The organism is Nodosilinea sp. P-1105 (assembly GCF_012911975.1).
Lineage (GTDB): Bacteria > Cyanobacteriota > Cyanobacteriia > Phormidesmidales > Phormidesmidaceae > Nodosilinea.
In genome coordinates, this window is the sequence record NZ_SMDQ01000034.1 from 1 (window position 1) to 55,185 (window position 55,185).

Sequence of the window (55,185 nt, forward strand, 5' to 3'; positions counted from 1 at the left end):
GAGCCATCACCGCCACCCACAACAGCGTCATCATCGCGGTGCTGAATGGCGACCTGACCGTGAAGCGGCTGCACCAGGCCGGGGGCACCCTGCGGCTGATGCCCGAGAACCCGGCCTATCCCCCCATCGAGATTCACCCAGGCACTGACTTTGAGGTGTGGGGCGTGGTCACTAAGGTGATCCACTTCCTGGCATGAGCCCCTGGATAGCCTTAGTAGACGCCAACAATTTCTATGTGTCCTGCGAGCGGGTGTTTAACCCCCAGCTGCGGGGCAAACCAGTGGTGGTGCTCTCTAACAATGACGGCAATATTGTGGCCAGGTCGAATGAGGTCAAGGCCCTCGGCATTCCGATGGGTACGCCGATCTTTCAGGTGCGATCGCAGATCCGAGACCACAACATCCAGGTCTACTCCTCCAACTACACCCTCTATGGCGACCTCTCCCAGCGGGTGATGCAAACCCTGGAGCAGTTCAGCCCTGAGCTGGAAGTGTACTCCATTGATGAAGCCTTCCTGGGGGTGCCGGGGGATGGGGAGGCCGTTGCCCAGCAGCTGCGATCTACCGTGCAGCAGTGGACCGGCATACCTGTCTCGGTAGGGGTGGCCACCACCAAAACCCTGGCCAAGGTGGCTAACCACATCGCTAAAAAGAGCACCGGCGTCTGTGTGCTGACTGACCCCTCACCGGCGCTGGCCGCTCTACCCGTAGGGGAGATCTGGGGTATTGGTCACCGCCTTAGCGATCGCCTCCATCGGCAGGGCATTCTGACGGCGTTACAGCTGCGGGATGTGGATCTGCCCTGGATACAGCAGCTGATGGGCATCGTCGGGGTGCGCCTGGTGCAAGAGCTGCGGGGAATCCCCTGTCTACCGCTGGAGCTGTGCCCGATGCCCCGCAAGAGCTGCTGTGTATCGCGGTCGTTTGGCAGGCCGGTGACGGCGATCGCTGAACTCAAAGAGGCGGTGGCCACCTATGGGGCTCGGGCGGCGGCCAAGGTCAGGCGAGATGGGCTAACAGCTGGTGTGGTGACGGTCTTTATCACCACCAATCGGTTTAAGCCAGATGAACCGCAGTATGCCAACTCGGCGGTGGTGCAGCTGCCCCAACCGGCGAATGACACGTTGACGCTGGTGCAGGCAGCACTGAGGGCTGTGGAGCGGTTGTATCGACCGGGTTACCAGTACAAGAAAGCTGGGGTGCTGCTGACGGAGTTAGGCCCGGCCTCTGTGGTGCAGGGGGATCTATTCAGTGACCCAGCCCAGCAGAATCGGCGGGGGGCGTTAATGCGAGTGGTGGATAGCCTGAATCAGCAGTTTGGGGCTGGGACAGTTTTCTGTGCAGCTGAGGGGTTACAGAAAGACTGGCAGATGCGGGCAAGGCTGCGGTCCCCAGGGTATACAACTCGGTGGGGGGATCTGCTGGTGGTGGAATGAGGGGCCTATATGGGGTTTCTGTTCCATTCCCTTACTACCGCCAGGGCTAGGTACGTTAATCGCTGGTGCCAATAACAAACTCGGGGCAGCTCCCAATAAAAATTAGTTCATTGTCAGTCCAGCAGCGTACTACTTGAATCCTTTGTCGTACCAGGAACTGATCGGCAATTGGGCCGAAATAGCAGTTTCGCCAGTTCAAGGCCAACTATAGGTCTTGACAAAAAACAGGGTAGGTCATTGTGTCGCACAAATCTAATTCAATTAGCTGTTGATATTTTTCCCAATAACTATAACCAAACCAAATATCTATTCCGCTTCCGTATTCAAAAGACCGACCGTAGCCGACAACCCTCTCAATAGGACAGTCTTTCAATAACTTGCTGGCAATATACGACCTGAACACGGGCGAATTATAAATATTTTGAGCCCTTTGATGGCTCCAGTCAAAAGAGATCGCTATTTCTGACGCTGTCTGATTTATATATTCGATTTCAAACCATCTACTATTGGTGCCATTGGAGATTTCTGAGTGAACGGTTTGGATTGTTGATAAGCACTGTTGGTTAAAAGAGCTAGGAAACGAATTATGCGAAATCATCGCTAACATATCTAACAGCATCTGCCATTCCCTTTTGTATTAACAAATATAAACTTAAAAGAGTTACCTCAAGAGTCCCCAAACAAGACTTCTGTTAACTTTAGAATGCTATGTTGCCTAAACTGGCAATGCCAACATAACCCACACCAATACTTTATAGAAATGGACATAGCCTAGTGCCGGAGCCTGGCCAACAAAGGGATTTGGGCTGAGCCTTTCTGCTTGTCTTCACTCAAAGAAAGCGACCCAGGCAGTTGTTCTGGGGGAAATTCTTAGTAGAAAACCAATTTCTAGATCGGTTCCCTGTTAGCAAACAGCCTGTTCTGGCCTTTAGCTCACATCCTTACCGGACACCAGGGCGTACACTCGCGGCCCGGCCACCACAGCGAGATCCATCGGATGCGCGATCGTCGGGACTGTTACACGGCCCCGAGCTGCCGCCACCGCCAATGGCACCACCAGCGGGAATAACCACGGTCGGCACATAACCACAAAGAGACTCCAGATTGAGGCTGGAGCTGCCTGCAGGTATGTGCATGAAGCATCGAAGCTGGTTCTCTGCCGTGGCTCTAGGAACCTGGGGGTAGGGGTAAGGCGATGCGATCGCAGCACCAGCCACCACACCTGAAAACACAAGGGCTTTCAGGCAGACCGCAGAAATACTCATAGAAATTAACCATAGACACCTGAGTCAGTATTCCTGGATTTTCGAGTCAACCCGGAAGTAGCCCAGTACGGTTAAGCTTTCTGGCCCTGTTTCGTGCTCGCGATCGCCCCCAGCACCACCGCCACTGGCTGCCGCTGGTTGATCATCTCCTGCACCTGGGCGATCGCCTTCACCGGCACATACACCTGATGCCGCTTATAGCTCACCTGGCCATCCTCCTTCACCGGCTCATCCCAGCAGTAGTAGTAGCTGACACAGGGCTTCTTCCGCTTGGTATTTCCCAGCCGCTCCTTAATCCAACCAACGGCCTTGCCCTTGGGACTATGGCGGCGTTTCTTAGCCTGGGTCTTTGGATCTGACACAACATCTCCCCCAGAACATAACGGTTCAGCAGTCCCGGAGTAGACCCCAGGGTTCTCTAACCAGTGCGGCTCCACATATGGCAGCATCGATAGCTGCATTCCCCTAAGGCTCATCAGTGGTCACCAACCAATTCAGCTGCCCGAACCATTCCCGCTTCAGTTGCCGCTGCTTACTCCTAAACTTGCGGTCATGGCGCAGGTGACAGACCACGCACAGGGCCTTCAGGTTCTCTCGCTCACAGTTCTCAGGCCGCTGGTCCAGGTGGGCCACCGTCAGCAACCAACGGCGGGGCGCTGCATGGTACTCAGCAGGCTTAAAGTCTGGCCGCCACACTAGGACCCGTTTGAATAGATCCTCGACCGACTCATTAGGCCGACGGCAGGGGCGGCGACATTGCTCACAACACCAGTCAGCATCGTCTTTGACACCAAAGGCAATAATGTCCCAGTCCTCGGGATACCTGGCTCGAATCATCGGCATGGGTCAGCCTCCATCCACGGCCTGTAAGCGGTACAGCAGGGCAATCAACTCATCATCTGACAACTGCCATCGGCGCTTGCCGTCAAACTGGTCAGCAATGAACTGCCCCAGCTGGGCGGCTGTCCAGCCCAACCGCTGCACCTGCCTGCGACAGCCCTCAGCAAAGTCATCCAAAAAGCCCAGATGGTTAGGGTCTGGGGCCTGTGGAAAACCAGGCTCATCCCCCCGCACCCCCCTTCCCGGAGATAAAGAATCAAAATCCGAACCAGCCTCACCCTGCGGGGCGGGCGCACCCTTCATATATTGGGGGGAGGTGGGAAATTCCTGATTATCACTGGATTCTACAGGATCTGGTTCTGGAGCTTCAGCCGCCATTGGAATCGCTGTATCCTCCACTGTGTAAGGGATTTCCACCCTTTCAGGTTCAGGCTCCTGCTCTGTGACTGCCTGGTGCTGGGGGTGCCACAGGGTTAGGTATTTGTAGAGGGTGCGGAGGGCTACACCGCCTTGCTGGGCGATCGCTTTGGCACGGGCTGTAATCGCTTGGGGTAGTTGTCCCAGCTGCTCTAGATGCTCTACAGCGCTCTTGATTCGCTCCTGGGCGGCCTCAGAGATTTGCTGGTTGAATGGGATACCGTCTGGGCCTACTGTGTCTTCCCGGCGCTTGGGTTCACTCCCTAGAGGCCAGTAGTAGGACTCGGCGGCTCTCGCCCAGGCTTTGACTCGGTGTTGGATGTTGCCGATGTGGCGGCAGTAGGTCTCGTAGCCAGGGCGGGTGGTGGCAATGCGAAGGACGTATTCTTCCAGGGCCTCCCCTTGCAGCTGCTCAAAGACAACGCCATAGCAGGCGATCGCTTTCAAGATGCCGTTAGTCTGGCCATAGCCGGTCCAGCCCTCGGCTATCTCAATCTCCAGGTCATCGCGCCAGGCCTGGGTGACTTGATACTGGCGCTTGGGCCGCTTGCGGTGGTTGTTGCGACCCGCTGCCATGGCCTGGTCGAGGGCCTCTAAGTCCTGGTGGGCCGCAGCTCCATCCCAGATCCAGAAAAACCGATCCAGGCTATCGCCAATGGGGTTAAAGGCTTCATCGAGCAGGCAAGAGCCACTACCGGGTTGCAACGGCAATCGGTGACCGTTGTACTCAATGAAGGTGGCCACCCCGTAGGCTTTGACGTTGGGAAAGGTTTCGAGCTGTCCTGCCCCCAGGGTCAGCCCCTGGGCCTTGAAGCATTCGGTTAGGGCCACCGCCAGGTTAAAGGTGCTGACGGGCTCGGGTAGGGGGATGTAGAGGTGCAGGCCCCCACTCCAGCTGGAGCGCAACAGGATAGTGCGGGTGATGCCAATGGTCTCCAGGGCTGCTCTGAGGGATGCGATCGCATCGGGGTTGCAGTACTGGCTCCCGGCATCGATATCGATTAGCCCATAGCGGGTTTCTTGGCCAAAGCGCACCCCAATTAGGGTCTGGGCATCTTTCCAGGAGGCCCACAGCACTCGGGGCCGCAGGGGATAGCCGGTGATGGTCTGCCACTCGGGCTTGGCGGTAACGTCATCCGGTAAAGAGGCCTCGATGGGGCACCACAGATAGCGGCCAAAGATTTCACACAGCTTCTGACCTAAGGGGTCCCCTGGTAGGGGATCGGGCTGACGATGGATGGCAGCGGTCATGGGGCTACCTCCACGGGGGGCGACAAAATACCTGAAGGGGGGCAGACGGACTGACGAGCACCCCTGCTATGGCATTTCGGGCCAGGCTGCGGCTGGGTAAGTAGGTACGGCCCAACGACAGCATCGGCTCTGATGCTTGCAGTAGTCATGGTTTCTCGAAAAATAAATCAGCGGAAATACAGAGCTGCCAAGAATTGCAGGCAGGCAAAACATACGCACTATTGCAGAGTTGATCTGTAGGCGCTATGCTTATGGAGTGAAATTTAAATAATCAATCCCCTCAGTCGCCCGAACAGGGCACTGTATGGATGAGAGCGAAGGCGTTAGCACTGAGACTTGGCAGGTCGGGCTAACGTTTTCTGCTTTTAAAGGATTGATCTCTCAAGACTCTCAGTACGCATCACCTCCTTTCAGGGCGTTAATGTGCGTGATCTTACCACTAGACCTAGATGGCAACCCACTGCTGGGCTAGGATGACATCGCCAACACAGCCAGCAGTTCATACCGACTTCAACTTGCAAAAGAAATTGCTATAGTTGAATGTAGATTTGAGCTACCCTGTTGGTAAGCTCGATAAGATAGACAAAGTGAAGCAATCGAGCCAGCCTCAGGAAAAGGGTGTCTCCAGAGGCAGAATTTTCACCATGAGTGAAAATATAACCCAAATTTACACCGTGAATAAAATTTGTTACATTTTCGATATGACTCTTCGGCACTTCCACATCAAGGCCGTGGATTTGAGTGAGCGTGCGGGAGTCTCCAACAGCCTGATTTCGTCCATTCGTAACGGTAAACCGACTACGACTGACACGCTGGAAAAGCTGCTAGACGCCATGGAAGAGTTGGCCCCTGGCAGTAAAGGGTACTTCTATGGCCAGCTTGCAGGGCCTGATTATCTCGATGAGATGATCAATGCTCTGCCTAATGAACAGCTTGCTGTTTTAATCGATCTCGTTGCGGATCGGTTACGCTCTGGGGGCAATATAAAGCGACCTCAAGAAACTCTCATCGGTTCGGTGCATGACCACTCAAGCTTCACCTGTCGGCCTTGACACCATCCTGCAAATGATTCAGGGCCTATCCCCCTTTGATAAGTTCACACTGCTCAGTACCCTTGCTCAAGAATCTGGGCTCACGATAGCCCTCAGCACTCCTGCCAACCAGGAAATCTCCATGCAGATCAGTGGCCTGGATAATGCAGGCATGGCAGATATCATGAATGCGATCGCCTCAACGCTTCGGGGGCAGGCTAATTGAAGTTAATCTGACCTCAAGATTCTGGTACTCCGCAGCCGTTCTCTCCACACCCAGGCGAAGGGTAGCACTTCCGCTCCGCTCCAGTGCTAGAGGTTCGCCAGGGTGCTCCGTTCACTGTTCTGGGGGAGCTGGAGAGAGAAGAAAGGAGAGGAGAGGGTATCTCGCGGCGGGGCTGGTGGCCGCCGGAGGGCCGGGGGCAAATCAAAACTCCACCACTTGCACTTCTTTGCACACTAGCTGAAACTGACAGCCTACGGACTCGGCCAAAAGCATAGCTGTATCAAGTCGGCAATTGCCGGTTTCAAAGGCTCTGAGGATTTGGCTGCGGCGATTTACAGGGGTAATCTTCTCGGTATCTTCTGGATCTGCCTGCTCTTTCTCAATGCGCACATACTCACGCACGATCTCTTTCAGCCAATTCTCGGCCCCCCATCGCTCGATGGCACGGTTCTTAATGGCGTTCAAAATAGCAGCGCTGCGAGGGTCTGTCATGGGCGTAAGGCAAAAATAGCGTTTAGCAAAGCTAATTTTAGCTTATCAATCAGCATCCTCATCTTGAATGACGTAGTGGGTCATGGCTGTTCTGGGGGAGATGTTATTAGGTGCCCTGGCGGGTGAAGGGGCCAGGGCTTGAAAGCTAGGCAGCGGATTCAAGGTTGTCGGTTGGAGTAAGCAGCCTGTGAATGACAGCAGCAGTTTCCTCTACCGTCTGGGCCGTCTTGCGAATCTTGCCATCAAAGATACAAACCCGCTGCCACTGACTATGACTGCGGTTCCAGTTGACTGACCCCAATCGCTCCAATGCAGGGGCGGTGTCCTCCAGCCTAAGTAACTGATTAGCTATTTTTCCTATGGCTGCAACCCCCACCGCATTGAAACAGAGGTAATCCAGCCGCAGCAACTTACTGCTAGTGCTCCTAATGGTCTGGGCCTGCCATTCGGGAATAGCAGCTGCAATTCCCTTCCACAGATCAATCACCTGGTCGGGGTCGATTTCCTCCACCCCTGCAACCGTAGCGGCGATCGCATCATAGAGGGCTTTGAACGTCCACATTTCCTGCCCCTTGGAGGTCAGGGGTATCTGGTTCTTCTCATGGTTCACCATGCCGCGAAACTGAGGTACTGCCGCCACTACAGCACGAGTTAGTTCTGCTACCCGGTCTCGGTGGTCAAAGTAATGGGATGTAGACTTACTGGGCTTGCTTATATTCAGGTTCAGGTCAGCAAAAATCTGCCGGGATCTGACCAGGCCAAAATCTAGATGCAAGTCCACACTCAAGGTTTCATCCATCAGATACTCGGCCACCGTTGCATCCTGTATGGCTATTCTCAGCCCTTCCATCCGGTGCTGACCGTCATTAATGATGAAGCTGGCTCCCTCAGCAACATAGAGCGTTCCCAGGTTTGAATCTGGGTTAATGGGCTTAAAGTCAATGTTGCCGTTAATGCTGACAACAACAGAAGAAAAGATATAGCTTTCAAGGTTCTGGACCACATACTTGGCGATCCTCTTGGCCCTGGTGCGATTGATCTGGCGCTGTACTTCTTTCCCGGACTGCACAGAGTCTTCCTGAAAGACAAACAGATTTACCGCATCCGCAATACGCACTTTGGCGCTGTAGCATTCCCGGCCTGCTTGAATGCCGCGCATGGCTTCCAGTGCGATCGCTTTGGGGAACATTTTGATAGAGGCACGAATCGGGGTGTGTTCGGTTAAGGGGGATTTGCGGCGGGTCATGAAAATACTCCGGTGTTATGAACTGGCGTTGTAGCGCGGGGTGCCCTGGCAGGGGAGGGGGCCAGGGCTTGAAAGCTAGGCAGATTGGGCGGAGTTCATAGCCTCAATCATGGCGATCAGGCGATCGCAGTCTTCAGAACTGAGCTGAGCTGGGCTACTGCGGCTAAACTCGGCTTCCATAATCAGCCTTACCTCGTCTGCACTCATGTCCACAGCCTCACGGGCTGCTCTAATGCGTTGCCCTTTCTCCAGGGCTGTTTCGGGAGCGGGTACTCCATCACTAAGCCAAGCCAGCATCCTTTTAGCTAACTCCTGCCCTGGGTTCAGGTGAGTTGTACTGCTCAAGTCTGGACACCGGCTTTTAGAAATGGTCAGCAGGTGGTTTAGGTCCAGCTCCCCAGCAATATCAAACTCATACTCGATACCGCTGGCCTGAATAGGGGCTGTACCAACCCGCTCCGGCATGGGCTTACCAGACTTGGGGCTGTCCACCAGAACCCATTCGGTCTTGGTTCGCATGGTGACGATGACATGGGCGGGGGCTGCCAGCATGGCATCGATTAAGGCTCTCTCCAGGGGTCGCACTTTACCCCATGCGGTAAAACTGTTCATGGCTTTGCTGGTTTCGTTCAACTCCCAAAACCAGGCATGGCTGAGGCTATCAATCACAATCACGTCATAGCTGGCTTGTCCAGCCGCTCTGAGAGCTTCCATGTACTTGCTGGGGTGAAAGTCGGTTAACTCGCACACATCAAAATCAAACAGGTCGGCGTATTTGCTGGCGCTACCGTGTTCGGTGTCAATCACAGCAGTGCTCTTGCCCAGGTGGCGGGCGATTTCCAAGGCGCTATAGGTCTTCCCGGATCCACTCGGGCCGCAAAGGGCAAACCTTAGTCGAGCTTGGGTCTTAGTCGCTTTTTGAAACATGGTTGGAGTCCTTCGGTGTTCTGGGGTTTTCCGTGTGGTTGGTCACGGGGCGGTTGTAAAGACTTCCGCCCCAGGTCAGCGTTAGGCAGCAGATAAACCAGCGATATGCTCCTGGGCCATCAGCTTGGCTACTGCAAACTGATCGGCTAGGTACTGGCGCTTAATCTTCAGCCGCTGTTGGTTGTCCTTGGCCTGCTGGAGAATTAGAAGGGCGGATTGGTAGCTATCGGCCTGCATTAGCTCATGGCGCTTGGCCTTGCGCTGTTGCTCGTTCTTCAGGCTGGTATCCTGGGCGATCGCTGTCTCAATCTCCACAGTCAGCCGATCCAGGTCAGCTTGCAGGTCGCGGATGTCGATTTCGTTGGCGATCAATCCTTCAGCGGTTCGCTTTAGCTGGTCCGGGAACTGGGCCAACAGGTCAGTCAGCGTTAGCTGGCCAGTGCCGCGACAATCCATACAGTCTTCTAAATCCGTTTCGGCGTGGGGGTTTTTGGTCTGCACCAGTCCGGTGCCTCGGCAAAATAAACAGTCCATCGTTAGTTCTCGTGGTGAAGGGTTTGCAGAGTGGGCAGATAGGCTCTGCCCTGGCCATCAGTGCTTAGAACTCGTCACAGCTACAGGGGTCTGGGCTGTCGTAGCCACCAGACAGATAAGCGCTGCTGGGGACGCTCCACAGAACTTTTGAGCCATTGGGGTTAACCCGTTCGTGGATGGCGGCTAGTTCTGTGAGAATGGCCTTAGTGCCCCAACGCTTGACCATTGCTTCTAGGTCAAGAACGTCAAAACCCCAGGTTTCTGCTCGTTCATCCTCGGCCTTCTCTCGCTGGGCCTGGTCGTGTTGATAAGCCATTTCGGGCGGTTCGCGTAAAATCATGGATAGATCCTCTTGTTCTGGGGATTGCAACCCCTGCTGAAGCTTGGTCGTAGAGGCAGGGGCTTAAACTTTCAATCTGGTGGGCTAGCTGATGTAGCAGCTAACAACCTGGCGTTCAAATTTCTGCATCTGCTTGCCTCGGTTGCCGCTGAGAATGGACTGAAACTGTTGGGCCATCGTGCCCCGCTGGATCGTGTGATGGTTGTAATACTCGGTTACGCTATGCAGTAGTCCATAGGCGGTGTTGTAGGCTGACAGCTCATTTGAGCCCTTGCCCATGCCGTTAAATAGCTTCAGACAGGTTTGGACAATACGGGGCTGTTCTTCTACTGGCTGACCAGGTTCACCAAAGGCGGCGATCAACTGCATGGTTGCTTCGGCCTTGTCGATGGCCACCCCTGCAAGCTGAGTCATTTGTTCCTTCTCTTGATGCAGAGTTGCACGGGCCGACTCCAGAATCGTTTCAATTCGGCCAGGGTTAAAGCTGCCAACATGAGCGATGATTCGCTGTCCAGCCTTAACCGGGATCTTCATGCCGTTAGTGCAAATTAATCGGTTTGCGTAGATGCTGACGCTTAGCCCCCTACCATTCAGGTGGGAATCCTCCAGCAGTAGATATCCTTCGGTTAGGTCGCCTACAGCCTGGGCCGGGGCAATACGTTCGGGTAACTTGGCAGCGGCGTAGAGCATCCGGCCACCACTCAAACTACCTAGGTGAGTCATGGGCAAGTTGGCATCATCACAAAAGCGGTTAAACGTCTCTACAATCTCGGCATTCTGCCAGGGTTTACGCTTGGCATAAATATCAAAAAAGGCGTTGTTATCACCACGGTAGGCAGCAAAAACAGGGGCTTTGTGCTGGCGATCGGGGCCGTAATAAACCGGGGATAGCTTTACTTCCCAATCTAGGCCAGCGGCCTGTAACTGCTGCTCAACAGTTGAACCGGGGATTATTTCTTTAGCGGTGTCACGGTGCCAAGTAGTCATAATGATGTTTCCTTTGTTCTGGGAATAAAACCCGTGTGGTCGTTCACGGGGGCGGCTTTTACCCACTTCCGCCCCAGGTGGTGCCAATCTAAGCGGCGTAGGCGGCGGGTGCTTCTGCTGCTGCTGGGAATGGCACTACTTTCTGAGCCTGGAGGTATTCGCGCAGGGAACCAAAGCCCAGGTGAGCTAGGACTGCATAGCCGTGTTTACAGCAGCCCCGGCCCCAAAATCCCAATTGGTTATTCAGGTCATCACAAGTGCAGAACACCCCGGCAGGCCGCTTTTCAACGACATAGGCGGTGTCTTTATAGATGTTGCGGACAGTGTAGTGATTAGCCAGATCTAGGCGCTCTGTAACCTTCAGGTTCTTGCTCTGAGACTTGCGCCATTCTGCAAAGTGCTGCTTAAAGACTCGCTTGCTGATGAAAGTCGGGCGCCTGCCCCTGATCCAGACCCAAATGACCTTAAAGAACTCACGGATCTGGACTTGGGCCGATGACGACAGCCCCAGCAGGCGACGAACAGCAGCAACAGAGTAGAGGATATTGAAAGCTGTAACCATGACCAAGCCTTTGAACTCATAAGCTAATTGTAGCTTATATCTAAGCTACAATTAGCTTAATAACAAAGATTAATACATTTGTACTAATTAAATAGACTTGGCTGAACGATGGCGGGAGCAAAGTGAAACCAGCCACCCCCCAGGGATTGCAAACCCCAACCAGCGGGGGCAGCAATGCCAGCAGGCAAGAACACCAAGCATGGCACCCCAGAGCCCACAGCAAAGGCTAGCGATGCCCAAGTACCAGAACCAGCCCCACAGAAGGCTTTAGAAGACTTGGCAGAGGGCAACACCCCCCCAGGGCAGGGGGTAGCAGGGAACGAAACCCAAAGCCCCCCAGCAGCGGCCACAGCCCGCACACAGGCCACAGAGCGGGCCGCAAACGAACCCCGGCCAGCACCAAAAGCTGATGCCTGGAACACTTGAGCTGATGGGAATTGCTGGCGGGCAGCGTGGTCAATGCCACGAGCACAACCAGTGACCACCACGGCCCCAGGGGCAACATACCCAGCCAACCAGCCAAAGGCTGCTAGGGAGGCAGCAGAGGGCCGCCGTGAACCCGAAAACCCAACACAGTCAAAACCGGCAACAATGGCGGCAACAGACATCAGATCACCTCGAAACTTCTCTATATTCTAAGCTGATTTTAGCTTGCATTTAAGCTATTTTTAGCTTATTATATAGAAAGGCAAGGGGGCCAAGGGAACCCGTAAGACGCGAAGGGGCTATACAGAAGGCGAAAGCCGGGAAACGTGCCCGCTAGGGGCGAAACCTTAGCAGAGTCGGCGCAGGGAGAACGAGGCCAGCCACCACCCAGGCGGAAACCGACCGGAGTAAATGCGAGAGCTACCCAGGGGCGCAAGGGCAGCAGCAGCAGAGCAACGGCAGCAGACGCAAGCCTGAGAGGAACGGCAACCCACCCACCCCAAAGGCCACGGGGCGGGCACTGCCTAGCCGCTGACCAGCCAGCCAGGACAGCCTAATAAGCGCTGAAGCAGAGCTGGGAACGTCAACCCGGATCGAGCGGGAAACACGCGGCAACCACAACCCCAAACCACCGACCGGGACCGCTTCGAGGGGCACACCCTACCGGGAGGCTGGCCAGGGGGGACGATCAAGAGCTGGGCCAGGGCCGCTAGGGGCTCCAGGGTCTGGGCTCCCCCTGCGGGGGGGCTCCCCTTACTTCACCCTGTAAACCTCTGGGGTGGGTGGGCGGGGGGTGGGGGCGGGAAGTGCCTCTACAGCGAAAGACCCCCACCCTGGGCGCGGGGTGGTAGGGGGTGTGGGAAACGCAACGAAGCCGGGATCTACAGCGTGGCGATCGCCCGTTTTCCATCGCCCCCTGCCGGGGGTGTGGCTGGAGATGACAGGTTACGAGCGAAGCAGGCCCCCGCGCCCGGACAATGTGGCGATGGGCAGGTCAACCCAAAGTTTGCAGCTGGGCTCTTGCTACAGCACCCAGGTTGTCTTAGGGGCGCGGCTGACGGCTTTGCGGAAGCGGCGCAGCTCCCCTGGGCCAGCGGTGGCCAGCGAGGATGATCGTAGAGAGAAATCACAGGTCACGGCTGGGCCAGTCGGGTGCATTTTGCCGTGAGACAGCCTCACACAACAGAGGCGATCGCCATGCTCTGCTGGGAGTCCTCTTCAGGCACCAAGCGGTTGTAGATGGCCACTGCAATGACCGCTATGGCCATGAGGAACGTCAGCACGATGCTGATTTTGAGGCGCATGGACATGATGTAGTTACCAACCCTACCCCGGTAGCATAGTCACTTGTCTATCTGAGTGCATGTTCTGGGGATTACAGACGTTGGAGGAGATGCAAAAAACCCCTGGCCAGTAACAAGCCAAGGGCAGAGTCAGGTGCAGATTCACTACTAGAGCTAGGATGCCCGGTGGTAGCGGGTGATGCTCATCACTTCAGGAAATGGCCGAAGTGGAGAAGTGGGGGCACGGAGAGGGCAGGCTGTCTCTGGGTATGAGATGGGTTGGAGGGGTGAAACCTCAGTCTTGAAGGAAGCTGGCCACCCTGACCGCTCGGCGGGGTGGGGGCTTGTCGAGCAGGTTGGTAGAGAGTCAGGGCGGCGCGAGGGCACGGCCTGTGTGACTCCAGCAAGGGGATGTTCTGGGGGAGATGAGGTGCGATCGCCCGTTTTCCATCGCCCCCTGCCGGGGGTGTGGCTGTGGCCCCTGGCGTGAGCGTGTCGGCCCCCGCGCCCCGGACGATGTGGCGATAGGCAGACCAACCCAACGTGAGACATAGGGAAAACGGCTACAGCACCCAGGTTGTCTTAGGGGCGCGGCTGACGGCTTTGCGGAAGCGGCGCAGCTCCCCTGGGCCAGCGGTGGCCAGCAAAGGGGTTGTCAGAGAGAAATCACAGGTCACGGCTGGACCAGTCGGGTGCATTTTGCCGTGAGACAGCCTCACACAACAGAGGCGATCGCCATGCTCTGCTGGGAGTTTTGCTAATTATTTGGCGGTAGCCTTGTCAAGGCACCTTCATGAAAATTAAAAATTCGTTACAGTAGAAGGGGTTGTCTTTGCATTCCTAACTAAGGTCTCTTTATGAACGCTTTTGCCTCTATATTCCCTTCTAAGCTCAAGCCTCAAGCAACAGCTCAGGAGCTTAAGGCTCGTCTTGACTGGGGTGAGCCCGCATTGACCATAATTGATGTGCGAGATCGTGCAGATTTTAATGAAACCCGTATTCAAGGTTCAGTCTCTATGCCTTTAGTGGCTCTGGCTGCTGCGATTGATGGCAGTCTTGAGAAAGAGCGCGATATTTATATTTATGGAGATTCTGATGCTGCAACCGCTGAGGCGGCTAACCAGCTGAGGGGAGCTGGATATCAGCGTGTTGCTGAGCTAAAGGGTGGCTTGCCAGCCTGGAAAGCAGCTAAATATCCTGTTGAAGGGGTATAAACACTCCTTGACTGGATGGCATGGCATTTAGTTGTGCGGCCAGTGAGGGTAAATGAAGCAAAAAAAATCTCCTAGGCTAATGGGTGTTCTAGGAGATTTTGCTGTGAAGGGTAGATGCCTACAACCTGAAACCAGGAAGCCTTCAATGGAAAAATCCGCTGGCTCAAGATGGGCTCTTATACGATTCGCGCGGGAGTGTTCAGAAAAATGCGGATGACAGGGCTGAAACCCCTGATTTATCGCCCCAGAAACTGGGATTTACCCAAAATTCCGATTGATCCCGGATCTCAGGCCCCGCTAAGCGTTCCAGACTGGGGTTTCGCCCTGGCCCCAAAGCCACTAAGGGGCAGGCGCTGCGATGGTCAAAGGACCGGCCCTTGACCATCGCATAGATAGAGCAAGTTTGACAGCCTGTTCCCTCGGCGGGGTGCGCGGGTGGGGCCTCATCCGGGAAGCTTGGCCAAGAGTCAGGGCGGCGCGAGGGCACGGCCCGTGTGACTCCAGCGAGAGAATGTTCTGGGGGAGATGAGGTGCGATCGCACGTCAGCAGTGAGTTGTTCTGGGGGAGATAGGCGATCGCGTAGCGACTCCCTTGGAGTATCGCATTGCGACTCCCTTGGAGCATTCAATCCAGAAAAAACCTTGGCCATTTCCTTAGCACCACTAGGACACTTGTACCATGACCAAGCTCGCCAGAGGGCAAGAGGGCAAAAGGGAAGAGGGCTACCTCGCGCCGCCGCACACCACCCGAAAACCAACGACGCCGCTGACGTAGTCGGGCGCGAACCCGATACGGTCCGCCGACCGGCAGAACACAGGACCGTTGCTCCAGGAACCGCCCCGCAGCACGCGTTTCTCTTCAGCATCATCATCGTGGGCTAGCCAGGCACTGCCATCGACAGGGGCTCCCTCATAACTCTCATGCCACCAGTCCTGGCACCACTCCCAGACATTGCCATGCATGTCATACAGGCCAAAGGCGTTGGCTACTTCAAATCGGCCCACGTCTGTCGTTTCTTCTCGAAACTCACCGTGGGGACCATCCCCATAGGCCCCAGAGTAGGTTTTGCCTTCGTATTCCCAATCGGTGCCCCGGTAGTTAGCCAAGTCGGTGGTGATCGAGTCACCAAAGTGAAAAGGGGTAGTGGTATCAGCTCGACAGGCGTACTCCCACTCGGCCTCGGTGGGCAGGCGGTAGGGGCGGCCCGTAGCTTTTTCTAACCGCCTGCAAAACTCAACCGCATCAAGCCAGGAGATCTGTTCTACCGGGCGATTATCCCCGTTGAAGTTAGATGGCTCTGGCTTGAGTTCACGCTCTACCTGCGGCATTGCAGCCACCCCTCGCCACTGAGCCTGGGTGATGGGGTACTTGGCCATAAAGAAGGGCTGAGCAATGGTTACAGGGTGTTGGGGGCCTTCAGCGTTGTATCGACCTAGCTCATCCTCTGGAGAGCCCATCTGGAAGCTGCCAGGGGGAATGTAGACCATATCCAGCAGGGTCTGCCCCGTCGATAGCTCCAGTTTGTCTTCGGTGAAAAACTGAGCGCTGCGCTCTCGATACTGAATGATGGGCTTTGGTTTAGCCGTCAGAGATGCTGCCATAGAAACCTAGAAAAAGGAGGTGGACTGAGCAACCGTTCAGCCAGGCTTACCAGGCTACTCAGCCCTGTTTTCTATTTGGATGCCGTCACCAGCATCGCCGGACCAGGACTGGACTCCTCTTCGCACTCCCGGCAGATTCCCATCTGCCAGTTCTGGCCCAGAAGAGTGCTCGCGCCGCCGCACACCACCCGAAAACCAACGTTGTTGTTGATGTTGTCGGGCGCGTTCCTGTTACGGTTCGCCGACCGGCAGTTCTCAGGATTGTTGTTCCAGGAACCGCCCCGCAGTCGGGGGGCCTGCCCCGTCTTCACCGTCTCGAAAATACGAGATCGGCAAATAGCTGTTTGCGAAGCTGCCAGGTATCGCCATGATCGAGGTGGGCCAGCCAACTTTGAATAGACTGATCCAACTCTTTGAAGTTAATCTTACCGCTGGCATAGTCAGCCTGGAGCTGCTTTAGCCTACGTCTGCCCCGGCGCAGGTTTTCGCGGCGTACTCGAATGCGCACATCCTTGGGAAAGGTGTCGCCGACGGGGAGCACTCGAAATCCCAGGAAGTTCGCTCCGTAGCGAGTTTCAAAGAGCTGACTTTTGACTGGATGAATCCGCAGCCTGAGTTCTGCCAGGTAGTCTTCTACGGCCAGACGGGCATCTGTAAGAAAACTACAGTCAGAGCTGAACAGGGCAAAGTCATCCACGTAGCGGAGGTACTTTTTGACCTTGAGCTGCTCTTTGACAAAGTGGTCAAAGCCGTTGAGATAGACATTCGCAAAGAACTGGCTGGTGAGGTTGCCAATGGGCAAGCCCCGCCGCCGCTGGAGAACGGTCAGCAGATCATCTCCTGGGAACAGCTCATGAACGGGCATCTGCTCATTACTGTTATCGATGATGCAGTCAATCAGCCAGAGGGTGTCTGAGCACTTGATTTTACGGCGTATCAAACCTTTGAGGATTTCAAGATCAATACTGGGAAAATATTTCTGGATGTCGCACTGGAGCACGTAGGGCGTTGTCCGCATGAAGTCGATAAACCGGCCCAAAGCACGATGGGTACCATAACCGCTCCGGTTGGCGTAGGAGTCATCAATAAAGGTGCGCTCGAAGATGGGCTGAATGATATTGCAGAGGGCATGGTGGACCACCCGATCCCGGTAGGGGGCCGCAGAAATCATCCGCAGCTTGGGATCATAGATTTCAAAAGTGGTGTAGCCACCGGGCTTGTAGGTTTTTGACGTTAGTTCTCGTTGCAGAGCCAGTAATTCAGTTTCGCGGTGGTAATTGAACCGTAAGACGCTGGCCTGCATCCGCTTGCCCCGTTGTGCATTACGAGCCGCTAACAGCAGGTTCTCAAAATCGGTTATTTGAGGCCAGAGGTTGCCATGTCGCTTGACCATAGCTAGGCATTAGCAATCGACTTCTGGTGCTGCTGCCGCATCCAGCCACCCAATTCTTGACCAATGCCGTCGATCAACTGGCTAACATATTTGTACCGCTGGGCCGACATAAGTTCAAACTCAAGTAGCAGCCGGGTTTGGTGGCGCAGCAAATCGAGGCGACCATTGAGAGCCTTAAGCTGGGGCAGCTTGTCGCTGCTGTAGCGGGCCAGGATCAGCCCTTCTAACAGGTCGTAGAGGCCGGTGATGATCCGGTCCCCCAGCAAAAACTTATGCTCGCGGGGCAGCTTGTTGAGAATGGGCACGTACCACTTCACCAAATCGTAGGTTTTTTGGACGATAGGTAACTCTCGTTTCATGGCCTTTAGAGATAATGAACACATGTACTATAGTCAAGCTCGCCAGAGGGCAAAAGGGCAAAAGGGAAGAGGGCTACCTCGCGCCGCCGCACACCACCCGAAAACCAACGAGGTTGTTGATGCCGACGGGCGCGTACCCGAAACGGAGCGCCGACCGGCAGCTCACAGGAATGTAGAACCAGGAACCGCCCCGCAGAACGCGACGATCCTCAGCATCATCATCATGGGCTAGCCAGGCACTGCCATCGGCAGGGGCTCCCTCATAACTCTCATGCCACCAGTCCTGGCACCACTCCCAGACATTGCCATGCATGTCGTACAGGCCAAAGGCATTGGCAGGGAAACTACCGACATCGGTTGTCTCTTCTCGATACTCTCCATGGGGGCCATCGCCGTAGGCTCCTGAATAGGTCTTCTCTCCAGTTTTCCAATCCGTTCCCTGATAGTTAGCCAAATCAGTTGTAATCGTTTCCCCAAAGTGGAATGGAGTCGTGGTTCCAGCCCGACAGGCATATTCCCACTCAGCCTCGCTGGGTAAACGGTAGCTGCGACCTGTGTGTTGACTGAGACGGGCACAAAACTCTACCGCATCATGCCAAGAAACCTTCTCTACTGGACGATTATCCCCTGTGAACCTCGATGGGTCTGGCTCTAGCTCACGCTCCACCTGGGGCATTGCCGCCACCGCTCGCCACTGAGCCTGGGTAATGGGGTACTTAGCCATAAAGAAGGACTCTGCAAAAGTTACCTCATGCTGTGGCCCTTCATCGGCTGAACGGCCTTCCTCATCTTCAGGAGAGCCCATGGAAAAGGCTCCTGGGGGAATAAGCACCATAGCCAGGTCTATTCCCTGACCTAAGTCTTCAATAAACTGCTGTGCATTCCGTGAGCGACGCTGGACCAGCAGTTGAGACTGGCCAGGCTGCACCTGCAAAGTCGCAGTTTCAAATTCAAATGAATGCAGTTCATCCCTAGATTCCCCTAAGTCTGCCTCTGGGGTCGGCTCTGGAGACTGTTCAAAAGACAGGCTAGCTTCCCTAAAGGTGAAGGTTTGCAGCAGCGGATAAAGATTATTAGGATCGGGTTCAGGTGACGGGGGGGCCACCTTGGGCTGGGTACTGAGCTGAGCTGAGAGGGCTGCGTACTCACCACCCATCCGCTCCAGGGTTTGGGCAGCAATTTCTGCAAAGGGAATCACCAGGTCTTCTGCCTCTGGATCACCCTGGAAATCAAACCTTAACAAGGCATCAAAGGTTTTAATACTGCGTCCCAGACGTTCCGCAATATAACCTGACACCGCGTTCAGCACAGACACCGTAACTGAGCGGGTTACAGCATCTGACAATATGGTGCGCACACCGGGGGCAAAATCAAACTGTAGGTTTTGAGGGTTCCCTGGCACAGTTCTAGCTTGCATCAGCCCGCCCATAAAGACTTCGGCGACATGCACTGGCCCAGCCTTAGGTAAAAGCGTTTGCCGGATTAAATCTACAATCGGTGGACTTACGGGAGCCACTGACATCAGCTCGGCCAGCTTTTGAGCTATTCCTGATGCAGTTGTTCTAAAACTCTGGACCAGATCTTTAGCATCAAGCGCTTCAGGATGCCTAGTTTCCTCCCCATCTACGGAGGTTTGTAGCGCCCCGATCGTCTGTAAATCAAACTGATACCCGATAGTTCGAGTTTCACCACTACCGGCCACCACTTTGGCCCACTGCTTGAGGGGGTTGGCTTCCAGTGTCACCACTGGTATGGTCATGGGTTGCTCTGGACTACCCAACAACTGCTGCAACAACGGTGATTGGGGTTGGGCATTCAGCTTGGCCGTGGTGGTTCCCGCTTCTAGCGCACTTAACCACACTGGAGCGCCCTGAACCAAAGCACTCTGAGCCCAGAGACGCTGGGGTAATAATTGAATTACCGTCGTCGGTGCTTGTTGACAGCAGCGACTTAACCAGGCCAAAAGCGCTCTAGAGTGCCAGGCCGACGAGGTACAGTCACTCAGCAGTAAAATCAGTCGCCGCCCCGCAGGGTCAAAGAGTTGTCTGGCCCTGGCCGGTCGTCGAGCGTAAACTGGGTCTCGCCAGTTTGGGAATAGTTTAGGGACTTGGTCAGCTTCGGTTTGCAGTCGCCAGGTGGTGACTCGACGAAATGCCCCCTGTCGTTCTAGCAGGGTTTGAAATTCGGAGATGGTCTCTTTCCACAGGGGCAGCGATTCTGTATCTTCCACCACTAGGGCAACATCCAACCACCGCTCTGAGGCCGGTTTTAGCACCGGCGACCAGATCCGCTGATCGGCAATGCGTTCTATGGTTGCATCTTCATCAACCTCTAATTGACCAACCGCTGGAACCTTTTTACGTAGGGGGCGTAGAGCTCGGGCTAAGTCCAATCGAATCCGTAGGGCTGGGGCCGCTGGGGCCTTAATGGGAATACCAGTATCGTCGCGCGAGCCTTGAGCTGATCTGGACGGCAGTGAGAGTTGGCCTGGGTCAGTTTCCTCCTGGCCCTGATCATCCTCCACAAATTCTTCGCGGATATTGCGCTGGGCTGCGCCAGTCGTCTGATCAGCCTTATCCTGCTGGCGATCGCTACCGGATAAATTTCCCATGTGCCGGGCTAGCCACAGGGCATCGGCTATGTCTTCGGCTCCAAAGTCTACCCCGGCCTGTTTCAGCACAGTTGCTAACCCTGCAACATCGTCAACCTTAGGACGACTACCCGGTCTCATATGACCTAGTCCTCAGTGCTCGACAAGTATTTCATCAGGGCCTTCACCAGCTTATCTTTGGTCTCCTGCTCAGGTACTCGCTCACGGGTAACGAAGTAAATGGCATTCAGCAGTTGGTCGGTGGAGAGATCACCATCTTTGCTACGCTTCACAAATTGATCAATTAGGTCGCTGGCCTCATCGACCTTGGCTTTCTCGGTCAAGTCATCCTTGAGATGAGCCTCGACAATTTTCTTCAGCCGTTCGGGTTTCGGGTCTCCCATGTTCAGCCGCAGGCAGCGCCGCAAAAAGGCTGGGGGAAAGTCACGCTCTCCATTACTGGTCATCACCACAAAGGGAAAAGCCCCACAGCGAAAGCGCCCCGTTTTCGTCTCGACCCACTGTAATTCATCATCTTCGGTGTAGGCCGTGCGTACCCGGACAGGGTCTTCAGCTTTTTTCAGTTCCTCTGCCATACGGACAATCTCTGGGATCTCGAACTCTCCATCCTCAAAAAGATGGAGCAGGTCATTCGGTAGGTCGATATCACTCTTATCGATCTCATCGATGAGCAGTACTCGGGGACGTTTGGGGTGATCGGTTGGGAGTAAAGCTGTTCCCAAAGGGCCAAGGGTGATGTAACTGCCAATCGGCTTCTCGCGTCCGAGCTGGACGTCTTGAAGGCGGGCGATCGCGTCGTAGCTGTACAGTCCATCCTTACGGGTGGTGCGAGTGGTAATGGGCCAGTAGAGAACTTCTCCCAGATTTAGCTCATAGGCCACGGCATAGGCCAGAGAAGTTTTACCGGTGCCCGGTTTCCCAGTTACCAGCAGTGGACGGCGCAGGTACAGCGCTGCATTAACCATATCCAGCTCATCCTCAGTAGCCTGGAAGGTTGCTCCCCGCTGTTGCTGCTTCAGCTTGGCGACAGATTGCTTGGCGGCAGCGGCTGTACCGAAGGGCCGCCAACTAGGAGGATCGGGCAACCGCTCAGCAATGTAGTTCGGGTCCTGCTGGGGAGTGCGAGTTCCTTGAAAAATACGCCAGGTAGAATCTGTCATGGCCGAGGCATTCTGAGTGATGGTTTGAGCGGTGGAATGAGATTGGGATTTTCCCACAGGCAAGAAAGGTGGTGACCAATGTGAGCTGTTTCATCGGCAACAGCCATGGCGGCTGAGCGCCACAGCTTCACTACCTCTGGCAGCGTAGCACTCGTACAGGTGAGTACTCTGTCGAGTTCATTAGTGGCACAGACTGTTTCAGCCAATTGGTCATTTCTGAGCCAAAGAGCAGCCGGTGTCCCTGTCGCAATTAAAGTGCCAAAGAGCCTTTCATATCCACTGTCGTCGTAGACTTTGGACATCTTTAGCCCCACACTGGTCGGTCGGTTTAGCCGCTCAAACAGTTCCGTCGCCAAAGGCAGGTCATCAGCCAATACAAAGGCCCCACAAACCCCTTCAGCGACGGTGTCTAAGAGGGTTGACCACTTCTTCTGCCAGGGTTCCTTAAACATATTCAGGACCTTTGGCTCCAGCCGTTCAGCCATGCGGACTACACAGCGAAAACGAACTCCAACGCGAACATCCGGTAGAAACGGTGAGTCGGAGCAGTCCATGGCAGACCAGCGATCGCAGGTTTCATTCAGCCAGGCTAGCGGCAATATCAAATGTAAGGTCAGGTCCTCGTGAGACTTTTCTAAAGTCTCACTAATACACGCCTGCACCAGCCTGGGCAAAGACTCTCGGGTGACCTGGTTTAAGAAGGGTTCCACTTCAGGTGCATCCAGCTTCTCAATACCTTTTCCACCTCGAATGTCGTACTGAGAGTCGTCTTGAATAAAGTAAGCCGACACTAATCGGCCATCCTCTACTTCCTTCTGGACATAAACCAACAGATGGGATGTCCCCCCCCTTGCTTGTTGCTCTAGGTGCTTTACCAGTAGAGGCTTTACATCAGCTATCAGGGCATCAAAATTGCTAACCCGAGGCTTTAGCCAACCTTGTAGTGCCTCTTGTATATCTACTCTGGAATTTAAGTCAGGGAGGCTCAGCAGTGCTGCAAAACGGTCAACAGCCTCAAATAAACTATCGCCAGGTTTTACGTCTCCCAACTGGTCAAGCATTGCAGAGAGGGTTGCCGGTACTTTCGAGTTCAGCGGACAAACCAAACGATATGCCGTCTGAATCGCCTCAGTCAGAGCTAATTCAGATCCTTGGAAAATTGGTAACAAACTCTGGGCATCGAGCTTAAACGTCCCAGGAGCAATATCGTTTAATATGCCTAAAACATTGCTTACACCAGGTCCTGTTGGCCCCCCAGCCCATTCCAATAAAGCAATGCCGCGATTTCCCTGAGCGCTCGAACCAGCGGGCAGGATACCTGGAGGAGGGTTTAGGGCAAACCGTAGCTGCTCGAATTGAGCTTCAGGCAGACCACTAATCAAACGGCTTAACTCCAGCCGCTGACGCGACGACAAGGAAAAAGTCATGCGTTATCACAAGGCATACGTCATCACTGTAGGCGAAACCCACTAGCTCATTAAACTACACGCTCTTTTTGCCTGATTCCTATTAAAGCCTGTCGTCTAACTTCTATCCACCCAGCACAAAAGAAGAGAACTAGCGCCTAAAGCATCGCCCCCAGCGCTACTACCGTAACTGCTCTTGCATAAACCCCAGTACCCGCTCAAAAGCCTCACGGGTCGGATGCCCTGCCTGCCTTAACTCCAGGGTTAGAGCTGGGTGAGCCCTGGGGGATATGCCAAACGGGTTGCCCGGGCCAGAGTTGATCTCGATAGTCTCCAGGGCCTTTCCTCGCTTCCTGCACATGACGTCGTCGTCCCTCACCACCTCAGGCGTGCCCCCAAAGGTTTGGCGCAGGGTATCAAAGCGCTCCTTGGGACTGGTGCTGTCCTCAGAAAAGCGAATGGCCAACAGGGGTACCCCAGCATCAGCCCTGGCCTTTGCGGCCTCCAGGTCATCCTGGGAGACTCCCAACGCTGCCCTATGGCCCCCAGTCATACCAATGGGCAATGACGGTTGGCTGGCCACCGGAGCCAGCACCGATTCATCTGCCATCAGAGACAGCACAAAGCCCCCGGTCAGACACATGCCAATCACCCCAACCCCCGGTCCACCACAGTCCTGGTGAGCTTTCCGGCAAAGGGCTTTAAGCCACTGGGTAATGGGGCTCGACTGATGCTTGGCAAAGCAGTAAAACTCTTGACTGATGCAGAGTTGGGCCACCAATCCCAGGGTTTTCACCACTGAGAAGGGGCGATCTGGTTGGTCAAACAAGAGAGGCATGTAGACTGTAAAGCCAGCCGCTGCAATTTGTCGCCCTAGGTCTACGCATTCAGGAACCATGCCAGGCAACTCATGCAGCAGCACTACGGCAGGCCCAGTGCCTTTCGTATAGACAGGTCGAGATGGGGTAACTACTCAAAAAGTGCTGGTAGTGTCAGGATCCATAGGCTAACCCTCAGGTCGCTGTCGCCACCTGCTGCGCTGCCGCTTTAGCGCGAATCACATCCGGTAACGGTGGTATTCGGTCATCACCATGAACACGAGAAAGGAGGTACTGCCAGAACGAGAGGCCTAATTTGCGGCAAGTTTTCTTGAGACCGACCAAGGTATCTCGGGCTTGTCGCCCTGCCTCCGAGCGCGTGGTGCCACTAATTTTGCGGCGGGTGACATATTCCCGGATATCGGTTTCTGAGGCATTGTTATGCAAGGGTAACTCGGGACAATCGAGGACCCGTAGCAACTCTGCTTTGCGGTCTCTAAACTGCTGAAGGACGATATTGAGGCTGGCATGGTGCCGATAGCAGCGTCCAAACAATTGGTCAAACCCTGCTTCTAGGTTGGCTTTGGCCTCAGCCGTAGGAGCCTGCCGATAGGCCTGCAACTGGCGGTAGTAGCGCCACAGCAGGTCTTGCATCTCAGCGATATTCTGCCGATGTTGGGCCGTGCTGCCCGCTAAGCGTCGCAACGCCCGTTCGGCATGCACCCAACACAAGCCATGGTGCAATAGATTGAATTGACCGGCCCCATCACTGAGAATCCGCAGGTCGTCCCGAATGCCCTGGGCCAGGACACCCCCCAATAGCGCCGCCTCGGTGATGACCCGTACCGCGTTGGTACTCATAATGCCCAACCCCGATAAGTAGGCCTGCCATGCCGTCGCCTCGGTCGCCAGCACCTGGTCTGAGAACGTCAGCGTCGCCCAGTGCTTGGCCGCTAGCCCCTGGGTCGCTAAGTACTGCTGAGCATCGTCATTGAGGATGTAGCGGGGGTTCCGCCCCTGCAGGACCTCGAGGAAGTTGCGACGACTTTTGCTCTCTCCACTGCTGAAGTAGGCAAACCAGTCATTGCCAATCACCGTACAGTACCCATTCTTACCCTGATGCCGGGCACCGGTGTCATCGGTCTGGACATAGGTGGCGGTCTCTAAGCCAACCCGCAAGACCGACTGTTGCTCCTCGTGGAATGTCCCTTTTTCCTCGGTTAAGATGCGGTTGATTTGCCCGGTTGAAATCGCTATCCCCAGGTCACTCAACTGTTCGTAGATTAAGGGCTGCGGCACCCGACATTGGTAGTGTTGGTACAGGATGTAGCTCACTAACGTCGGGCCGTAATGACCCCCTCGATACGGTTCAGGCAATTGCCCCACGACCGTCTCCCCCGACACCGTGATGTATTCGGCTAACTGAAAGCGAATGTTCTGGCGGCTCAGCTCCAACTCTTGGACATCGTAGGTCCGGTACCCATTGAATCTCGCCCCCGCCGGTATCACGGAGGGCTGGATGATCTCCACCCGGTCGACCGCAAAGCCTGCTTTCTTGCTCCGCTTCCCCATCCCTCCTCGTTTGCCCGTCTTTCCCCCCGCCGCCGGGCTGTCATTCAGCTGACTGGCTTTCAGCTTTGGCTTCCCTTTCAGGTTCTTCTGAGCCCGCAGTTCTTCCTCTAGTTGCTTGATCCGCTCCCCTTGTTGCGCCACCTGGCCTTCCAACCGCTCAATCACCTCCTGCTGCGATTGGATCTGCTGCTGTTGCTGGCGCACCACTTCCAGCAACCTTTCGCTCTCCGAAAGGAGCTCTGATAGAGGGACGGATTTCAGGTTCTCAAGCACTAGACTCATTCCTCTGTTAGACCAGATCTTTGTTCTCTTGACAACCCCCTTCACAGTTCCACATCCACCGTCTTACCAGCGGTTATTGAGAAGTTACGAGATGGGAACCCCTCACTGGCAAACTCAAAGGTAGAAAAGTCTTTCATGGGATCGCAACCCAAAAGTGTCCTCCAGGTGCGGCCCCCAGCCAAATACCAGGGGCACGTCCCTAACAACTACTCTTCCGAATCTTCTTCACCTAACTTGACCAAGCGAATATGCTTATAGCCCAACTTGATCTGAAACTCATCCCCTGGCTGAAGCCCCATTTCTTCGGTATAAGCGGACCCAATGACCATCTGACCGTTTTTATGAACCGTCACCGTATAGGATGCCTCTCGGCCTCGACCATCTTTCCCCTTCTCCGGTTCTAGCTGAATGCCCTTGGCCGACAGCAAGGCATTATAGAATTCAGCCAGGTTCACCCGAGGCTTGCCGCCTTTACCATCTGTGTAATAGCCACATTCTTTAGCCAGCTCACGCTTGGAAAGGCTGTCGTTAGCCTTCACTACTTTCAATAGCTCTTTGCCAGTTAACGGCTCTTTAACTGCTTTAGCTTTTGTTGCCATTCTAATTTTTCCTGCAATAAAACATCAGATTTTCAGGATTTCATTTTGAAATTATAGACCCAGCTAGCACCTAGAATGTTAAGCAATAAAAAGGGTTATCACCTAATGAATCAGGCAGATGATCTATGAAAAGTGACACACAGGGGCGATCGCCATCACTCTAGCTCTAGCAGTCCACTGCACTTCCTATGAGACTCACAGCCAGCGTGGGGGATTAGCTATACTTTGCTCACGTAGAATATAGCTGGCTACATGGCAAATAAAGACGATTCTGGTAAACCTTGGTTGGAGAAGCTAGTTTTTCCGCTCATCCTCGGGATTGCTCTGGCGGGTACTTCTCCCTGGTGGGTTACAGCCATAGGGAATCGTTTGGCCAACAATGGCCTTTCAAATCCAGCCCCCGGCCCGACCTCTGCACCCACTCCAGAGCCATCACCCGCTCCTGCACCAACAGCTACTCCAGAACCAGCACCCACTCCCGCAAGTCGAGAAATTAGAAAGCAAGGCTACATCTTTCGACTACAGGACTGTGGCACTACTGGTGAAGTTGGAGCTATCGCCTGCAATTTCACAGTACAAGCTCAAGAAGGTCTCAAAGACTTACAAATTAATGCAAGTTGGGCAGGCCGAGATACACGCCTAATTGACGCTAATGGCCAGGCATATGTCGCTTCTAGGATAGAATTTGGTGGTACAGGCAGTCCTACGACAGCACGTTCAAGCCTAGTCCAAACACCAATTAGAGGAATTGCCTCTTTCAGTAATATCCCTTCAGAGATAGACTCATTCAAAATTTTTGAACTCGCTGCTTACTCGTTTGGAGACGGCAAGTTGGAAGTTGCTTTCAGTAATGTGTCATTGGCTAAGTAATTATTGAAAATATATTAGGATGGATTTTCGCAAAAGGCGGTGTGCTGTCCAGGGGAAGTTTGCTGGGTGCGATAGCCAAAGGCCGGTCTTCGACCATCGCAGAGATAGAGCATGTTTGACAGCCTGCACCCTCGGCGGGGCGTGGGGGTGGGGGTCTTGTAGAGCAGGTTTGCAGAGAGTATGGGCGGCGCGAGTGCGCGGCCCGTGCTGTTCCAGCAAGGGTGTGTTCTGGGGGAGATGGAGTGCGATCGCTGATGCCTTCAAAGTGCTTTAATAAAATTCCAAATACTTTCTCCCAGGCAATTCAAATATGTGGCTGCGTTGGTTAGTTGTTATTATTTTGACGTTGGCTCTTCTTGTCCCATTTAATGTAGCGACTCAAGAGTTAAAACACCCTGGAATGCGTATCCAGAGAAGTAATCCATCACTATTTGGGTTTATTAAATTTGTAATTCTATATACAGCGGTTCATATATGGTTTTCCAGTTTAGTGCTGCAACCTATATCGTGGATACGGCTAGTAATCATCTGGATTGTATTATTTAATGTCATTGGATGGCTTTTTTCCGGTTTTTTGAGAACAAATTCAAGGCTCAACCCTTTAGTAGACTTGATGTCGGATTTACTAGGTATCGGAATTGGATTTTGGTTGATAAACAGATTTCTTATCCCCTAGAAATGACAGGCACTCATTATCCTTAATTCCTTCGACTAACGCAAAAACAGGAAGCCAAAGCCCCCCAGCAACTAGCCCACCACCCGACAGCGGACCCGGCCACCCCGCTGCCCACCGACCAGCGCCACCTGGCCACCAGGAACCGTGCAGGGCACCGACACCGCAAACGCCCCTGGCCCCGAGGACACAGAGCGCACCAGCACCGAGTAACCCACCACCCGAGCCCACCGCACAGCAAAGTCAGCAGGCAACTGGTCAAACCACACCTCAGCCACGAAGCCGGTGAACGACCTGTCGGACTCCCGCCAGGAGCACTCGACCGCACCGAACTCAGCTGCCAAACCAGCCACAAACTCGTAAGAAACAGGAAGCATAGCTAAAACCAAACGCTACGGCTCCCTTCCACGCCACCGGCTTCCCCCCCGGAGGGCGGCCAGACTAGGCGCAAGGGCAAGGCAGGCCCAAGAAAAAAACGCGAAGCACCACTAGAACTGCCTGGAGCAGCTTGTGAAACCCTTGCGCCGGGTTCTTAAGGCGTAAAATAGAGCGCCCTGCGTTGGTCGCCCAGAGAGGATTCTGCCTATATCGAGTCAGTGATACGCCCAGGCTGAATGGAGCAGGCTGGCCAGGGCATCAAAGGTGCGATCGCAGCCCTGGAGCAGGACGGGCATAATAGCCCCAGTGGAATTTCACATCTGCCCCTGGCGATCGCTGGGGGCTTTGTTTTGCTCTGCCCTCAGTCGGAGGTAAGGGGAAGGGCAACCCGGCTAGTTGCGCGCGCAGGCAACTACTCAACCGTCATTCCGCAGGCTGATGAATAAAAACTCTTGACAATTTAATCTGAGCTGAAGTCCAGGCAGTCGACCTTACTCCACCGCATAGAGATGACCATCACTGCCGCCGAACTAAACCACCCCATTGGCCACCGCTGGCGAGGAATCGAACGAGTCTACGGTGCTGAACTTCCAAACGAGGCGGGTTAGCTCCTTAGGGCCGCTTCCGGGATAGACCCCTGTGCGGGCCAGGTTGCTCCGAAACATCGGCGTACTACCCTGCTCACTTCGCCACAAGCCACTAATTTGCCGCGAAATCGACGCCAAAAGATTGGGACTCCGACTATGATCTACATTTGATGAATTTGATGATTCAGTAGCTAGCGTTCCAGAATTATCAGTATTGGATTAACAAGATCTACTTAAAATTTCACTCTTATCACTATAAATTTCATAATTTTGCGTTCCCCGCTGCTTGTAAAGACTTAAGTAGCCCGTAAGACATACTTCTCCTGTAGTCTGCCTACCTCTCTCTTGGGCTCCAGAACCTCCTTGACCTACGCACGTCAGATCATATCTGCCGTTGTAACTTACTTGGATTACTTCTATATCTCCAATCATTGTCTGCTCTTCCCATTCTTCGTAAGAGCTTAACTGCAAAGTGTTAGGAAGAACTTCGTAATTAGCACTAAATCCGGTGCCATTTCCACCTATTGCCGCAACTTCAGGCAGAGCATTACATTCTTGAGTGCTATCAACATAATCTAATGAGTAGCGTGAAAGGTTATCCATAAATAGTTGTTGATGCTCGCCTGGAATTCTAGATCCAGCTGACTCACCGCAAGCTATAAGACTGATTGACAGAAAAGGTAATAATACCGAGGCGGCTATTCTATTGCAATTGATTTCAAACAGATTGGAGTTAAACATTTTAAAAATAATGACAAACACAACAAATTTTGGCATCTATTATTTTATGGAAGATGGCAGTTCCTGAGTGAATCCAGCAGGGGCAATTAGTAGCATACACAAAGATGTAAGACAAGCAGAGACAGCCATAGCCAAACGACTATCAAGTTAGCCCACTATTAGCTCTGAGCAGGCAAAAATATCTATAATTTATCAGCTCTTGATTAATATCAAAGTATGGTGATGGATTTAGATATATTCCTGATCACTAACATTCTGCTTCCACAGGTTGACAAATGATTATCAGAATGCATAAGTTTTACGTCGTCTGAAAACCTTGAGAAATAACGATCTCAGTTGCCAGAGCCCATAGCCTAGATGATTGCAAATCGTTAAGCTGCAACTGATTGATTCCAATGATCAGAGCAACTCGACTCATGCATTAGCCAGTATCCTAAACGCAGATTTGACTCCAGTATGGCCGTTTCTCCTGCCGACAAGCCACCTATCAAAGGCTCCCCTAACTCAACTGGCCACGCTAACTCTTGATGATGGCACTGTCATTTACATAAAGGAAATCGGAGATATAGAAGAGGTTCTCGCAGGCACCTCTAGTTCCCCTGGAGAAATCACCTACACCTCCAAAGGAGCCAGCGAACAAAGTCGCGCGTAGTTTTCAAGCAATGCAGGGCACCACTCGCGCCTACCCCAGCTACACCCTTAATATATTCAAGCAGATAGCTAGGGTTAACGTCGATAAGGTAACACTCAAATTTGGGGTAACTGTAGCTATTTCTAAACAGAACTACCCATTTGAGGATGTCCCTCAAATGGGTAGTTGAACGTCGCAATCGGAATATAGCACTTCAATATTACGCTTGAATCACATTAATAAACACCCCAGTTTTTGCCTTCAAGATCTGGGGTGTTTTATATTTTCATCTAATCACCAGTCTTAGCGCGATTTGAAACTTCTTGTCCGGCTTGCTAAGGCATAAAATAGAACAGCCTGCGGTGGTTAGTTTAGAGAGAATTTGGTCATTCTGCCGTTAGTGTTTAGCGATGTAGTCGCTCTCTTTCCTAGAATCTTCTAATCCAGAATACTCACTTTCCTACAAGTTACTTAAGGATTAACCATAAAGTCATTGTACTCAACGTTCAATATTTCAAGATAGGGATCAGGGGTATTTTCATGTGAGCTTCCGTACAGAGACAGGGTGCTAGAACCAAATGTCTCAAGTTCGACATCATGCAAAGCTTGGTGTTTTTGACAGTTCCAAGCCGAGGAACCCCCTAAGAAGCTGATTGCACTCATATAATCATCTGGCATGACTTCAAGCTTGCAGAACTCACTCAGAACTCCCTGCCTAAACCCATAATGATGTGCAATTTGATTATTGCCAGGTTGTATCTCTGTAGAAGGATAGGTTACATTCGCTCTCAACGGAAGTGGTCGGTTTCCTTGGCACACTCCACCCAAATTAGGATCTAAATCGCATTCAGCTCCGGTGCGAATAATCCACCTGGCTTGGTTGTCATCTGCCATACACACAATCGTCATCACTGCCCTAGCGTTATAGACGTTGCCCTGCTCAAACAAAAATTCATAAGTTCTTCCAGGGCAAGTATACAGATTGTTGCGGCTGATTTCCCTAACACCAGTTGAGCCTGCGGCGTTTGCAAAACCACCATGCAAAAGTACGCCGGTTGAAGCCCCAACGGCAATTAGAGCAATGTTTCTAATGCTTAATTTATTCATTGAACTCCTACGACTTCTGCTCAAGGACTTCATACCGCTTCAATGCATCTTTTTTTAACTTGCTGGTAATCAGCCCACTTGAGCCCATCAAAGACAGTAAGTTAATGCCAAATCTGATGGTGCTAGCTTGGGTATAACACTCTTCATCAGTACGACTGGGATTGTCGAGACAGCTAAAAACTATTGGGAAGGCAACGAAAATGCCCAAACCGATGGATATTATCGTATTCAAGGCCAAGAAGGCTAGAAATACCTTCAAGTATCCGTATAGCCCTCTCTCCGCTTTAACAATTTTCTTCTCGTGGTCGGTAACGTACTGAGTCTTCATCATCCTTAGTTGTTGTTGACATCATCACAGGACAGTGCTGCCAGAAAATAGGCAACAAAGCCGCAGGTTAGTTTACGACTGGGCAATCACTCAACCCGGAAAACTCGCAAAGAGGTTGCCATATATGAGCCCAGAAAAATGCCTTATCGCTTGCGGCTCACTAAGTGTTCCCTTCTGTTGACATCTACACCGAATCATCTCCCCAGCCACAATACCCACAGTCCCAGTGGATCTGACCTGGAGCCGCCTGTGGGATGGGCCTTTCACAGTTAGGGCACCGACCCGTAAACAGCGGGTGAACATCCAACATTTCCAGCTGCTGCTCCAAGCTCAGCCGCTGCACCGGGTCTAAAATCAGTTCCCCACCGTAGTAGCTAGCTCCCTCCGGCTGCCATTCCTCCCCGTACCAGGCCATAGGATCATCAGGGCTAGGGCGCGCGCTCATGGCCAGTCTGAAGTCTGAGCAACTATCCCCCTCCACCCCCATTGGGTGCGCAGTACAGACCAGGTAAGGGCTATGGGCGCAATATTCGCAGAGATCGCAGCAATCGAGCTTAGCCATCAGTACCCGCAGTTCTCAGCCCCAAAGGACTTGGTTATCGTACCGTCTGCATCCATGGTGACACACCAGGTTCCACCGACCCGCCAGAGCTGGTAACGGTGGAAGCCCTCGTGGATCAGGAAGGTTCCAGCCATAATCAAAACACCACCAGCAGCGATCGCACTCAGCACCCGTAAAGGCCGAACAGTAGTAGGCGTAAGCAGTTGAGCGTCTTTCATAGTGCCTCTGGAGTCTTTATCTGTAGGGTGCCCAACTCTCAAATGAGAGCAACGGTTAACCGAAAGATAAACTTTAGTATCATGCCTGGGCATATCCGGTTGAGAGGAGTAATCTAATAACAAGAGGCAAGAGAAATCTTCCTCTTTCCAAATGATTCAGTCCTCTCAAACAGGAGGTTTGTTATCTCGCAAACGTCTGAATCTATTCCACCTAACTCAACAGCACTCTACTCAGTTGTTGATATTTCCTATCCTGAAGCTTAAGAGAGTAATGTAAGTGATACCCAGAGACGCGACAACTCAAACGACGGTATTGCAACATCTCTAGACAGTATCAACTCCTTAGAGGAAGTCCCTCAGCAACAGTCTGAGTGCTACAAACGGTTAGCTTCGTTTCATTTTTCTGTTTTCGTAATATCAAAAAACACCCTGGTCTCTGTCTTCAGAAATCAGGGTGTTTTGCATTATTTTCAACTTGCTAGCCGTTGCCAGATACGAGAAACTTCGGCAAACAAGGTTTGAATATTTTCAGTAGATGTCTGTATAAAGTGCTCCATTACTTGTCGGTCGGCTCTGGCTTCCTCCAGCAAGTTGTTAAACCGTTGGTTGTTTTCCTCCCAGCGCTGACGGTCATCTATCCGCTCTGCTCGGCGTTCGCGCACCAGGCCATCCATAACACTAGCCAGGGTACTGAGTCGCTCTGCCAGCTCCTGTCGAGTGCTGCTGGTCGCTTCCTGGGTCTCTTCTTCAATTTCAGTAAACCGATTTTCCCAGGCCGCAATAGAACGGGCGTTAGAGTCAATCTGTCGCTGAGTAGATTCAATCTGCTGCTGAGTAGATTCAATCTGCTGCTGAGTCAGAGCCTGTAGCGCCTCAGTCCGACTAAGGCGCTGATCAGCGACAGCCTGTGACTCTGCCAGGTTAGCCAGAATAGCTTCAATCCGGTCTAAGCGATCAGTCGTCATTTCCCTATATCTTCCCTTCAGACTTTGCCTGAGCCACGGCTGCTTTGATCAAAATCTCAACGTAGTTGCTCAGACTACGACTTTCCAACTCTGCAAGCTTCAACAAGCTGTCTTTTAAGTCCTGGTCGATGTACGTTCCGACCTTCGCTTTGGTTGTGGGCATTGTAGCGGTCATGGCAGCTTATGGATGTCTATGACTAGACCTGAACGCAGTATAGTCCAAATGTTCTATTTGGAGCAAAGGTACTCTACTTTAGAATACTTTTGCTTTATCCGTAAGCACTCTCAGACTGAGACCTATCAGCCTATGCTGCGGCAAGATCCATCACTACAGCTTTGCACCAGGCCAAATAAACTTCCCGGTAAGGGCTATGAGCTTGGGCTGGAACATAGCGATCGCAGCTATCGATCTGCCAGGGCCGTAGTACTGGCCTCAGTGGGCCGCCACCTTCTGTAGCCTCAGCCTGGAAGAGTTGTTCCCCTTGCTGGGGTGGCTCTCCGAGGCAATTAAAGCCGATGCCTAACTCAGGTAGTCCCACATCTTCCAGGTGGATGTAAATGTTCTCATTGGGTACCAAATCTCTAAACTTCCAGCAGTCCCATTCACTAGGGTCACTAGGGTGGTCAGGCTGTTGAATTAGGGCCAGGTGAACAGCCTCGACAACCGCATCAGAGGTGGGGGTAAAGGTATATACCTGGGCTACTTGCCAACGGCGGTCTAAGCCCATCCCAACCATTTGGCCGGGTTCTGGAGCCATATCAGCCCAGGCGGTGCGAATGGATAGCTCTTGCGGCAGGCGATCGCGTTCTTGGCAATAGCGATAGATAACAAGCTGCATAGGTCTGTCTTCTCTAGCTAGAAATACTTTCATCCAGAAGCTGAGGAATACTAGCCCTAGGCCAACATCAGGCCGCTTCATCACAAGACGGCTGATTCACACCCTCCGACCAGGCCACCACCACTTGGCTGTAGTCTCCCGCTAGTCGTTCACCCACCGGCTCAAAGTGTTGGAAGCTCTTGATCTCTAGCCCATCAGCAGCTGTGATCCACGATTCCTGTTTGACCAGTTCCCAGCAGGGATCACCCCACTCATTGGCAACCAGGTCTCCTCCAGTTAGGGCATGGATGACCAGCAGCGGTGAAGTTCCGCTATGCCAGGGGGTTCGTGCTGGAATGCTGCCATCAAGGGTACAGATGGCCAGGTAAAAGCCTTCCACCCCTGTTTCCGCTTGTTCTGGGGACTGGTAAGCCTGCACCTGAGCTACGGTCCAACTGTGATTGAAGAAGTCAAACTGCTGCCCCGCCTCAGGACTGGTATCGTCCAAAATTACGTCATAGTCTTCGATTCGACCCTCGGGCACATAGCCTTCAGGAACTTCCCAACCAGGAGGCACATAGCTAAGGGGATAGCTCATCACACGCATGATCAGTTGTTTCATGATTCATCCTTTGAAAGTGCAAATCCAGCGAGAGCCCCTCTGGCTGCCCCTTGTGACTCTCACAACCGTAACAGCGCTGCCCCCCTGCTGGGTGTAAGTTGCAGCTAACTGCTCACATTTTCGTTGGGCTTGAGCCGCATCGTCAGCCCACACGTAATCTTCCCACTCCTCTGTTTTCGCCTCCGGGTCTTCGGTATAGCCCATTGCCGGGGGAGCCATAGGCTGATCGGGTGCAGCAGGAGCACGGGGCGCTGGCTGACTACCTCCTGAGGGCAGAGCCGGTACCGGCCTCAATTCGCTGGGCTCACAAGCCCCTAGCGCCATCCCGATGCTAGCCAGGGCCATCGTCACCGTGGTTCTGAACGGCACAACAAAGCAGGGCCTCCTAAAAGCCCGTTCTCTTATCGTTTTCATCTCAATCTCCTTGGACCCCGACCTAACCGGGAATCAAATACTTGTTGTGGGACATCCAGGCCCCTTATTCCAAACTAAATCCAGCGATCGCGCCCAAGGATTGCAGGTTCTCTAGGCGCTTCCCACAGGCCATCGGATGCTCTAGCCCCATCATCTGAGCTAGCTTGCCGATGGTGGTGACGGCATAGATAGAGCCTTCCTGTAAGGTCAGGAGGATTTCATAGAGCCGCTGTTGCCCTGGGGATAACTGCCCAATATAGTCAGCATCCACAGAGATGTAAGAACAGTCCTCAAACTCCCCTGTCTTGGTATCACCACAAAGAATTAACTTTGTTCTGGCAATGTCATCTAGAACCGCCTGATCAATCTCTAGATCCCCATAAGCATCATCATGCTCGTAGAGAACATCCAGATTTTCTTGATGGTTGTGGCGTGTATAGGTCATAGTGACCTCCCCAAGTAAAGACACGGTGGGAGTACAAGGATACTCCCATATTCTACTCCCAGTTCCCATTACCACCAAGAGAACCAACCACCCTCGGCAGGTTGTTCTGACTCCTCAAGGTCACCGTTGTCTTCCCAATCACTACGATCCTCTTCCCTATCGCAGTCATCGTTCTCTCGATCGTAGGAGTCCTCCAGGTCTTCTCTTTCGTCTATCACCCGAGCAGAGCGATAGCGGTGTTGGTTTGGGTCGCGATTATCAACAATTCGCTTGGCCCCAAAGGCATTACTCAGGCGCTCGTCATTATCCTGCTCCACCCCAGCATCGCGCAGCGCTTTTGTCGTCGCATTTACTCCATCGGTGGGGATATCAGCAACCCAGTGATCGCCACTGTCGTTGCTGATTTCAATCAAGCTCCGGTCTTCATCTTCTTCTTCAGGCTTCAGCCAGCCAAAAACATCCATTGGTCGTACCTCAAATTTAATGAAAACAAGGTTGTTGCGATCGCCCTGTAGGCCGGTCTTCAACCATCGCAGTAACAGTTCGTCACTCTGTCCGATAGCCAGTGGCCTGAGTACCGGAATACTCGACCACTACCCAGGTATTGGTGCCTTCCAATTGGTAGTAATCAGCTCCTTCTAGTCGGTGGGTGGGAAGGCCAAATTTGTTTTTGATGTCGGCATAGCTCTGGGGCCAACTCAGCCCTTGCAGATCAGCAAACTGCTGCTGAGTGATGCTGCCCTTTACTCCATAGGGATGCTGCCCAGGGGCAAAGTCTGTGGTGGGCTCCAGGGTAGGAGCATCCGCCACGGCACAGCCCGTCAACAGCACGGCCAGAGCCAGAGCACCCAAGTCCTTCATGGCTTCCCCTCCTGCCCCTGGGCACCATTGGCCTGGGACCGCAACCGCCGCAGTTGGAAGTAAGCACTATCCTCGGCCTCGGTCTCAATCTGGAAGCGCTGCACCCCTCGGTTCATGCCCCTGGCCCGCATCGCCTTTACCTCTGCCGCGTCAAAGTCGGCCTGGACCTGCCCCTGTTGAGCAATCAGAGCCTTCAGCCGATCTAGGTCACTGGTGGCCGCCAGCTGCATCTGATCCCCCTGCTGCCGCATCAACGCCAGGGCACTACCCAGTTCACCGGGCAAGCCTTCAGGAATCAGCCCATCCAGCGAGAACTCACCGCTATAGCGGCGCTTGGCATCGCTCACCCACTGCTCACGGGAAGCTTTCTTACTGGGCACCTGCTTAAACTCCAACGCCAAAGACCGGGCCAGATCGGTATAGCCGTCGTCAGTCTTCAACAACTCCATCGGGGCTACCCGCTCCAGCCAGGGCAACCAACGGGTTCTGAGGGTCGATTCTGCGATCGCCAGCTCACCAGCCAGCTGCGCCCCACTGTAGGGAGCACCTTCGCACAATTCCCCCTCAATCAGGTCTGGGAACTGTGCGTCACTGTGCGGGGCCTGTGCGCCGTCTGTGCGCCAATCGTGCGTGTCTGTGTGCTGCATCTGTGCAACTCCTTTTTAGGAAATCCTTAAAAGCCATATAAATCAAAGGGTTCAGCCTGTGCGGAACTGTGCCCAACCTGCGCGCCTCGTGCATAAGGGCTGTGCGCCTCGTGCATCAGAGCTGCACAAAACTTGTGCAAAACTGCGCGGACTGAATCGGATAGTAACGCCTGAATCGAGTTGATGCAAGTAGAATCACATAAAATCAAATCAAAATTTATGCACAGGAGTAAGCTAGGCAATGTCCACCCGACGCAAAGAAACCGTGGCTGACCGAGTGACGTTCGACATTGAAGGGCTAAGAGAGGCGATCGATAAGGCCTATGCAGACAACCCCCTCTGGGAGCGGTTACCCTTGGCCCAAAAGCTACGGCTGCTGGTTGAGGAACGATTGAAGGACATCGAGCAGTCCAAGTCCGAAAAGGCTAAGTAATCATGCCTGACTATCGCGCCGGTCAGATCGTCCCCCTGCGGTACAAAAGCCGAGAAATCAAAGCGATTATCATTGACCCCAATGGCTTAGGACCTGACAAACCCTCCATTGGTATGGGCTTTCGGGGTATGGACCGACACACAAATGTACCGTCGAACACGCTGACTCAGAGGGTGATCCAAAACGAAGAGGGTACATACCTCAAGCTCCCATCAGGCAAGCTTTTCAGGGTGATCCAAATCTCTGGAGAAGACGGCAACACCTATCAAGCCATTGAGGCATCTGATTGGGTAGAGCTTGCCAAGGACTGGGCACAGAACCCCGGTAAGCTACGCAAACCTGCCCGTGATGGCCTGATTGAATTTCTCGCCTGGTTCGCAGCTGAGGGTATCTATGCTCAGGCCTACACCATCCTCAAGCGGGCCTACACCTACGAAGATGACCAGCGGGTCCAGAACTGGATCATGTCGCGGGAGTCGGGCAAACCAGCTCGGGCAGATTGGGGCTGGGAAGTACAAGAGAAAGATAAAAGGGGTCGCTTCGGCTACTGGACTAACTACACCTACCGGGGCCTGTTCGGTATGGATGCCGCCACCATGAAAGAGGTGTGGGAAAACCCGGTCCACGGAGATAGCCGCATTGCCCGTAATTACGTGCAAGAGTCGGTGGGTCTTGAAGCGATCGCCTACTGCGAGAAGATGGTGGCTCAGCTTGACCTGGACGACATCCAGCAGGCCCACGACCTGGCCATCCAGGCTACACGGATCAAGTTTGCCAGGGATTTACCAGCCCTGTGAGTGGTCGCCAGCAGTACGATGGCAGGCGGATCAGTTCTTCTTCTCTGAGAGCTAGCTATGTCCTCTCTTCAAGGTCCTCATACCGCTTCAGAGCGTCCTTATTCAACTTGTTAGCAACCAGTGCACTCGTCGCCAGAAAGGCAGCCAGGTTGATGTTTCGCCTTAATCTTATTGCATTGACGTAACACTCTGCTTCGCTACGGCTTGGGTTAGACGCAACACCGTTGGAGAAGAACCACACAACAACCTCCTCTGCTTCGCTACGGCTCGGGTTAGATAGGCAGGAGAGGGTGACGGGTAAACCTATGGCAACCCGCGCAGAGGCAGATATTATGCCGTTCAAAATAGCAAAGGCCAGATAAACCCTGAGGTATCCGAATAGTCCTCTTTTGGCTTTGACAACCTTCTTTTCGTGATCAGTAACGTATTGAGTTTTCAGCATCCTTTGTTGGCGTTGACATCATCGCAAGGCTGAACTGTCGGCTTAAAAGCACTGTGCAGCTCAATGCAGGCATAGTTTAGATTTCACCCGTGCGATCGCCCAACCCGGAAAACTCGCAATGTGAGGTCGCCAGCGACCTAGCCACTACACCGAGCCATGGCGCGGAGGGGCAGACCAGGAGTCTGGAATCAGGCCAAGGCTAACCCTGCCCCTCGGCGGGGAGCGGGGCGGGGCCGTGACCGAGAACGCTGGAATAGAGTAAGGGCGGCCTGAGCAGGCGGCCCGTGCTACTGACGCAAGAGCATTGTTCTGGGGGAGATAGATCTTGCTCAGACCTAAGTGGCTCTAAATCATGCCATCGGGCTAGAGTAGGTGCAGTTTGCCCAGTCTGGTCTAACCCGGTGGGCTGAGGGTCCAACCGGCGATGGCAACCCAACCATGACCAAAGACTTCTTCATTAGCTACAACAAAGCCGATGCCACCTGGGCTGAATGGATCGCCTGGGTACTGGAAGAGAATGGCTATACCGTCACCATCCAGGCCTGGGACTTTCGCCCTGGGGGCAACTTTATTTTGGACATGCAGCGGGCGGCGGCAGAGAGCCAGCGCACCATTGCCGTTCTATCAGAAGACTACCTCAATGCCCTCTACACCCAGCCCGAATGGGCCGCTGCCTTTAAGCAAGACCCTACCTCCCGCGATCGCAAGCTGTTGCCCGTCCGGGTCGCCCCCTGCCAACCGACAGGGATGCTGGCTGCTCTAGCCTATGTGGATCTGGTGGGCCAGTCTGAAGCTGAAGCCGAAACCCTACTACTCGGGGCACTCCAGGAGCGGGCTAAACCCACCAGCCGCCCCAGCTTTCCTCAGTCAACACCAGTCCCAGAGCGGATCACCGCCGGCACAGTCACCTTCCCCCAGAACATCCCTGAGCAATCCGCTCAATCTATCAACAGCAACACAGCGCTACGCCTCGCTCTCTTTCAAAACTTAGCCAGCCTCCCCGGCCCTCAGTTTGAACAGATCCTCTTTGCCCTGGCCCCACCCCCCGGCAATATTCCTGGAGCCCAGGCCCCCCAGGGCGGTCGCGTCAAAGCCCTGCTCGATTGGGCCACCAGTATCGGCCCTGGACTAAGTGAAGTAGAAGCCGTTTACAACCTAATCATCCGCCCTCGCTAGCCTCTGCGGATTCAACCGGCACCCCACCGCAGAGGCCAGACCCGGTGCAAACCCTCCCCTTCCCCCGCAACCCCTTCTTCACCGGCAGGGAAGACCAGCTACAGGCCATCCACGCTGCCCTCACCAGCCGAGGGCGAGCTGCCCTGTCGGGACTGGGGGGCATTGGTAAAACCCAAACCGCTGTGGAGTATGCCTATCGCCACCAGGGCGAGTATGACCATGTGTTTTGGGTCAGGGCCGAACAGGAAACAGAGCTGATCACCGGCTATGTGGCCCTGGCCAAGGCGCTGCAAATCCCTGGACACCAGCAAGAGGATCAACAGGCGATCATCGCCATGATGAAACAGTGGCTGGCCACCCACGACAACTGGCTGCTGGTGCTCGACAACGCCGATGACCTGCGCCAGCTGCGACCCTACCTGCCCGCCACCAAGGGCCATATCCTACTCACCACCCGCGCCCAAGCCCTGGGCGACCTGGCCGCTAAGGTCGAAGTTACTCGCATGGACACCGATGAAGGTGCTCTACTGCTGCTGCGCCGGGCTAAGGCGATCGCCGATGACGCCGACCTGGCTGCCGCCTCAGCCTCAGACCAGGCCCTGGCCCACACCCTGAATAGCGAAATGGATGGCCTGCCCCTGGCCCTGGACCAGGCCGGGGCCTACATCGAAGAGCAGTTCATCAGCCTGGGGGAATACCTGGAGCTGTTTCGCAGCGAAAAAGCCGAGCTGCTGCAAGAACGGGGACAACTGGACCCAGATCATCCCAGCGTTAGCGTCACCTTTACCCTGGCCTTTGAGAAAGTGGCCGCCGCCAGCGCCACCGCCGCCGCCCTAGTTCAAGCCTGCGCCTTCCTCGCCCCCGATGACATCCCTGAAGAGATTTTTAGTGAGGGGGCTGAAGCCTTTAACGAGCCCTTAAATGCCCTGGCCAAGAGCAAACTGACCCTGACCAGAGCCATTGCCGAAGCTGCCCGGTTCTCACTGATCAGCCGTAACCCCCAGGCCAAAACCCTGACCATCCATCGCCTGGTGCAGGAGGTGCTGAGGGCAACCATGGATGACAATAGCCAGCAACAGTGGGCCGAGCAGATGGTCGAGGCCGTAACGGCAGTGTTTCCTGATGGTGACTTTGAGAACTGGGTAAAGTGCGATCGCACCATTTCCCATGCCCAGGCCACCACTAAACTGATTGCTGATTACGGGTTAGCCTCAAAAACAGCCGCTCTACTCCTCAGCCGTACTGGCTTTTACTACAACAAACAAGGATGGTATGGGGAGGCCGAACCCCTCTTCCAGGACGCCCTAGCGATGACTAAGCGGCTCTTGGGAGATGAGCATCTTGATGTCGCCACCAGCCTTCATAATCTGGCCAGTCTCTATGACAATCAAGGGCGGTATGGGGAAGCCGAACCCCTCTTCCAGGATGCCCTGGCGATGACCAAGCGGCTCTTAGGAGAGGAGCATCCCGATATTGCCACCAGCCTCAATAATCTGGCTGGGCTCTACGACAAACAAGGGCGGTATGGGGAAGCCGAACCCCTCTACCAAAACGCCCTGGCAATGTATAAACGGCTCTTGGGGGACGAGCATCCCGATGTCGCCCGTAGCCTCAACAATTTGGCGGTGCTTTACAGAAATCAAGGGCGGTATGGGGAGACCGAACTCCTCTTCCAAGACGCCCTGGCAATGAGACAACGGCTTTTGGGAGACGAGCACCCCGATGTCGCCCGTAGCCTCAATAATCTGGCTGGGCTCTACGACAATCAAGGCCGCTATGGGGAGGCCGAACCCCTCTACCAAGACGCCCTGGCGATGACTAAGCGGCTCTTGGGAGACGAGCATCCCGATGTCGCCCGTAGCCTCAACAACCTGGCCTTTCTCTACGACAATCAAGGGCGGTATGGGGAAGCCGAACCCCTCTTCCAGGATGCCCTGGCGATGACCAAGCGGCTCTTGGGAGACGAGCATCCCGATGTCGCCCGTAGCCTCAACAACCTGGCCTTTCTCTACGACAATCAAGGCCGCTATGGGGAGGCCGAACCGCTCTACCAAAACGCCCTGGCGATGTATAAACGGCTCTTGGGGGACGAGCATCCCGATGTCGCCCGTAGCCTCAATAATCTGGCCTCTTTCTACTACCATCAAGGCCACTATAGGGAGGCTGAAACCCTCTTCCAAGACGCCCTAGCAATGAGACAACGACTGTTGGGAAACGAGCATCCCGATGTCGCCACCAGCTTGTTCAACTTAGGAGCCCTACGACATAACCAGGGTCGCCACCGCGAAGCCCTGGCCCTATTGCGGCAAGCTCAACCCATCTACCTGGCTACCCTCGGCCCCGACCACCCCAACACTCAGGCGCTCCAAAGCTGGATTGATGGCACCCAGGCAGCCTTAGACAACCAGGCCGAGTAAAACGCTAGATTCCACACCACTAATCGCCTAACTGCTCTAAAATACGCTGCATCTCGACTTCTAGCTTTTCCATGCGCTTTTTAAGATCAGCATCTTGCTCCAGCTGATTCCATGTCTTCTTAGACCGCAGCTTTTGATAGGTTGAGTGGATTCTTTCTCTTAACGGCAAATCTTCAGGTTTGTCCTTGGCCTGAGCTTTGACTTCCCGAATATGCTCCTTAAGAGCCGCCTTAGTAAGATCTGCCTGTATGGCCGATTCAAGCGTACTTGCTTGCAGATCCTCTGGTAGTCGAGCAATCAACTGAGCCTTAGAGAACTCAATGTTCCCCTGCCTGACCGCATCCAACAAGACCGGAGGCAAATTCAATAACGGCAATCGGTTTGATACAAATGTATCAAGCGTAATGCTAAACGCTGCCAGAACATCTTCAACCTGCGTGATAAGTCTGGACTTATCATCATCAAGAGTGTCACGTTGACGGGCATTCTTTAGCTGTATCAGGAGGCCAGGAATGTCTTCTCTGGGCTGGCCTAGCTTTAGCTCCATCAATCCAATCAGGTTATCTGTTTCCTCAATCGGGTTGAGGTCTTCCCTCATCAGGTTAGCCACCAGGGCTATTTCGAGGGCCTCATCATCCGAGAACTCGCGAACAACACAGGGAACAGTATCAAGCTGGAGATTAACAGCACAACGCCAGCGTCGCTCTCCAGAAACAATCTGAAGTCCACCTTCAGCATTCCGAACCAGCAGGGGCTCTTGTATGCCCTTGTGCCGAATGGAGGTTTCTAGTCGCTCCATACCCGCTGGATTGAAGTATTTCCGGGGCTGACCCAAGCCATTGGCAATAGAAAGGGGTTGGAGCTGGTCAGGGGCAATTTGCTGAATTCCTTCCACAGCATGGCCCGTCATCTTGAGCTGCTGAATTTCAGCTCTAAGCTGCTGAAGCTCAGAGTCAAGGGGACGAACTTCAGCACCATTAGGAGAACCGGAGATAAACTCGTCAACACTCTTTGGCTTGCGGCGAACAACCATTGAATAACCTGTCTTAACTACGCGAATAGGGCTGTATAAAGTGAAGAAACTTCAGCGATGGCTTTTTTGTCTTTGGGGCGGTACTCAACGACTCCCAAACCCATGCCGCCTGCATTGCGAAAGACTTTTCGGTTACCAAGGGGGGTGTCAAGGTGCTGTAATCCCTCAATCTCTAGGGCGATGCTGGCGGCTTCTTCATTGTCTTGACCAACATGGTCTGCCCGGTTGAGGACGGTGTAGACAGTGAGACTATCATTAAACGCTTTGGCTTCTTCTACCAACTCAGCAACTGTCTCAAGCGTCCAAACATCAAAGGAGCCTGGCAGGAACGGGACAAGTAGTCGTTGGGCAATTGACATTGCTGCCCTCTGGCCAGCCGTGTCCCGCCCACCCACATCGATCACGATGTCGTCATACTTTTCTGCCATTCGCATCACCTCACTGCGAACTGCAGACCCGTGCAGTTTGATAGCGGTGTACCCAGCTCCCGTCTCAAGCGTTTCGTTACGGATAGCGGTAAAGTCCGATGCAGTAGACTGATCATCTGCATCAACCAGCAGAATGTCACGGCCTTCGAGAGAGCGCATTACAGCCATGTTGACTGCCAGGGTGGTCTTACCTACGCCCCCCTTCACACCCCCAAATGCAATAATCATAGGTAGCTCTTAGAGTTTCAGTACTGTAGCGTGTCCTTGCCAAAATTCTAGCGGCAAATCTGCTGGTCACAGCGTTGATCTTTTTACTTTCTGGCGAAATTACATCCCTTTCTGGATAACCTCAGATCAGGAGCTACCATTCCAAGTTACAGCGTAGATGCGACGAGGGAAGCTGCTGACACAGCATCTAATGGGGGAACACGCTCTACGGCTACGAGACAAAGATGAACTAAAGAATTAGCTGAGCAGATGAAACTTTAGTGCCCTGCCCATTTGATTTGGCTAAGATTGGGGACAATAGCAGGACGGTAACAGTCTGAAATCGGCATGTCTTCTCTTTTTGAGCAAATTCCTGAAGCAATAAGGAGCGCTAGCGGAAGCCTTTATGGATTATTAGCTCTCATTGTTATAGTCACAGGACTATTGGCAGTGTGGCTAATCACACAAAAGGCCACTAATCGACAAGAACGTGCCCTCATTTACGTGATACTGTTCTTCTCAGCGATAAGCGTAGCTGTTGCGATCGCAGCTGGCTTTTCATCAGGGCAGGTAATCGTAGACGCCCCACCACCCGATGAAAGCCCTGGTCCTAACTCAATCAGTCTTACACCGGAGTCTAGGGAACTATTGGAACAGCATCTTCAAGCACAGGGGCTCGAAGTCTCACCACAGAATAAGGCTTCAGCACTAGATGAAGCTATCAACCTTCTGGTGAACAGAGAAGTTGACGAAAACGGAAATGCAAACGAGCCTCCAAGTGTAGGCATTACAAGAGATGGCAATAGTCGGCAATCAGCTTATCTCCTTGATCGCAGTGACTCTACAGAATGGGACAATAGTTGGTATGGTCAAGGCTGGATTGGCCACGCACGGCCAGACAGGTATTACTCTCTCAATCTAGAGAACGACAGTATTCTTAAATTCGAGTGGTCTGAAAATATACGAATGACTCTGCAAAATGAAGGCGGAGGTGGAACAGGAACGGACACAACTGGCGAAACAAGTCTTCCAAAAGGGCAGTACTACATTGTTGTTTCGCGAAGCTCTACCAGATATGAGGGCAACTATGAGTTTCAGGTCTTTGCAAATGCTATAGACAACTGAAACCGAAAAATAATCCTCTCACAACTGAAACTGCGCATAGCATGATTTCATCCATAAATTCAATGCTTATGCTCTCTTAGCTCTGCTGGTAGGCCACTTCTATGCCCTACGGCAATGGTCAATAGCCTCTTTAGTAAAATTCTCAACACTTTTGAGATCAAGGCAGACACAGAAGCATCTAACCACAGAGGCTATAGTATAAGTGAACTACACCACTCTCTGTAGCCATGGGTTTCCCTGTCCCCGGCGATGCCATTGAGCAGAGCCTAGACCTGAACCACCACCTAATCCACAACCCCGCTGCCACCTTCTTCATGCGGGTCGAGGGGGACATGGTGGCTGGCCAGGACGTACACCCAGGGGATCTGCTGGTGGTGGATCGCTCCCTGGTGGCCCAGGATGGTTCCCTGGTGGTGGCTGCCATCGCCGGTACCCTGCAAATCCTGCGGGTTGAGCAGCACCAGGGTCAGCTCGTGCCCCCCGGCTGGCAACGGGGTACAGATGGGGACATTGACATTTGGGGGGTCGTTGCCCACCTGATTCGGAAGGTCTAGCCATGTTTGCCCTGGTCGATTGCAACAGTTTTTTCGCCTCCTGTGAGAAGGTCTTTCGCCCCGACCTGGACGGTAAGCCAGTGGCGGTGTTGTCTAACAACGATGGCTGTATTGTGGCGCGATCGCCCGAAGCCAAACCACTGATCCCGATGCAGGCCACCCTGTACTCGGTGCAAGACCTGGTGAAGCATGGCAAGCTGCATGTGTTCTCCTCCAACCCGGTGCTCTACAAAGACATGTCCCGCCGGGTAATTCAGACCTTGAAGCACTTCAGCCCCGAGGTGGAACAATACTCCATCGATGAAGCCTTTCTGGGCCTGCATGGGTTCACTAAAGCCGACCTCACTGACTACGGCCACAAGGTTCACACCACGGTCAAGCAGTGGACCGGTATCCCCGTATCGGTGGGCATCGCCAAAACAAAAACCTTGGCGAAGCTAGCGGCCCATGGGGCCAAACGTTACCCAAACCTGAATGGGGTACTGGACTTTGGCACCCTGGCGGACCCAGACGCGGTACTGGCCAACATCGATGTGGGGGAGGTGTGGGGCATTGGCCGCAACCTTAAAGCTAAGCTCAACAGCATGGGTATCAAGACCGTGCTCCAGCTGAAGCAAGCGGATGAGCGCCTGATTAAAAAGACGTTCGGCATCCTGGGCCTGAGAACAGTGCTGGAGTTGCGCGGCACCGCCTGTTTCCCGATGGAGCCCGTCGCCGCCCCCGTCACCATGCGGATTGTATCCCGCTCCTTTGGCCACCTGGTCACAGAGCTTTCGGACATCAAAGAGGCGGTGGCCACCTACACCACCCGCTGTGCCGAAAAGCTGAGGGCCGATGGTCTATTAGCGGGGCACTTCACAGTCACCATTCGCACCAGCTACTACCGGGCCGAGAACCAATACGCCGCCGCTCGCTCAGTACAGCTGGACCCACCCACCCATGACACCGCTGTGCTGATTTATGAGGCCATGCAACTGGCTGAAGCCGCCTTTACCCCCGGCTATGAGTACCTGAAAGCCAAAGTAATCGCCACGGACCTAACCCCGGTGGGAGAGGTGCAGGGCAGCTTGTTTGCCGCCCCGGTGGATACCGAGAAGCGCGACAAGCTAATGCAGACCATGGATAGCCTCAACCGCAAGCTCTGTCCTGATGCAGTCAAGTTTGGGGCTCTGGGCCTGAAGCCCACCTGGGCCATGCGGTCAGACTATTTCTCCCAGCGCTACACCACCCACTGGGGGGAACTACCGACGGTGAAGGTTTGGCAAATGGTAAAGCCAACCTCAACAAGACTGTCCTGTAAGCCAGTCCGATGAAGCCCAGTCACAATCTGGGAAACCTAGACTGAAGCCTTTCAGTCTCAGTCGTCCACCGACTTCGGGCAAACACCACCCCCTAGCTATAATTCAGGCCACCTCTCGCTTCGGACTTATGCCACTCTTTACGTTGAAAGACAAACAAATCGCCGCTGTTAGCAGCACTCAATTTGGTGCAGAAGGCATCCAGGAACGGACTGACTTACAAGCTGCCCTGCGGGATAACATCAACGTGATTTCGCCCGATACGATGGTGCTCTCTGAAGAATTCTCAGGCTGGACAGAGGGAGCACGGCGGATCGACCTCCTAGGCATCGACAAGCAGGCTAACCTGGTGGTAATTGAACTCAAGCGCGATGAAACTGGGGCTCATATGGAACTACAGTCTCTGCGCTATGCCGCCATGGTTTCGACGCTAACCTTTAAGCGAGCCATCGAGATTCATCAGCAGTACCTTGATAAGCGGGGCATTGAGAAAGACGCCGAAGAAGAAATCTTGGGGTTCCTAGGATGGAGTGATCCCCAAGAGGAGCAGTTCCCTACAGATGTCAGGATCGTGCTGGCCTCGGCCAACTTCTCAAAAGAGCTGACCACTGCCGTCATGTGGCTGAATGAAAGAGACCTCGATATTCGCTGTGTCCGCCTTCAGCCCTACAAACTGGGGGATGAGCTGCTGCTAGACATTGAGCAGATTATCCCCCTGCCAGAGGCGGAGGAATATCAGGTGAGGATTCGAGAGCAGGCAGAGGCGCAAAGAGCTGCCGCCCGTTCTAGTCGAGATACTACGCAATATGAGTTCCTGGGCCAGGTATACAACAAACGTAATCTGGTACTGGCCGTAGTCACTCACTATCTTCAGGAGCATCCCCAAGCCAGCTTGGTTGAGCTGAAACAGGTGTTTCCAGACTCCCTCCACAGGGCTTTTGGGGTGGTGGCTCCAAAGGCGAAAGCTTTAGAGAAAGGCCAAAAGCGCTATTTCCTGAGTGAGAGCCAAGTTTTGCAGACAGGGGATGGGCAAACCGTTGCGGTCTGCAACCAGTGGGGCATCGGCAACATTGGTCCTTTCCTCGACATTGCCAAACAGCTTGGCTATGACATAACCGCGCAATAAGCCAGTGTTAGCCTCCGATAAAGTCATCAGCACCATCCTCAAGCACGATACGAAAGTAACGAGTTACAAGATTGCGCTGCTGCGGGCCATCAACGACGTGGTGCTGACCTACCCTGACATCAGAACCTACCAGAGCGATGTCGCCGTTCCCCTGAAGCTGCTGGCCGAGTTCTGGATCGCCTACTACTGGCCTTTCGTGGACCCCAACGACCCCATCCAACAGGGGCAGAGAGCAAAGCGCCAGGGGCAGACCATCAACGACATGGCCTTCAGACCAGCCCTAACCGAACTGCGGCGACAGTGGGAGCAGGTAGTTGGGGGCCTCAAAAATCCCGCTGATGGCTTCTTCCTGATCAACGAACTGCGATGGTCAAAGACCGGCCTTGGGCCATCGCCTCGCAAACACCAGCGCTACCCCCGGCTACTGATCGAGGCTCACCAGGCTGCCATTACCGCGATCGCCAAAACCATTCAGATGCCCATCCGCTATGCTGGCCCCGGCGAGTGGAGCATCTTTGACAAGCCCCAACCTTTCAAGGCCATCTCCCCCAGAACAATAGCGGTCCCTGGTACAACCCCTAAAGACCGTTGCCTGGTAATTCCCCTCGACCTCTGGGCCACGTTCCGCCAGATGTCACTCTGGGTCGAAGCTCTCTGCATCCATGAATGGTGTCTATTCACCGGCAGAGTCAGTGACCATGACCGGGGCCACATCTATGGCCTGCTCACCTCTCGCCCCGACAACCGCCGCCCGCTGACCTGGGAACGCAACCAGATCGACATCTTGATCATGGAGGGCACCGCCTTTACCTGCCCCTGGACTGAGAAGCCCATCGCCCAGGGCACCCCCTACGACCTCGACCACATCTTGCCCATTGCGGTCTACCCAACTAATGAACTGTGGAACCTGGTACCGTCTGACCCTACCTTTAACTCGCATAAAAAGCGCGATCGGCTGCCCACGGCTGAGCGGTTGGCGGTGGCCACCCCGCATCTGGAGCAAACTTACCTGAGCTACGAAACCTCAAAGCCTTTGGTAGAGGTGCTGCGCGAGGATGTAGCACTGCGGTTTGCTACGGTTACAGCAGATGCTTTCCCAGAAAGTTTGGCCTTGGCCGTAACTGGATTGGTAGAAGAGGTGGCTGAGGCTAGAAACTTGGCAAGGTTCTAGAAAGGCGCCTTGACATACTTCCGCCAACTTCCGCACACTCAGTTGGAAGGGCAGAGAGTAGGGGCGATTTCCAACCTGGCTGAGCTGCACCAGGAATCGACCAGGGCAATCCTCAAGGCGCTAGAGGCACGATGGTGGCCGCTGCAATGACGGCTATGGAGAAGTTGTGGAAATTGAATAGCTAGTTTTTCTAGCTCTTTACATACTCTTTAAGTATTACATCCTTTACATAGAACTTATCTTGAGAATAGTAAATAAGATTTTCAAGATCGAATATGACTAAGTAAAAACGCTTATTTTGAATATGAGGGCAAATGCCTTTATTCTGTTAGGCATCAAACCTTTAAAGCTGTCCTCAAGGTTTTTCGAGAGTTAAATCGGTGCACTTATCGACAAAGAGATTCATCTGACTGAGTTGGAGATACACACTATTTAGATATCATTTACTCTATCATTAAAACTTAAAATCTTTCATTTAATCAGCTTTCCGATCATCTATTTTATATTTATTACGAAATAAGTAAATAAATTTCTTTTTTGAATCATTTAGATTATTGATTATCAAAACAGTCATCTTCTTGAATCGAAAGTTTGAATTTTAGTTTATGATTTTGAAGGGGTGTAACATGAGTGAAGATACCTCAAATAAAGGCTCTAATGATTTGTTGAATTTATTACTGGCAGGAGGAGGATTTATAGGAATTGCAGCGTTTATAACAGCATTGAGTGGATTTTTGCCAACAATAAATAGCATTTTAAATGATTCAAGAAATCATAAACCTCCCGAAGCTGTAATTACCGTTGATCAACCTCAATCCTCTAGCAGCAATAATATCTATGAAATTGTTGCTGGAACACCTTTAAAGCTTAACCCATACAGGTCAACCGATGGGGAGGGTTTGGGTAACTTAAGGTATAGCTGGTTAATAGATGGTAAGCAAAAGTCCGAAGATGAGATATTTTCTGCAATTCTACCCCAGAGAAGTGAGGTTTATACTATTGCGCTTAGAGTAAAGAATCGAAGAGGGGCACAGGATACGAAATCTATTAGTGTCCAAGTTTTAAGACCTGTTCTTTCTGACACCTCTACACCTATTCCAATCCAGTCTGAGGAGGCTACAATTGATTCGCAAGAATCACATCAAAGCAATTTCAAAATTCATGATTATTTCGAGTGGATTCGTATTTCTGACGGAATTGTTCCTGATGAAGCATTCGTTGCAGGACTAGAATACTCAAGAGAGACAAATAGCAATAATCCGCTTCATCTTTGTCGAGGAGAATATGCAGGCAGAAAAATTCCAGGGAAAGTCATTTCAGGAAAATGCAATATTCCTTTATATGGAATTGAGAACGGCGATATAGTCAATCGACAAGAAAGAATTTTGTCAAGATATGAAGTCTTAGTTCCTCAAAGTTCTCTTGCATGGATTGATCATGAGAGTGTGCCAACTGATTCTAATGGCCTTCCACTTAATGCAGTTTTTGCAGATGCACGAGATAAAACCTTGATTTGCCGTACTTTCTATGAACAATCTGGAAACAGTGGATATCATCCAGGAATCGTTGATCAAGAGATGGAACTATGTATTTTCCCTTGGGGAGGTGTAGCGGGCTATTTGAGAGACTATGAAGTTCTGGTAGTCAATCAGTAGCGCTCTCTGCATACCCAACGACTCTCGTGCTACGTTTCAATTTCCTCAATGAGTTTTCAGTGGTCTATGCAAAATAGGACTGGGTTTCCAACTGTTCAAAAGTTAACGAACTGAGCGTCACCTGAATGGTCAGCCGACCTTGAGTATTCTGGAATAGGTGGAATCAGGTCTAGCGTTATGAACCGTTGGTATCGTGCAGTCTTAGCAGCAGGATTAGCAGGGGCGATCGCAGTGGTGGGCTGCTCTGGCCCAACGGTGGTGGCTCCCGACCAGACTGTAACTGTGACCCCAGACCAGGGCCAGGTGACAGACCCCGCCCCCGCGTTGGCCGATGGCCGCTCCTTGAGCATCGCCAACCTCAACCTGCCGGTGGCCACCATTGTCTCTGTGGGCGATGGCGACACCCTGCGGATGGAGTACCAGGACGAAAATATCACCGTCCGCCTGGCCTGCATCGATGCGCCAGAGACTTCCCAAACCCCCTGGGGACCAGCCGCCACCGAACGTCTGCGTCAGCTCACCCCCCGAGGTTCCACCATTCAATTCCGTGAGGCCGACACCGACCGCTACGGGCGCATGGTGGCTGAGATCTACGCCAATGGCCAGAACATTAACCTCCAACTGGTGCGCGAGGGCCATGCCGTGGTCTATACCCAGTTCCTCCACCGTTGCCCCGACACCAGGGATGCCCTACTGGCCGCAGAAGAACAGGCCCGACAACAGCGATTGAACTACTGGAGCCAGGACAACCCAGTGATGCCCTGGGACTATCGGCGGGGAGATAGTTCAGAGTCCCCTAACCAGGACGCTTTACCTACCGCTGCAAGCAACGGCACACCCAGCCGTGCTCCAGTTACAGGCAGCTGTGAATGTCCCTATGACGTTGACGCTATCGGTCGTTCTTGCGGTGGCCGCTCCACCTATAGCCGTTCTGGGGGAGAGCGGGGGGAGTGTTATTGACGAGTCGCCCTAACCGAATGCTTGTCTGGACTTTTGAGTGCTAAGAGCACATCCCCGAAAAATAAACCATTGGAATTTACAGAGCGATGAAATACAAAATTCTACTAGCTTCTTCTCTGGCCTTCCTAGCGGTTCCTGCCCTCAGCACAGCAGCGCTACCCAGGCTAACCTCTGGGCAGAATGTCACCACAACGACCAAAGCAACAGTTACTACCCGGCGATTTTCCGTCAACTACCCAGATCACTGGATGGTCACTCAAATTAATAGTGACTATGTGATGATCTATAATCGGCCTCCTCTCGACGTGACTACAACTGATGAAACATCGCCCTATGAAATTAAGACTGATATAACTATTCAGCCTAACTCCCTTAGGGAAGCTATTTTAGGCTTTGGAAGTGAGCCGAACGATATACAGAGAATTGAGATAGTAACGGTCAATGGGAGGCCCGGATTAAGGATATGGCAAGAAAGTGAGGGCTGGGCCTTCTCTAATAGTCTTGCCACCTATATTCCTGTCAATGATCAAGAAATTGCTTCTATCGTTAGCTTCTACGAACGGGAGAATCAGGCAGCAGAGGAGACTATTATTCAGATGCACAACACATTAAGGCTTTTTTAGTCGATGGGTGCTAGGTACTTTAGCCGCCCTGGTGGTGCTGAACCCGTTTGCTACGTCTACGCTCAAGAGTGAGGCAGAGAGATTGTGATGCCTTGGACATTGCAAGAATGCTATGGACCCACAAAGCTGTATCCAATCCATTGCCGACCACACCCCCTTCGACCCAGCAGAGGCAGAGTCCATCGCCGCCACGCTGGCATTCCTGGATGAGCACGATCGCTGCTGGCAGCGGGACAACTACGTGGGACACCTCACTGCATCGGCCTGGGTAGTCAATCCTGCTAAATCCCATGTGCTGTTGACCCACCACCGCAAGTTTGACTGTTGGCTCCAGCTCGGCGGCCATGTGGATGAGGGGGACGACCATCTGCTGGCAGCGGCCCTGCGCGAGGCCAGGGAAGAATCGGGTATCCAGGCCATAGAGCCGCTACAGACCACCATCTTTGACATCGGCCACCACCCTATCCAAACTCCCAAAGAACCAACCCATGTGCATTACGACATTCGTTACCTGCTGCTGGCCAAGACGATGGAGTTTGTCGTGTCTGAGGAATCCAACGACCTGGCCTGGGTACCTCTAGCGGAGGTGGCCACCGTCAGCCGCTCAACGGCCCTACGAAGAATGGCCCACAAACTTATTATCGGTATTCCGCAGCCGCATAAATTATGATTACCCCTAGACTCTCCAGCTGAAGGGAGGTTCTAAACTAGGAACATACCTTCCTAGTGGGTAATCCCATGGAACTATCAACCCAATCTATTGCCGCGATCGCAGGGATTAGCGCTTTGACTGTTGGTGCGATCGCCATTCCCTTGCTCTCTTCATCGCCCAATGCCAACTTACTTCAGCAACCTAATCGCCCCGGTTGGCAAATGCCCATGCACCAACGAGGGGCAGGCCAAGGACATCATCAGCACATGATGCAGGCCAACAATGAGTTTGAGTTTTTGAGCCTGATGATTCCCCACCACGAGGAAGCCATTGATACCGCTCAACGAGTACTTGAGTACAGCGATCGCCCGGAGATGAAGGAATTTGCCCAGGACATCATCGACGTGCAAACCGCCGAAATTGAGCAGATGGAAGCCTGGTTGGATACATGGTACCCCGGTCAGGAAACCAACCAGACTTACTCTCCCATGATGCGCAACCTCAGCCAGCTGGAAGGAGATGACCTGGATCAGGCATTTCTAGAAGACATGATTATGCATCATATGGGTGCCGTAATGATGTCGCAACGTCTAGTGAATCACGGTCTAGTTGAACATGCAGAAGTTCAACCTTTCGCTCAGAACATTGCCAGTACCCAGCGTCAGGAAATCTGGCAAATGCAGGCATGGTTGCAAGACTGGTACGGTATTAGCAGTAGGCCTGGACCTATGCATCGAGGACAGCGTTAGCTGAGCTTATTGTCGCTGCTCGCAAGCCAATATCCAATATTATGAGCTGCGCCCCTCGTTTCTATGGCCACCGTTATCCCCATCTATGAAGCCCAAAGACATTGATACCCTTAGACAAAGGCTTCAAGTCTACAAACTACCGGATGAGCAGTGGCATTGGGAGACAGGGGACTACTGCTCTGAGGATGGACACCCCACACCAGAAGCGGCAGAAGCTGACTTTGAGGCCCAGATCGCCTTTCTAGTAATGGAGCGACAAAGCAACATTGACCTGCTAAGACAGCAACTTCAGATCTACGAGATCCCTGGCTATGGGTGGAGCTGGGAGGCAGGGGACTACTGCGCAGAGAGTGTACTGCCTTCACCAGCAGCAGCAGAAGCTGACTTTGAGGATCAGATCATGGCCCTCATGCAATAAGCCAGCATCAGTGTTCTGGGGGAGATAAACCACAACAACCTGGCACTGGCCAAGCGCATACCCCAGCCAAACTGGGCAACCTAGAGCGACTAGACATAATGCATCCCCCCACTGCGCCTTGAGTAGCCACAGTGGGGATTTTTTTATCGCCAACTAAAGGCCCCCAGCCAGAGCCAGGGGCAAAAGTGAAATTCTACTTAGGCACGATTATGTCGCTACAACAGCGCTCAGCGCAACAGCTGGACAGGGGCCTGGTCACATTTAGAACACCCTGCCAGCGACAGCACTGAAAATCTCTCAGGGCAAAGCGTTCAGTGGTAAGTGATGGCGGTCACCATTTACCCAAACGTTGTCCATGGGCAGGTCTGGCCCAACTTCTGGTGAACTTGGCACAAAACGGCTACCCCAATCCCCAGGTCTAAGGCATTCTAAGGATGGCGATAGCCGCTCCTTCAACTTATCTATAGCGAACTCCCTATAACTAAACCGCCCCTGGTGCCCCGGCACTGGGGGTTATTTAATGGACTTGCACCACAGGTATTACCTCTACGGGTGAGGTTGCGAAGTCGCTGTGACTGTTCAACAATCACGTCAACATCAGAACTAGAGGCACCCGAGGAGAAAAATTGCATCGCTGGGGGCTCCTGTATGGCTGACTGAGATACCGTGACATGATGCAGCTTATTAACCTTGGTAATCACAGGTCAGGATTTAGCTAAGGCTGGCTATCAAGGGTCCAGCCGTAGGTCTGGTTCACCTCATAACACTCATGGTTA

62 protein-coding genes and 1 pseudogene (1 of these 63 only partly in view) are annotated in these 55,185 nt (G+C 53.2%); 22 read left to right on the top strand and 41 right to left on the bottom strand.

Features of this window, described 5'->3' with window-relative positions; all coding sequences use genetic code 11:
- On the top strand, window positions 1–197 hold a 197-nt coding region (locus E1H13_RS14920), incomplete at its 5' end, for a S24 family peptidase (protein ID WP_240966652.1).
- Window positions 194–1,435, top strand: a complete 1,242-nt coding sequence (locus tag E1H13_RS14925; RefSeq protein ID WP_169614216.1) for a Y-family DNA polymerase — start codon at window positions 194–196, stop codon at window positions 1,433–1,435. The genes E1H13_RS14920 and E1H13_RS14925, both read left to right, overlap by 4 nt.
- Before the next feature lie 941 nt (window positions 1,436–2,376).
- Here E1H13_RS14925 and E1H13_RS14930 read toward each other — a convergent pair.
- The 4 genes from E1H13_RS14930 to E1H13_RS14945 all read right to left on the bottom strand — a co-directional run bounded on the left by E1H13_RS14930 (window position 2,377) and on the right by E1H13_RS14945 (window position 5,208).
- Window positions 2,377–2,700, bottom strand: a complete 324-nt coding sequence (locus E1H13_RS14930) for a hypothetical protein (protein WP_169614215.1) — start codon at window positions 2,698–2,700, stop codon at window positions 2,377–2,379.
- A gap of 71 nt (window positions 2,701–2,771) precedes the next feature.
- Window positions 2,772–3,062 carry a hypothetical protein gene (locus tag E1H13_RS14935; protein WP_169614217.1) on the bottom strand — a complete coding sequence of 97 codons (291 nt, stop codon included), beginning with the start codon at window positions 3,060–3,062 and terminating at the stop codon, window positions 2,772–2,774.
- A gap of 103 nt (window positions 3,063–3,165) precedes the next feature.
- Entirely contained in the window at window positions 3,166–3,543 is a 378-nt protein-coding gene (locus E1H13_RS14940; protein WP_169614218.1) for an HNH endonuclease, read from the bottom strand.
- 3 nt (window positions 3,544–3,546) lie between these two features.
- A complete protein-coding gene (locus E1H13_RS14945) occupies window positions 3,547–5,208 on the bottom strand; it encodes a hypothetical protein (protein WP_169614219.1) in 1,662 nt (553 codons plus the stop codon).
- A gap of 548 nt (window positions 5,209–5,756) precedes the next feature.
- Between E1H13_RS14945 and E1H13_RS14950 the strand changes: the two genes are divergently transcribed.
- Together E1H13_RS14950 and E1H13_RS14955 are read left to right on the top strand one after the other, a co-directional pair.
- A complete protein-coding gene (locus tag E1H13_RS14950; protein WP_169614220.1) occupies window positions 5,757–6,260 on the top strand; it encodes a hypothetical protein in 504 nt (167 codons plus the stop codon).
- Window positions 6,229–6,465 carry a hypothetical protein gene (locus E1H13_RS14955; RefSeq protein ID WP_169614221.1) on the top strand — a complete coding sequence of 79 codons (237 nt, stop codon included), beginning with the start codon at window positions 6,229–6,231 and terminating at the stop codon, window positions 6,463–6,465. The genes E1H13_RS14950 and E1H13_RS14955 overlap by 32 nt, the downstream gene beginning before the upstream one ends.
- Before the next feature lie 201 nt (window positions 6,466–6,666).
- Here the strand turns inward: E1H13_RS14955 and E1H13_RS14960 are convergent, their stop codons facing one another.
- The 9 genes from E1H13_RS14960 to E1H13_RS27690 form a co-directional block, all read right to left on the bottom strand.
- A complete protein-coding gene (locus E1H13_RS14960) occupies window positions 6,667–6,957 on the bottom strand; it encodes a hypothetical protein (protein ID WP_169614222.1) in 291 nt (96 codons plus the stop codon).
- A 145-nt stretch (window positions 6,958–7,102) separates the two neighbouring features.
- Window positions 7,103–8,203: a DNA sulfur modification protein DndB gene (locus E1H13_RS14965; protein WP_169614223.1), complete on the bottom strand. Its 1,101-nt coding sequence runs from the start codon at window positions 8,201–8,203 to the stop codon at window positions 7,103–7,105.
- Between the two features lie 75 nt (window positions 8,204–8,278).
- Window positions 8,279–9,130, bottom strand: a complete 852-nt coding sequence (locus E1H13_RS14970; RefSeq protein ID WP_169614224.1) for an ATP-binding protein — start codon at window positions 9,128–9,130, stop codon at window positions 8,279–8,281.
- 81 nt (window positions 9,131–9,211) lie between these two features.
- A complete protein-coding gene (locus E1H13_RS14975) occupies window positions 9,212–9,664 on the bottom strand; it encodes a hypothetical protein (RefSeq protein WP_169614225.1) in 453 nt (150 codons plus the stop codon).
- Between the two features lie 64 nt (window positions 9,665–9,728).
- Window positions 9,729–10,004, bottom strand: a complete 276-nt coding sequence (locus tag E1H13_RS14980) for a hypothetical protein (protein WP_169614226.1) — start codon at window positions 10,002–10,004, stop codon at window positions 9,729–9,731.
- Between the two features lie 84 nt (window positions 10,005–10,088).
- Window positions 10,089–10,991, bottom strand: a complete 903-nt coding sequence (locus E1H13_RS14985; RefSeq protein WP_169614227.1) for a DUF932 domain-containing protein — start codon at window positions 10,989–10,991, stop codon at window positions 10,089–10,091.
- An 88-nt stretch (window positions 10,992–11,079) separates the two neighbouring features.
- Window positions 11,080–11,553 (bottom strand): hypothetical protein, encoded by a 474-nt coding sequence (locus tag E1H13_RS14990; protein WP_169614228.1) that lies wholly within the window; start codon window positions 11,551–11,553, stop codon window positions 11,080–11,082.
- 83 nt (window positions 11,554–11,636) lie between these two features.
- Window positions 11,637–12,161, bottom strand: coding sequence for a hypothetical protein (locus E1H13_RS14995; RefSeq protein ID WP_169614229.1), 525 nt, complete (start codon window positions 12,159–12,161; stop codon window positions 11,637–11,639).
- 993 nt (window positions 12,162–13,154) lie between these two features.
- Window positions 13,155–13,289, bottom strand: coding sequence for a hypothetical protein (locus E1H13_RS27690; protein ID WP_256378526.1), 135 nt, complete (start codon window positions 13,287–13,289; stop codon window positions 13,155–13,157).
- Between the two features lie 830 nt (window positions 13,290–14,119).
- Between E1H13_RS27690 and E1H13_RS15000 the strand changes: the two genes are divergently transcribed.
- On the top strand, window positions 14,120–14,476 hold the full coding sequence (locus tag E1H13_RS15000) for a rhodanese-like domain-containing protein (RefSeq protein WP_169614230.1): 357 nt from the start codon (window positions 14,120–14,122) through the stop codon (window positions 14,474–14,476).
- Window positions 14,477–14,943: 467 nt separating this feature from the next.
- Here the strand turns inward: E1H13_RS15000 and E1H13_RS15005 are convergent, their stop codons facing one another.
- From E1H13_RS15005 to E1H13_RS15050, 11 genes and pseudogenes are all read right to left on the bottom strand, one after another.
- Window positions 14,944–15,126, bottom strand: a complete 183-nt coding sequence (locus E1H13_RS15005) for a hypothetical protein (RefSeq protein ID WP_169614231.1) — start codon at window positions 15,124–15,126, stop codon at window positions 14,944–14,946.
- A 73-nt stretch (window positions 15,127–15,199) separates the two neighbouring features.
- A complete protein-coding gene (locus E1H13_RS15010) occupies window positions 15,200–16,078 on the bottom strand; it encodes a formylglycine-generating enzyme family protein (RefSeq protein ID WP_169614232.1) in 879 nt (292 codons plus the stop codon).
- A 71-nt stretch (window positions 16,079–16,149) separates the two neighbouring features.
- A complete protein-coding gene (locus E1H13_RS28305) occupies window positions 16,150–16,389 on the bottom strand; it encodes an SUMF1/EgtB/PvdO family nonheme iron enzyme (RefSeq protein ID WP_347404166.1) in 240 nt (79 codons plus the stop codon).
- A complete protein-coding gene (locus E1H13_RS15015) occupies window positions 16,386–17,471 on the bottom strand; it encodes a reverse transcriptase domain-containing protein (protein WP_169614233.1) in 1,086 nt (361 codons plus the stop codon). The genes E1H13_RS28305 and E1H13_RS15015 overlap by 4 nt, the downstream gene beginning before the upstream one ends.
- A gap of 2 nt (window positions 17,472–17,473) precedes the next feature.
- Window positions 17,474–17,830, bottom strand: a complete 357-nt coding sequence (gene avd, locus E1H13_RS15020; protein ID WP_169614234.1) for a diversity-generating retroelement protein Avd — start codon at window positions 17,828–17,830, stop codon at window positions 17,474–17,476.
- Window positions 17,831–17,903: 73 nt separating this feature from the next.
- Window positions 17,904–20,561 carry a formylglycine-generating enzyme family protein gene (locus E1H13_RS28310; protein ID WP_347404167.1) on the bottom strand — a complete coding sequence of 886 codons (2,658 nt, stop codon included), beginning with the start codon at window positions 20,559–20,561 and terminating at the stop codon, window positions 17,904–17,906.
- 5 nt (window positions 20,562–20,566) lie between these two features.
- Complete coding sequence (locus tag E1H13_RS15030) at window positions 20,567–21,601, bottom strand: MoxR family ATPase (protein ID WP_169614235.1); 1,035 nt, start codon at window positions 21,599–21,601, stop codon at window positions 20,567–20,569.
- Window positions 21,598–23,028 carry a hypothetical protein gene (locus tag E1H13_RS15035; protein WP_169614236.1) on the bottom strand — a complete coding sequence of 477 codons (1,431 nt, stop codon included), beginning with the start codon at window positions 23,026–23,028 and terminating at the stop codon, window positions 21,598–21,600. Before E1H13_RS15035 ends, E1H13_RS15030 begins: the two co-directional genes overlap by 4 nt.
- 160 nt (window positions 23,029–23,188) lie before the next feature.
- Window positions 23,189–23,932, bottom strand: a pseudogene (locus E1H13_RS15040) (dienelactone hydrolase family protein); the annotation flags it as partial.
- Window positions 23,933–24,020: 88 nt separating this feature from the next.
- Complete coding sequence (locus tag E1H13_RS15045) at window positions 24,021–25,679, bottom strand: transposase (RefSeq protein WP_206070538.1); 1,659 nt, start codon at window positions 25,677–25,679, stop codon at window positions 24,021–24,023.
- 206 nt (window positions 25,680–25,885) lie between these two features.
- Window positions 25,886–26,278: an AbrB family transcriptional regulator gene (locus E1H13_RS15050; protein WP_169614238.1), complete on the bottom strand. Its 393-nt coding sequence runs from the start codon at window positions 26,276–26,278 to the stop codon at window positions 25,886–25,888.
- A gap of 252 nt (window positions 26,279–26,530) precedes the next feature.
- Here E1H13_RS15050 and E1H13_RS26925 point away from each other — a divergent pair, with 252 nt between their 5' ends.
- A complete protein-coding gene (locus tag E1H13_RS26925) occupies window positions 26,531–27,148 on the top strand; it encodes a hypothetical protein (RefSeq protein ID WP_206070540.1) in 618 nt (205 codons plus the stop codon).
- Window positions 27,149–27,895: 747 nt separating this feature from the next.
- Here E1H13_RS26925 and E1H13_RS15060 read toward each other — a convergent pair.
- From E1H13_RS15060 to E1H13_RS15065, 3 genes are all read right to left on the bottom strand, one after another.
- A complete protein-coding gene (locus E1H13_RS15060; protein ID WP_169614239.1) occupies window positions 27,896–28,198 on the bottom strand; it encodes a hypothetical protein in 303 nt (100 codons plus the stop codon).
- 531 nt (window positions 28,199–28,729) lie between these two features.
- On the bottom strand, window positions 28,730–28,864 hold the full coding sequence (locus E1H13_RS27695) for a hypothetical protein (RefSeq protein WP_256378527.1): 135 nt from the start codon (window positions 28,862–28,864) through the stop codon (window positions 28,730–28,732).
- 141 nt (window positions 28,865–29,005) lie between these two features.
- Window positions 29,006–29,563, bottom strand: a complete 558-nt coding sequence (locus E1H13_RS15065; protein WP_206070542.1) for a hypothetical protein — start codon at window positions 29,561–29,563, stop codon at window positions 29,006–29,008.
- 563 nt (window positions 29,564–30,126) lie between these two features.
- Here E1H13_RS15065 and E1H13_RS28015 point away from each other — a divergent pair.
- Entirely contained in the window at window positions 30,127–30,348 is a 222-nt protein-coding gene (locus E1H13_RS28015; protein WP_278002519.1) for a CU044_2847 family protein, read from the top strand.
- Window positions 30,349–30,629: 281 nt separating this feature from the next.
- Here the strand turns inward: E1H13_RS28015 and E1H13_RS15070 are convergent, their stop codons facing one another.
- From E1H13_RS15070 to E1H13_RS15115, 10 genes are all read right to left on the bottom strand, one after another.
- On the bottom strand, window positions 30,630–31,265 hold the full coding sequence (locus tag E1H13_RS15070; protein WP_169614241.1) for a hypothetical protein: 636 nt from the start codon (window positions 31,263–31,265) through the stop codon (window positions 30,630–30,632).
- Between the two features lie 512 nt (window positions 31,266–31,777).
- Window positions 31,778–32,038, bottom strand: coding sequence for a hypothetical protein (locus tag E1H13_RS15075; protein ID WP_240966653.1), 261 nt, complete (start codon window positions 32,036–32,038; stop codon window positions 31,778–31,780).
- A gap of 116 nt (window positions 32,039–32,154) precedes the next feature.
- Window positions 32,155–32,373: a hypothetical protein gene (locus tag E1H13_RS15080; protein WP_169614243.1), complete on the bottom strand. Its 219-nt coding sequence runs from the start codon at window positions 32,371–32,373 to the stop codon at window positions 32,155–32,157.
- Window positions 32,374–32,843: 470 nt separating this feature from the next.
- Entirely contained in the window at window positions 32,844–33,338 is a 495-nt protein-coding gene (locus E1H13_RS15085) for a hypothetical protein (RefSeq protein WP_169614244.1), read from the bottom strand.
- A 305-nt stretch (window positions 33,339–33,643) separates the two neighbouring features.
- On the bottom strand, window positions 33,644–34,177 hold the full coding sequence (locus tag E1H13_RS15090; RefSeq protein WP_169614245.1) for a hypothetical protein: 534 nt from the start codon (window positions 34,175–34,177) through the stop codon (window positions 33,644–33,646).
- Window positions 34,178–34,244: 67 nt separating this feature from the next.
- On the bottom strand, window positions 34,245–34,778 hold the full coding sequence (locus E1H13_RS15095) for a hypothetical protein (RefSeq protein WP_169614246.1): 534 nt from the start codon (window positions 34,776–34,778) through the stop codon (window positions 34,245–34,247).
- A 478-nt stretch (window positions 34,779–35,256) separates the two neighbouring features.
- Window positions 35,257–35,637: a hypothetical protein gene (locus tag E1H13_RS15100; RefSeq protein WP_169614247.1), complete on the bottom strand. Its 381-nt coding sequence runs from the start codon at window positions 35,635–35,637 to the stop codon at window positions 35,257–35,259.
- A gap of 68 nt (window positions 35,638–35,705) precedes the next feature.
- Window positions 35,706–36,101 carry a hypothetical protein gene (locus tag E1H13_RS15105; protein WP_169614248.1) on the bottom strand — a complete coding sequence of 132 codons (396 nt, stop codon included), beginning with the start codon at window positions 36,099–36,101 and terminating at the stop codon, window positions 35,706–35,708.
- Window positions 36,102–36,183: 82 nt separating this feature from the next.
- On the bottom strand, window positions 36,184–36,498 hold the full coding sequence (locus tag E1H13_RS15110; protein ID WP_169614249.1) for a hypothetical protein: 315 nt from the start codon (window positions 36,496–36,498) through the stop codon (window positions 36,184–36,186).
- On the bottom strand, window positions 36,495–37,145 hold the full coding sequence (locus E1H13_RS15115) for a hypothetical protein (protein WP_169614250.1): 651 nt from the start codon (window positions 37,143–37,145) through the stop codon (window positions 36,495–36,497). The genes E1H13_RS15110 and E1H13_RS15115 overlap by 4 nt, the downstream gene beginning before the upstream one ends.
- A 241-nt stretch (window positions 37,146–37,386) precedes the next feature.
- Between E1H13_RS15115 and E1H13_RS15120 the strand changes: the two genes are divergently transcribed.
- Together E1H13_RS15120 and E1H13_RS15125 are read left to right on the top strand one after the other, a co-directional pair.
- The gene (locus E1H13_RS15120) at window positions 37,387–37,578 is read left to right on the top strand and encodes a hypothetical protein (RefSeq protein WP_169614251.1); all 192 of its coding nucleotides are present in this window, start codon (window positions 37,387–37,389) and stop codon (window positions 37,576–37,578) included.
- A gap of 2 nt (window positions 37,579–37,580) precedes the next feature.
- Window positions 37,581–38,375: a hypothetical protein gene (locus E1H13_RS15125; protein ID WP_169614252.1), complete on the top strand. Its 795-nt coding sequence runs from the start codon at window positions 37,581–37,583 to the stop codon at window positions 38,373–38,375.
- A 55-nt stretch (window positions 38,376–38,430) separates the two neighbouring features.
- Here E1H13_RS15125 and E1H13_RS15130 read toward each other — a convergent pair whose 3' ends face one another.
- Window positions 38,431–38,817, bottom strand: a complete 387-nt coding sequence (locus tag E1H13_RS15130; protein ID WP_169614253.1) for a hypothetical protein — start codon at window positions 38,815–38,817, stop codon at window positions 38,431–38,433.
- 438 nt (window positions 38,818–39,255) lie between these two features.
- Between E1H13_RS15130 and E1H13_RS15135 the strand changes: the two genes are divergently transcribed.
- Together E1H13_RS15135 and fxsT are read left to right on the top strand one after the other, a co-directional pair.
- Complete coding sequence (locus tag E1H13_RS15135) at window positions 39,256–39,993, top strand: toll/interleukin-1 receptor domain-containing protein (protein ID WP_169614254.1); 738 nt, start codon at window positions 39,256–39,258, stop codon at window positions 39,991–39,993.
- A gap of 44 nt (window positions 39,994–40,037) precedes the next feature.
- Window positions 40,038–42,410 carry an FxSxx-COOH system tetratricopeptide repeat protein gene (gene fxsT / locus E1H13_RS15140; RefSeq protein ID WP_169614255.1) on the top strand — a complete coding sequence of 791 codons (2,373 nt, stop codon included), beginning with the start codon at window positions 40,038–40,040 and terminating at the stop codon, window positions 42,408–42,410.
- 19 nt (window positions 42,411–42,429) lie between these two features.
- Here the strand turns inward: fxsT and E1H13_RS15145 are convergent, their stop codons facing one another.
- Window positions 42,430–43,443, bottom strand: coding sequence for a ParB/RepB/Spo0J family partition protein (locus E1H13_RS15145; protein WP_169614256.1), 1,014 nt, complete (start codon window positions 43,441–43,443; stop codon window positions 42,430–42,432).
- A gap of 17 nt (window positions 43,444–43,460) precedes the next feature.
- The gene (locus E1H13_RS15150; protein WP_169614257.1) at window positions 43,461–44,099 is read right to left on the bottom strand and encodes an AAA family ATPase; all 639 of its coding nucleotides are present in this window, start codon (window positions 44,097–44,099) and stop codon (window positions 43,461–43,463) included.
- Window positions 44,100–44,426: 327 nt separating this feature from the next.
- On the opposite strand from E1H13_RS15150, the gene E1H13_RS15155 reads away from it, so the two are divergent.
- From E1H13_RS15155 to E1H13_RS15205, 11 genes are all read left to right on the top strand, one after another.
- Window positions 44,427–45,203 carry a hypothetical protein gene (locus E1H13_RS15155; RefSeq protein ID WP_169614258.1) on the top strand — a complete coding sequence of 259 codons (777 nt, stop codon included), beginning with the start codon at window positions 44,427–44,429 and terminating at the stop codon, window positions 45,201–45,203.
- Window positions 45,204–45,430: 227 nt separating this feature from the next.
- On the top strand, window positions 45,431–45,757 hold the full coding sequence (locus tag E1H13_RS15160) for a S24 family peptidase (RefSeq protein WP_169614259.1): 327 nt from the start codon (window positions 45,431–45,433) through the stop codon (window positions 45,755–45,757).
- A 2-nt stretch (window positions 45,758–45,759) separates the two neighbouring features.
- Complete coding sequence (locus E1H13_RS15165) at window positions 45,760–47,070, top strand: Y-family DNA polymerase (RefSeq protein ID WP_169614260.1); 1,311 nt, start codon at window positions 45,760–45,762, stop codon at window positions 47,068–47,070.
- Between the two features lie 130 nt (window positions 47,071–47,200).
- Window positions 47,201–48,181, top strand: coding sequence for a hypothetical protein (locus tag E1H13_RS15170; protein WP_240966654.1), 981 nt, complete (start codon window positions 47,201–47,203; stop codon window positions 48,179–48,181).
- A gap of 4 nt (window positions 48,182–48,185) precedes the next feature.
- On the top strand, window positions 48,186–49,352 hold the full coding sequence (locus E1H13_RS28315; protein ID WP_169614262.1) for an HNH endonuclease domain-containing protein: 1,167 nt from the start codon (window positions 48,186–48,188) through the stop codon (window positions 49,350–49,352).
- A 626-nt stretch (window positions 49,353–49,978) separates the two neighbouring features.
- Entirely contained in the window at window positions 49,979–51,007 is a 1,029-nt protein-coding gene (locus E1H13_RS15180; protein WP_169614263.1) for a DM9 repeat-containing protein, read from the top strand.
- Window positions 51,008–51,184: 177 nt separating this feature from the next.
- On the top strand, window positions 51,185–51,967 hold the full coding sequence (locus tag E1H13_RS15185) for a thermonuclease family protein (protein ID WP_169614264.1): 783 nt from the start codon (window positions 51,185–51,187) through the stop codon (window positions 51,965–51,967).
- An 86-nt stretch (window positions 51,968–52,053) separates the two neighbouring features.
- Entirely contained in the window at window positions 52,054–52,590 is a 537-nt protein-coding gene (locus tag E1H13_RS15190; protein WP_169614265.1) for a PsbP-related protein, read from the top strand.
- A 112-nt stretch (window positions 52,591–52,702) separates the two neighbouring features.
- Window positions 52,703–53,260: an NUDIX hydrolase gene (locus E1H13_RS15195; RefSeq protein ID WP_169614266.1), complete on the top strand. Its 558-nt coding sequence runs from the start codon at window positions 52,703–52,705 to the stop codon at window positions 53,258–53,260.
- A 68-nt stretch (window positions 53,261–53,328) separates the two neighbouring features.
- Entirely contained in the window at window positions 53,329–53,991 is a 663-nt protein-coding gene (locus E1H13_RS15200; protein WP_206070544.1) for a DUF305 domain-containing protein, read from the top strand.
- Window positions 53,992–54,076: 85 nt separating this feature from the next.
- Window positions 54,077–54,409: a hypothetical protein gene (locus tag E1H13_RS15205; RefSeq protein ID WP_169614267.1), complete on the top strand. Its 333-nt coding sequence runs from the start codon at window positions 54,077–54,079 to the stop codon at window positions 54,407–54,409.
- A gap of 715 nt (window positions 54,410–55,124) precedes the next feature.
- Here the strand turns inward: E1H13_RS15205 and E1H13_RS15210 are convergent.
- Window positions 55,125–55,185, bottom strand: the end of a protein-coding gene (locus E1H13_RS15210) for a toll/interleukin-1 receptor domain-containing protein (protein ID WP_169614268.1). It continues 869 nt past the right edge of the window; 61 of the gene's 930 nt are visible here — the last part of the coding sequence; its start codon lies off the right edge, out of view; the stop codon is at window positions 55,125–55,127.

Excerpts from the sequence above, each read along its gene's own strand:
- E1H13_RS14925 (WP_169614216.1), top strand. The coding sequence starts at position 194 with ATGAGCCCCTGGATAGCCTTAGTAGACGCCAACAATTTCTATGTGTCC.
- E1H13_RS14930 (WP_169614215.1), bottom strand. The coding sequence starts at position 2,700 with ATGAGTATTTCTGCGGTCTGCCTGAAAGCCCTTGTGTTTTCAGGTGTG.
- E1H13_RS14940 (WP_169614218.1), bottom strand. The coding sequence starts at position 3,543 with ATGCCGATGATTCGAGCCAGGTATCCCGAGGACTGGGACATTATTGCC.
- E1H13_RS14945 (WP_169614219.1), bottom strand. The coding sequence starts at position 5,208 with ATGACCGCTGCCATCCATCGTCAGCCCGATCCCCTACCAGGGGACCCC.
- E1H13_RS14955 (WP_169614221.1), top strand. The coding sequence starts at position 6,229 with ATGACCACTCAAGCTTCACCTGTCGGCCTTGACACCATCCTGCAAATG.
- E1H13_RS14960 (WP_169614222.1), bottom strand. The coding sequence starts at position 6,957 with ATGACAGACCCTCGCAGCGCTGCTATTTTGAACGCCATTAAGAACCGT.
- E1H13_RS14965 (WP_169614223.1), bottom strand. The coding sequence starts at position 8,203 with ATGACCCGCCGCAAATCCCCCTTAACCGAACACACCCCGATTCGTGCC.
- E1H13_RS14970 (WP_169614224.1), bottom strand. The coding sequence starts at position 9,130 with ATGTTTCAAAAAGCGACTAAGACCCAAGCTCGACTAAGGTTTGCCCTT.
- E1H13_RS14975 (WP_169614225.1), bottom strand. The coding sequence starts at position 9,664 with ATGGACTGTTTATTTTGCCGAGGCACCGGACTGGTGCAGACCAAAAAC.
- E1H13_RS14980 (WP_169614226.1), bottom strand. The coding sequence starts at position 10,004 with ATGATTTTACGCGAACCGCCCGAAATGGCTTATCAACACGACCAGGCC.
- E1H13_RS14985 (WP_169614227.1), bottom strand. The coding sequence starts at position 10,991 with ATGACTACTTGGCACCGTGACACCGCTAAAGAAATAATCCCCGGTTCA.
- E1H13_RS14990 (WP_169614228.1), bottom strand. The coding sequence starts at position 11,553 with ATGGTTACAGCTTTCAATATCCTCTACTCTGTTGCTGCTGTTCGTCGC.
- E1H13_RS14995 (WP_169614229.1), bottom strand. The coding sequence starts at position 12,161 with ATGTCTGTTGCCGCCATTGTTGCCGGTTTTGACTGTGTTGGGTTTTCG.
- E1H13_RS27690 (WP_256378526.1), bottom strand. The coding sequence starts at position 13,289 with ATGTCCATGCGCCTCAAAATCAGCATCGTGCTGACGTTCCTCATGGCC.
- E1H13_RS15000 (WP_169614230.1), top strand. The coding sequence starts at position 14,120 with ATGAACGCTTTTGCCTCTATATTCCCTTCTAAGCTCAAGCCTCAAGCA.
- E1H13_RS15005 (WP_169614231.1), bottom strand. The coding sequence starts at position 15,126 with ATGGCCAAGGTTTTTTCTGGATTGAATGCTCCAAGGGAGTCGCAATGC.
- E1H13_RS15010 (WP_169614232.1), bottom strand. The coding sequence starts at position 16,078 with ATGGCAGCATCTCTGACGGCTAAACCAAAGCCCATCATTCAGTATCGA.
- E1H13_RS15015 (WP_169614233.1), bottom strand. The coding sequence starts at position 17,471 with ATGGTCAAGCGACATGGCAACCTCTGGCCTCAAATAACCGATTTTGAG.
- avd (WP_169614234.1), bottom strand. The coding sequence starts at position 17,830 with ATGAAACGAGAGTTACCTATCGTCCAAAAAACCTACGATTTGGTGAAG.
- E1H13_RS28310 (WP_347404167.1), bottom strand. The coding sequence starts at position 20,561 with ATGAGACCGGGTAGTCGTCCTAAGGTTGACGATGTTGCAGGGTTAGCA.
- E1H13_RS15030 (WP_169614235.1), bottom strand. The coding sequence starts at position 21,601 with ATGACAGATTCTACCTGGCGTATTTTTCAAGGAACTCGCACTCCCCAG.
- E1H13_RS15035 (WP_169614236.1), bottom strand. The coding sequence starts at position 23,028 with ATGACTTTTTCCTTGTCGTCGCGTCAGCGGCTGGAGTTAAGCCGTTTG.
- E1H13_RS15045 (WP_206070538.1), bottom strand. The coding sequence starts at position 25,679 with ATGAGTCTAGTGCTTGAGAACCTGAAATCCGTCCCTCTATCAGAGCTC.
- E1H13_RS15050 (WP_169614238.1), bottom strand. The coding sequence starts at position 26,278 with ATGGCAACAAAAGCTAAAGCAGTTAAAGAGCCGTTAACTGGCAAAGAG.
- E1H13_RS26925 (WP_206070540.1), top strand. The coding sequence starts at position 26,531 with ATGGCAAATAAAGACGATTCTGGTAAACCTTGGTTGGAGAAGCTAGTT.
- E1H13_RS15060 (WP_169614239.1), bottom strand. The coding sequence starts at position 28,198 with ATGCTTCCTGTTTCTTACGAGTTTGTGGCTGGTTTGGCAGCTGAGTTC.
- E1H13_RS27695 (WP_256378527.1), bottom strand. The coding sequence starts at position 28,864 with ATGTTTCGGAGCAACCTGGCCCGCACAGGGGTCTATCCCGGAAGCGGC.
- E1H13_RS15065 (WP_206070542.1), bottom strand. The coding sequence starts at position 29,563 with ATGCCAAAATTTGTTGTGTTTGTCATTATTTTTAAAATGTTTAACTCC.
- E1H13_RS15070 (WP_169614241.1), bottom strand. The coding sequence starts at position 31,265 with ATGAATAAATTAAGCATTAGAAACATTGCTCTAATTGCCGTTGGGGCT.
- E1H13_RS15075 (WP_240966653.1), bottom strand. The coding sequence starts at position 32,038 with ATGAGCGCGCGCCCTAGCCCTGATGATCCTATGGCCTGGTACGGGGAG.
- E1H13_RS15080 (WP_169614243.1), bottom strand. The coding sequence starts at position 32,373 with ATGAAAGACGCTCAACTGCTTACGCCTACTACTGTTCGGCCTTTACGG.
- E1H13_RS15085 (WP_169614244.1), bottom strand. The coding sequence starts at position 33,338 with ATGACGACTGATCGCTTAGACCGGATTGAAGCTATTCTGGCTAACCTG.
- E1H13_RS15090 (WP_169614245.1), bottom strand. The coding sequence starts at position 34,177 with ATGCAGCTTGTTATCTATCGCTATTGCCAAGAACGCGATCGCCTGCCG.
- E1H13_RS15095 (WP_169614246.1), bottom strand. The coding sequence starts at position 34,778 with ATGAAACAACTGATCATGCGTGTGATGAGCTATCCCCTTAGCTATGTG.
- E1H13_RS15100 (WP_169614247.1), bottom strand. The coding sequence starts at position 35,637 with ATGACCTATACACGCCACAACCATCAAGAAAATCTGGATGTTCTCTAC.
- E1H13_RS15105 (WP_169614248.1), bottom strand. The coding sequence starts at position 36,101 with ATGGATGTTTTTGGCTGGCTGAAGCCTGAAGAAGAAGATGAAGACCGG.
- E1H13_RS15110 (WP_169614249.1), bottom strand. The coding sequence starts at position 36,498 with ATGAAGGACTTGGGTGCTCTGGCTCTGGCCGTGCTGTTGACGGGCTGT.
- E1H13_RS15115 (WP_169614250.1), bottom strand. The coding sequence starts at position 37,145 with ATGCAGCACACAGACACGCACGATTGGCGCACAGACGGCGCACAGGCC.
- E1H13_RS15120 (WP_169614251.1), top strand. The coding sequence starts at position 37,387 with ATGTCCACCCGACGCAAAGAAACCGTGGCTGACCGAGTGACGTTCGAC.
- E1H13_RS15125 (WP_169614252.1), top strand. The coding sequence starts at position 37,581 with ATGCCTGACTATCGCGCCGGTCAGATCGTCCCCCTGCGGTACAAAAGC.
- E1H13_RS15130 (WP_169614253.1), bottom strand. The coding sequence starts at position 38,817 with ATGCTGAAAACTCAATACGTTACTGATCACGAAAAGAAGGTTGTCAAA.
- E1H13_RS15135 (WP_169614254.1), top strand. The coding sequence starts at position 39,256 with ATGACCAAAGACTTCTTCATTAGCTACAACAAAGCCGATGCCACCTGG.
- E1H13_RS15145 (WP_169614256.1), bottom strand. The coding sequence starts at position 43,443 with ATGGTTGTTCGCCGCAAGCCAAAGAGTGTTGACGAGTTTATCTCCGGT.
- E1H13_RS15150 (WP_169614257.1), bottom strand. The coding sequence starts at position 44,099 with ATGATTATTGCATTTGGGGGTGTGAAGGGGGGCGTAGGTAAGACCACC.
- E1H13_RS15155 (WP_169614258.1), top strand. The coding sequence starts at position 44,427 with ATGTCTTCTCTTTTTGAGCAAATTCCTGAAGCAATAAGGAGCGCTAGC.
- E1H13_RS15160 (WP_169614259.1), top strand. The coding sequence starts at position 45,431 with ATGGGTTTCCCTGTCCCCGGCGATGCCATTGAGCAGAGCCTAGACCTG.
- E1H13_RS15165 (WP_169614260.1), top strand. The coding sequence starts at position 45,760 with ATGTTTGCCCTGGTCGATTGCAACAGTTTTTTCGCCTCCTGTGAGAAG.
- E1H13_RS15180 (WP_169614263.1), top strand. The coding sequence starts at position 49,979 with ATGAGTGAAGATACCTCAAATAAAGGCTCTAATGATTTGTTGAATTTA.
- E1H13_RS15185 (WP_169614264.1), top strand. The coding sequence starts at position 51,185 with ATGAACCGTTGGTATCGTGCAGTCTTAGCAGCAGGATTAGCAGGGGCG.
- E1H13_RS15190 (WP_169614265.1), top strand. The coding sequence starts at position 52,054 with ATGAAATACAAAATTCTACTAGCTTCTTCTCTGGCCTTCCTAGCGGTT.
- E1H13_RS15195 (WP_169614266.1), top strand. The coding sequence starts at position 52,703 with ATGGACCCACAAAGCTGTATCCAATCCATTGCCGACCACACCCCCTTC.
- E1H13_RS15200 (WP_206070544.1), top strand. The coding sequence starts at position 53,329 with ATGGAACTATCAACCCAATCTATTGCCGCGATCGCAGGGATTAGCGCT.
- E1H13_RS15205 (WP_169614267.1), top strand. The coding sequence starts at position 54,077 with ATGAAGCCCAAAGACATTGATACCCTTAGACAAAGGCTTCAAGTCTAC.